Origin of the sequence: Amycolatopsis sp., assembly GCF_025464955.1 — a bacterium.
Taxonomy (GTDB): domain Bacteria; phylum Actinomycetota; class Actinomycetes; order Mycobacteriales; family Pseudonocardiaceae; genus Amycolatopsis.
This window is the reverse complement of the sequence record NZ_JAODNM010000083.1, coordinates 1-47,254: the sequence shown is the minus strand read 5'-3', so window position 1 is coordinate 47,254 and position 47,254 is coordinate 1. Positions and strand designations below refer to the sequence as shown.

The window sequence follows — 47,254 nt, the reverse complement described above, 5'->3', positions numbered from 1 at the left end:
TCGGACACGTCACCGAGCCAGGCACTCCACTCACCACACTGGCCCAGTTCCACGACTACCTGACCGCTTCGGGCATCACACCGGAAGACCCCAACAAACCAACGCTTTAATTATCGGCAAGGCCTTAAGGTGTCGGGTGGTTCGTCGGTTTGAGGTGGTGAGTTCGGCATTACTGGCCTTCACGGCGTCTCTGGCCTGCCGAGAGTGCCTTCGGGAGTCCCAGCAGTCACATCGCGATCACCAGCACCACCTGCACGACGTGACTGGCCTTCAGCTCCGCTACCAGCACCCACTCGCCCCGGTCCTTGCTGCTCTGAACAGAACCGACCACCCGACCCGCTGCGGCGGTCAGGGTTTGGCAGGGACGTCGAAGGGTTGGGTGTCCGGCTGGAAGACCTGGCCGTCGGCTGGGATCGTCAGGTCGGTCAGGTACGCCGTGGTGGCCTTGTCCACCCCCGCGGAGTGGCCGAGGACGCAGTGGCCGAACGCGTCGACCGAGAGCAGGCGGGAGAACCCGAGCTCGGAGGCCATCTGCTGGGCGAAGCTGTACCGCGTGGCCGGGTCGTGGTAGTTGCCGACCACGAGCACCGGGTTGTCGGTCTGCGCCCGCCACGGGCCGGTGTAGGCGTCGGACTTGGCCGGCCACACCGAGCAGCCCGCCGTGTCCGCGAACGCCTGGTACCGGCCGAAGGTCGGCGACTCGGCTTCCCAGGTCGCGGCGGTGGACGCGACGTCGTTGGCGGAAGTGGTGGACTTCTTGTCCGAGCAGTTGACGCCGAGGTACGAGTCGTCCGCGCCGTACGGACTGTCCGGAGCCAGGTCCAGCAAGCCGTTGTGCGTCGGCTTTCCCAGTGTCAGCAGCTTGAAGTCCGCCGCCGACTTCGGTTTCGCCGGGGCGGGATGGGTTATCTCGTAGAGGCCCTGCAGGTCGGTGGCCAGCGCGGGGAAGTCCGGCGTCGAATACAGCGTGCCCGCCACCGCGCTGGTGAACATGTTGAGGTCGAACGCCGACCCGTCCGGCAGTTTGATCGGCTGCTGACGCAGGTACGTCCGGAGCTCGTCGAACTTCTGCCGCGGCTGCTCACCGGCGGCGAACGCGCACTTCGGGCCGACCTGCTGGCATTTCGACAGGAACCCGTTGAGCGAGGCTTCCGTGCCCTTGGCGCGTTCGCGGTCGTACCGCGTGCCGTCCGAGGTCCGCAGGGCGGGGTCGACGTTGCCGTCGAGCACCATCGCCCTGGTTTGCTTGCCGAACATCGCGGCGTAGGTCGCGCCGATCAGGGTCCCGTATGAGAAGCCGACGTAGGTCAGCTTCTCGTCCCCGACAGCGGCGCGGAGCGTGTCGAGGTCGCGGGCGACGTCCTTGGTGGACATGTGGTCGAGCAACGCGCCCGCGTTGGTCCGGCAGAATTGCGCGTAGTCCTGGTAGGCGGCGAGTTCCGTGGAGATCTCGTCGCGCGTCGACGGCTCGGGCATCATGCCGCCGAAAACATCGTCGGAGTCCTCCTTGGTGGTGAAGCACCGCAACGGGTTGCTCGCGCCGACCCCGCGCGGGTCGAAGCCGATCGTGTCGAATCGGTCCAGCACGTCCGGCTGCAGGAACGACTGTGCGGAGATCGGCATCTTCAGACCCGAGCCGCCGGGACCACCGGGGTTGAGGAACAGCGAGCCGATCTTCTTGCCCGGCGTCTTCGCCGCCCGCTTCAGCAGCGCGATGTCGATCGTGCCGAGCGCGGCGTTGCCGTGGTCGATCGGGACGCGGTAGGTCGCGCAGCTGTACGTCTTCTGCTGGTCGGCCGCGACCCCGCTCAGCGTCGCCGACGGGCACGGCTGCCAGTCCACCGGCTCGACCGCAGGCGCCACAGCGGTTCTGGTCGCGGGCGCGTTCGCGGGTGCTGGTCCCTGACCGAGGACGGCCGGGCCGTCGCCGGCACTCACCATGGCCGACGCCATCCCCGGCAGACCCACCAGTGCCGTTCCCGCGATCAGTACGCCGACCAGCATCCCGGCCCGCATCGGCCTCCTCGTCGAACTCGGCAAGACGTCTCCTCCCGTCACCACCGTGCGCTCCGACGCGTCACGGTGAGTTACCTGGGTGAGAGTGGCACAGCCCGGTGAGTCCCGTCACCGGTGCGGAGCAGGCACGAACCTATCGGGTGGTCTTGGCGAGCACGAAGATCGCGAACCGGCGGCCCGCTTCGCGCAGTTCCATCTCGTAACCGGGCCAGAACTCGAGCAGCAGACGCCAGTACTCGTCGTACTCCTCGGCGTCGACCTCTCGCGCCTTGACGGCGATCTCGCGGCCCCGGACGACGATCGTCGCGACGGGATTGGCACGCAGGTTGAACACCCATGCCGGGGCCGCCGGCCTGCCCCAGTTCGAACCCGTCAGTACGTAGTTTCCCTGGTACGGGAAGTACAGCAGGTTCACGGCGCGGGGCAAACCGGACTTGCGACCAGTCGTGGTGACCCGCAACGAGGGCAGCCCGGCCGCGCCGAGCAGCGTGATCCGGCCGTTGAACAGGGCGTGGAGCCTGGTCTCCGTCCAGATGATGGCCGGAGCGAGCTTCAGCATCCAGGTCTGCTGACCGATGACCCTGGCGAGAAGCGAAAGAGGATTACGCACGCGCAGATCGTGCCAGTGTCACCCCGTAGCGCTCCTCGGTGTCCGTCCACCACTGTTCGACGGCGAACCCCGCCGCCGCCAGCTCCGCCGCGATCCCGTCCGGGCGGAACTTCGCCGAGATCTCCGTGCGGACGTATTCGCCCTCGTCGAAGTGCACGTCGAGGTCCGCGCCGGGGATGTGGACCGTGGTCTCGCGGCTCGCTCGCAGCCGCATCTCGATCCACTCCGACTCGGCGTCCCAGTACGACTCGTGGACGAACTCGTCGACCGCGAAATCTGCGCCGAGCCGCTCGTTGATCACGCGCAGCACGTTGCGGTTGAAGTCCGCGGTAACGCCCGCGGCGTCGTCGTACGCCCGCTCGAGCGTCTCCCGGTCCTTGACCAGGTCCGTGCCCAGGAGCAGCCACTCGCCCGGCTCCAGCACATCCCGCACCGAACTGAGGAACTTGGACCGGTCGATCGGCAGGAAGTTGCCGATGGTCCCGCCGAGGAAGGCCACCAGCCTGGGCTGGGCGCCCGGCAGCAGGTCCAGGTGCTGGGTGAAGTCCCCGACGACCCCGCGCACCTCCAGGCCGGGGTAGTCGGCCGCGATCGCCTCGGTGGCCTCGGCCAGCGCCGACGCCGAGACGTCCAGCGGGACGAACGCGGCGAGGGTGCCGTGCGAGGTCAGCGCGTCGAGCAGCAAGCGAGTCTTCTCGCTCGACCCCGATCCCAGCTCGACGAGGGTGCGCGCGTCGGTCACTCGGGCGATCTCGCCGGCCCGGGCCGCCAGGATCTCCCGCTCGGACCTCGTCGGGTAGTACTCGGGCAGAGTGGTGATGTCCTCGAAGAGCTCACTCCCCTTGGCGTCATAGAACCACTTGGGCGGCAACCACTTCTGCGCCGCGGTCAGTCCGTCCCGGACGTCCGCGCGCAGGGCGGCGGTGACGTCTTCGTCACTGTGGTGCACGTCGAGATCGACTTCGGTCATGACGGTCGAACACTCCGATCCTCGGTACTGCCTGTCCCGTGACTGGGACTCGGTTGCCGGTCTTCCCTGACCGGTCTTGCGTGCGGTCTTCACTGCTGGTTCTTCGGTGCCTGTCTTCATTGCCGGTCTTCACTGCCGTCTTCACTGTCTGATCGGGATGAACTCCACGGTGCCCCGAGCGACCCGCACGGCGTGCGCGTCGGGCACCGGCTGCCAGGCGCCGTCGCCGATCGGTTCCGAGGCGACAGTCACCCCGGCGGCATCGCTCAGCACCGACAGGGAGTGCGTCCACGCCGTGGCGACGAGGACCTCCCCGTCGGTCAGGAGCAGGTTGAGCCGAGACCCCGGCGCGGCCCGCTCGACCGCGCGCACCAGGTCGGCGACCGCTTCGAGGGGGTCCTCCCCCGCGTGCAGCCGGTCGCGCAGCAATGCCCACAGCAGCGTCGAATCGGTCGGTGCCTCCAGCGTGAGCAGTTCGGTCACCGGCAGCTTCGCGGCCAACGACGACATCGACTCCGGCCAGCCGCGGACGACGCCGTTGAGGCTGAACAGCCAGCGCCCGTCGGCGAAGGGCGCGGCGGCGGGCTCGGTCACCGGCATCCCCGTGGTGCCGTTGCGGACCGCCGCGACGAACGCGCCGGTCCGGATCGACGACGAGAGCGCGGGCAGCGTCTCGTCCGTCCACAGTGGAGTCGAACGCCGATAACGGAGCGGCTTGGGATCGTCGGTGTACCAGCCGAGCCCGAAGCCGTCCGCGTTGACCGTGCCCCCTCCGCGCATATCGGCAGGGGCGTAGGACTGCGTCAGCAGGGAGTGTTGAGCTCCGAAGAGCAGCTCCCACGGCGCGCGCGGTTCGCCGAGATACCCCAGATGGCGGCACATCGGCTCAGCTCTCCCCGCGCCCGGCGTCCCTGGCACATCTGAACCCTGAGAAGATCTGCCGCCGGATCGGATAGTCCCAGTTACGGAACGTGCTGCGCACAGCGGCGACATCGGTGCCGAAAGAACCGCCGCGCAGCACCTTGTAGTCCGGGCCGAAGAAGACCTCCGAGTACTCCTTGTACGGGAACACGGCGAACCCGGGATACGGACCGAAGTCGCTCGAGGTCCACTCCCAGACGTCACCGATCAGCTGGTGCACCCCCAGCGGCGACGCCCCCTCGGGGTACGCCCCGGCCACGGCGGGACGGAGGTGGCGCTGCCCGAGGTTCGCCTGGTCCGAAGTCGGTTCCCCGTCGCCCCAAGGGAATCGGCGGGACCGGCCGGTGGCCGGGTCGTAGCGGGCGGCCTTCTCCCACTCCGGCTCGGTCGGCAGCCGCTTGCCCGCCCAGGCTGCGTACGCCTCGGCCTCGTGGAACGAAACGTGCACCACCGGCTCCGCCACCGGAACGGGTTCGTGGACGCCGAACCTGGTCCGCCACCAGCCATCGGGCTCACGATGCCAGAACCGCGGCGCGTCGATCCCCGCCTGCTTGATGTGCGCCCACCCCGCGGTACTCCACCAGCGCTCCTCGTCGTAGCCGCCGCCGGTGAGGAACTCGAGGTACTGGCCGTTGGTGACCGGAGTGGTGTCGATGAAGAACGCCGCTACGGACACCTCGTGCGCCGGTCGTTCGTTGTCCAGCGCCCACGGCTCGGCCGAGGTGCCCATCACGAACGGCCCGGCCGGGACGAAGACCTCGGCGGGCAGCCGTCCGGACCGCGCGGGCGGCGGCTCCGGCGCGTGCAGCACCGGCTCGCCGCGGCGGAGCTGGTGGGTGGCCAGCATCGTCTCGTCGTGCTGCTGCTCGTGCTGGGTGATCATGCCGAAGGCGAACGCCGACTCGGTCAGCCTGCTGCCTTCCAGCGGCGCGGTTTCCAGTACCTCCAACGACTTCGCCCGGACCTCGCCGACATACCGGCGGGCTTCGGCCGGGCCGAGCATCGGGAGGCTGGGGCGATCGGCGCGGGCGTGCATGAACGCGTCGTAGATCTCGTCGAGGTCGCCGCGGACGGGCTCGCGGCCGCCGACGTCCCGCACCAGCCACAGTTCTTCCTGGCTGCCGATGTGCGCCAGGTCCCACACCAAGGGGGACATCAGTTTCGAATGCTGCCGCACGAGGTCCGAGTCGTCGACGGCATCGGTGAGCAGGGCACTGCGCGCCCTCGCCCTCGTCATGGCTTCGGCGGCGTGGGCCCGCAGGTCTTGCGGGCTCAGTTCGCGGAGCGGATTGGGGTTCTCACTCAGTTCTTGAGTCATGGCACAAATTCCTTCAGGCCCGCACGCGCGCTTGCGCGGCTTCGATGAGCTGGCTGAGCTGTTCTCTTGGGAGACCGACCGTGCCCAGTTCGGCACAGGCGAGGTCGATCACCTTCCTGGCGGCGGCGGCGATCTCGGGATCGTCGAGCCCGAACTTCGCCGCGCACTCCCACCGGTCCGCCACCGGTTCGCAGACCTCGAGCAGGCTGTCCACAGTGGACGGACGCGCGAGCAGGGCGGTGAGCAGGGCCGTCGGCTCCAGCCACTGCTGTCCCGGCTGGGCGTCCAGGTAGCGCACCTCGAGGTAGCCCTGCGGCCGCACCGGGGTGAACATCGTGGTCAGGTGGTAGGCGAGGTCGTCCTCGGTCGGCGGATCGAGCAACCCGGCCGCACCGCGGCCGGCGATCCAGTCGGCGAAGGACACGCCTTCGGGCGCGTCCCAGGGCTGCGGGCGCTGCCTCGGCAACACCATCAGCGGGGTGTCGAGGATGCGCTCGGCCCAGTCCGCGGCCGGATCGGGCGACGCCGACGCGGCGAACGTCCGCACGTGTTCGGTCCGCATCACCGCGAGCCACCTGGCGGAGGCGTAGCCGGTGTCCCGCCCGGCATGGCGGCGGGAGTTGGCAAAGGCGGCCAGCAGGGGCGGCCCGGCCGCGTGCACCGCGGCCCAGCGGGCGGCGACCTGGTCGGCTTCGCCGGCGTCGAGGCAGATCTGCAGGCCGGCCGTGGCGGCCATCATGGTGATACCCCCATCGCCGATGGGGGCGAATCGGCGTTCCATGGCGGCGTAACGCTCGGTCTGCAGCCGGCGGACCGGCGGACGGAAGGCGTCGATACCGTGCTCGCCCAGGCGCAGGCCATGCCCGGCGAGACGATCGGTGAGATAGGCCAGATCGGCGGAGACCACCTCGACGAGCTCACGCAGTGAAGGCTGCGGGAGGGCCGAGATCTCCACCTGGCAGCCGGGCTCAAGGCTCATCGGCGAGCCGCCCGGCAATGGTTCGGCGGGGCTTTCGGGACGCAGGGTCCGCGGGGTGTGGTCGCCCAGTGCGGCGGCCAGGTCATCGGGATTGAGGGGTCTTCGAGGGTCGTCGGCGTAGTGCACGATGAATTCGAGTTCGACACCGAGCAGCCTCGGCGGCCCATGCTTGAAACACACCGAAGCCACATAGGCCTCACCGGCTGCGCGGTCGGAAAGCACCCGCGCGGTGCGGTTGGAGGCCTTGGCCTGCCGGACCGCACTGCCGGTGTTTTCCGGGAAATCGCGAACCGCGGTCATGTCCGTTCCATGTCTCATCGGCCTTCTTCGATCTAGGAAATCACTCGCTTCGGACGCTACACGCGGGGTACGACAATCGCAGCCGCCGTCGCTCGCCGAGGCCGTCGACAAGCGGACCGTAAGAATTTTCGGCCCTTGGGGACACACCCGGACGGTCTAGTGCTGCTGGGCCGTCCGGGAACCGGGCAACGCGGACTCCGCGCCGAGACCCAACTCCGCGGCGGCCGCGCGCACCGCTTCGATGACCAGGTTCAACGCCGGCCTGCGCGAGGACGTCGTGCGGTAGGCGATGGAGACCGTCCGCATCAGCGGGGTGGTCAGGGTGACGATGTCGATGCCCGGCGGCCTGAGCATCAGGCCGAGGTCGGAGACCAGCGTGATGCCCAGCCCGGCCCCGACCATCGCCATCGCGGTCGCCTGCTCCTCGACCTCGTGGCTGATCTTCGGTTCGAAGCCGTGGCGTTGGCACGCGACCCGCATCGCACGGCCGAAATGGCTTTTCGGGCTGGCCAGTACCCACGGGTGTTCGGCAAGGTCGTACAGCGAGGCCATGCCGCCCGGCACGGTTCCGGCCGGCACGGCGGCGTGCAGCCGCTCGACGGCGATGACGGAGCGCTCCAGGCCGGGGCCCCACACCATCGGAGCGTCGGAGTAGTCGATCACGAACGACAGGTCGAGCGTCCCGTCGCGCACGGCTTCGGCGGTGGCTTCCGGAGCGAGCTCCCTGGTCCTGACCTCGATCCCGGGGTGGTCGGCGGCCAGGGTGACGAGCGCGGCGGGCAGCAGGCCGTAGGCCACCGACGCCCACACTCCCGCGGTGAGCCGCACCGACACGGACTCCTGTGCTTCCTCCAGCGCCAACGTCGCCCGCTCGACCGAACTCAGGATCTCTTCGGCGTGTTCGCTCAGCAGGACGCCGAGTTCGGTCATCTGCACCCGCCTGCCGAGCCGCTCGAACAGCTTCGCGCCGACGTCGCGTTCAAGCTGGGCAAGTTGCTGCGACACCGCCGAAGCGGTGTAGTGCAAGGCCGCCGCCGCGGCGGTCACCGTGCCCCTGCGGTGCAGTTCCCGGAGCATCCGCAGACGGTGCAAGGAAAGCTCCATTTACCAACCCTAAACGCCACCGTGCAGTTTCCTTAACTGGACGCGCGGCGCACCCGGGGCGCACCCTCGGTCGAGGCCGCCGACAGCTGCCCGAATCCCCGAGTTTTCACCCTGGAGGTGCGTAGCGATGACCGCCCAGAACGCCGAACCGCTGATGAGGCTGACGTGGACCGACCCGGTCACCGGCACGCACGGTTACCTGGTGGTGCACACGCTGGTCTCCGGGGTCGCCACCGGCGGCACCCGGATGCGGGCGGGCTGCACCATGGGCGAGGTCGAGGACCTGGCCAGGGGCATGGCGAACAAGACCGCGACGTTCAACCTGCCGGTCGGCGGGGCCAAGGGCGGTATCGACTTCGACCCGAAGGATCCCGGCGCGTTCGGCGTGCTGGAACGGTTCTGCTCGTTCCTGCGGCCGTGGCTGGAGTCGCACTGGGTCACCGCCGAGGACCTCGGCGTGCCCCAGCACCTGATCGACGACGTGTTCGCGAAGCTCGGCCTGCAGCAGTCGTACCACGCCGCCATCGGCCGTTCGGCGGATCCGGAGCGGACGCTGCGGCGGGTCCAGGCCGGACTGAACGCGCCCGTGGCAGGTGGTCTGCTGCTCGGCGACGTCGTCGGCGGATACGGCGTCGCCCAGGCCTGTCAGGGCGTCGCGGCGGCTTGGGGCTGGGACGACGCCGAGACGACGGTCGCCATCCAGGGCATCGGGACGATGGGCGGCGGCGCCGCCTGGTACCTCCACGAGGCCGGCATGCGCGTGGTCGCGGTGGCCGACGCCGCGGGCACGCTGTACCGGCCAGAGGGTCTCGACATCCCGGCGCTGCTCGACCTGCGGGACAACTTCGGCGAGATCGACCGATCCAGGGTCCCCGCGGAGGTCCAGCTACTCCCCCGCGACGCCGTCGTCGGCATCGAAGCCGACATCTTCGTACCCGCCGCGATCTCCTACGCGATCCGCGAGGACAACGTCGACGCCATCGCGGCGAAGGTAGTCATCGAAGCGGCCAACGCGGCCACGACCCCGCAGGCCGAGGCCCTGCTCGTCACGCGCGGCATCCCGGTGATCCCGGACTTCGTCGCCAACGCCGGCGCGGCCGCGTGGGCGTGGTGGCTGCTGCTGGGCGAGGTCGGCGCGGATCCAGCCGACTCGTTCCTGCGGCTGCGCACCGAGATGCAGGCGAAGGTGGCACTGCTGCTGACCGAGTGGAACGTCGACCGCGTGCCCCCGCGCGTCACCGGCTGGCAGCTCGCGGCGAACAACCACGTGGTGCTGACCCAGGCCGCGACCGAGCACGCCGAACGGCCCGCGCTGCTCATCCCGTAGGTCTCACGGCTTGGGGCGGCACGGCAGGGGGCGGGTGCGGCGCGTCCGGTGGTTGGTCGGTTGAGATGGCGGGTTCGGCTCTACTGCAGCAAGGACCGGGGCGAGTACGGCTGATGTGGCAGGTGCGGCCTTGTGACCTGACGTGAAGGCCACCTTCACGGCGTAAGGCGCACTCAACTAGGCCTTCACGACGTCCGAAACCTCACGGGCGACCCCAGCGCGCACGTTCACCCGCCGGCCCCCGGTCCTCGCTGCCGTAGACCAGAGCCGCACGCCGCCCAGCCGAGCCGATGCCCCCATTGGCTCACAGTACGTACGTACGGATTGCTTTACCGGTACGTACGGTGTTAAGAACACAGGATGCCACGGGTCAGCCAGGATCACCTCGACGCACGCCGGCGCCAGATCCTTGACGGCTCGCGTGTCTGTTTCGCCCGCTACGGATACGAGGGTGCCACGGTTCGGCGGCTCGAGGAAGCCACCGGGCTGTCGCGCGGCGCGATCTTTCACCACTTCCGAGACAAGGAGTCGCTGTTCCTCGCCCTGGCCGAGGACGACGCCATCCGGATGGCCGACGTAGTCGCCGAGCAGGGCCTGGTCCAGGTCATGCGCGACCTGCTGTCCGAGGGCAGCGAGCACCCGGCAGACTGGCTGGGTACCCGGCTGGAGGTGTCTCGGCGCCTGCGGACCGACCCGGAGTTCCGCGCCAGGTGGGCCGAGCGGTCCCAGCAGCTCACCACCGCGACCCGCCAGCGGCTCCTGCGCCAGCGTGAAGCCGGAATCCTCCGCGACGACGTCAACGTCGACGTGCTGACTTCGTTCCTCGAACTCGTCCTCGAAGGCCTGGTTTCACACCTCGCGATGGGCCTGCCGGCGGACGACCTGGGCCCGGTGCTCGACCTCGTCGAGGAGAGCGTCCGACGGCACCGCGGACGATAGTCGCCGCCCAATACGGCCGCTTGGCGCGCGCGACGGTACGCACACGTTAAGATTGTGGCTACCGCCGACGGAAGTAATTCGATTTCAAGAGGGAGTGCACCTTTCGTGCGCGACGCGCAATCACCTGGTGACAGTATCGAGCCGGGTGGAAGACCCGGCTTACCCGCGAAACCCGCCCGCCGCAGTCCAGGCGGTGCTCCCCGATGAACATCGTCTTCTCCATCCTCGGTGTGCTGGTCTTCCTGCTGCTGACGGCCGGTACCGGCCTCGCCGTGGCCGCCGAGTTCTCACTGACCGCGCTCGAGCGCAGCACGGTCGACGCGAATGTCCGCCAGGTCGGCGACCGCCGCTCCAAGATCGTGCAGAAGGCCCACCGGACGCTGTCGTTCCAGCTGTCCGGCGCCCAGGTCGCGATCACGCTGACCACGCTGATCACCGGTTATCTCGCTGAGCCGCTCATCGGCAAACTCGTCCGCCCGGTCCTGAGCGGAATCGGCTTCGGTGAAGACGTCGCCGAAGCCGGTTCCATCGCACTGGCCCTGATCATCGCCACGATGCTGTCGATGCTGGTCGGCGAGATGATCCCGAAAAACCTCGCGATCGCCCGGCCGCTGCAGACCGCGCGCGCGGTGACCGGTTACCACTCCCGGTTCTCGGCGCTGTTCCGCTGGCTGATCACGCTGATGAACAACAGCGCCAACTTCCTCGTCCGCAAGTTCGGCGTCGAGCCACAGGAAGAGCTGCGCTCGGCGCGCTCACCCCAGGAACTCGGGTCGATCGTCCGCACGAGCGCGGAAAGCGGCACGCTCGACGAGTCCACCGCGCGGCTGCTCGACCGGTCGCTGAGGTTCGGTGAGCGCACGGCCGACGAGCTGATGACCCCGCGCGTCCAGCTCGAGTCGCTGACCGTCGAAGACTCGATCAACGCGCTCGTCGACATCTCCCGGCGCACCGGGTTCTCGCGGTTCCCCGTCTACACCGAGGACCTCGACGACGTGCAGGGCGCGGTCCACATCAAGCAGGCCTTCACCGTGCCCAGGGACCAGCGGGACACCGTGCGGATCGGCTCGGTCATGCGCCCGGTGCCGACGGTGCCGGAGTCGCTCCCCGGCGACACCCTGCTCACCCGGCTGCGCGATTCGCGGTTCCAGCTGGCGATCGTCGTCGACGAGTACGGCGGCACCGCGGGCCTGGTAACCCTCGAAGACGTCGTCGAGGAGATCATCGGCGATGTCCGCGACGAGCACGACGGGCGCGAAGTCCCCTCGACCGAGCAGCTCGGAGTGGACAGCTGGAAGGTCTCCGGCCAGCTCCGCGCCGACGAGATCACCGACGTGACCGGTTTCCGCATGCCCGAGGGCGACTACGAAACGATCGCCGGGCTGATCCTGGAGAAGCTCGGCAAGATCCCGGTGGTCGGTGACGCGACCGAGGTCGACGGCTGGAAGCTGACCGTGACCGTGATGGATCGCCACCGGATCGCCGAGGTCACCGTGTGCCGCCTCGAAGCGGCCGTCACCTCCGCCGGAGCGACGCTCAAGCAGGTGTCCCGCCGATGAGCGACTGGTTCTACATCTTCCTCGTCGTGGTCCTCTTGCTGACCAACGCGTTCTTCGTCGGCGCGGAGTTCACCCTGATCTCCTCCCGCCGTGACCGCCTGGAAGCGCTCGTCGAACAGGGCAAGGCCCGCGCCCAGATCGTGATCAACGCGAGCAAGAAGGTCTCGCTCATGCTCGCCGGCGCGCAGCTGGGAATCACCATCTGCTCACTGCTGCTCGGGCGCCTCGGCGAGCCGGCCATCGCGCATCGGCTGTCGGGGTTCTTCGACCTCTTCGGGATTCCGCAGGTACTCCTGGATCCGATTTCGTTCGCGCTGGCGCTGGCGTTCATCACCATCCTGCACGTGCTCATCGGCGAGATGGTCCCGAAGAACCTCGCGATCGCCGAGCCGGAACGGCTGGCGCTCTGGCTGGTGCCCGTGCACGTCGGCTGGGTCAAGGTGGTGAACCCGTTCATCTGGCTGCTGAACTTCGTCGCCAACTCGACGCTGCGGCTTTTCCGCGTGGAGACCAAGGACGAGCTGGAGACCGCGTACACCTCCGCCGAGCTCGCCGAGCTGCTCAGCGAGTCGCGGCAGGAGGGCCTACTCGACCAATCGGAGCATCAGCGGCTGAGCCAGACGCTGTCCTCCGTGCAGAAGACGGTCGCCGACGTACTGGTCCCGAACGCCCAGCTGACCACGCTGCCGAGCGCCCCGACCGTGGGCGACGTCGAAAAGGCCGTGTCGTCAACGGGTTTCTCGCGCTTCCCGGTGCGGGCGGACGACGGCAGGCTGGTCGGCTACATCCACGTCAAGGACATTCTCGACCAGGCGAACGACGATCCGTCCAGCACACTGCCGGCGTCGAAGACCCGGAGCCTCACCGAGCTGCGCGCCGATTCCCGGCTCGACGTCGCGCTGTCGGCGATGCGGAAGGAAGGCAGCCACCTCGCCACGGCACTCGACGCCGAGGGCAACCCGGTGGGCGTCGTCGCGCTGGAGGACCTCGTCGAGGAGTACGTGGGGACAGTGCGCGACGGCACTCACGTCGTGGCATGAAATCCGGTGGCATGAAACTCACCGGCATGAACGTACTGGCCGAGGAAGAGTGGCAGGCACGGGAAACCGCCCATCTGACGCGCATGCGGCAGTGGACGGGACCGCACACCGAGCGGCGCGCCCGCGGTGAGAAGCACCCGGTGCTGGACTTCCTGTTCAGCTACTACTCCCACAAGCCGTCCCATCTCGAGCGGTGGCAGCCGGGAGCCGGGGTGGTGCTCGCCGGGACGTCCGCGCGGCGATTCCTCGACCGGCGCGGGTTCGGCGAGGTCACCGGCGGCGTCGCGCTCGTGGACGTCGAACTGACCGCCGCCCGCGCCAAAAGCGCCGGTTTCCTGGTCAAGTTGCTGCGCGCGACGGCGTCACGTCCACCCAGGCTGAGCTGTTTCGGGCTGCACGAGTGGGCGATGGTGTACCGAGAGTCCGCGGAGCAGGTTCGGCACGCCCAGGTGCCGTTGCGGCTCGGCTCGGCGGGCACGGACGAGGTCGTGGAGTCGATGGGCGTGCGGTGCGGGCATTTCGACGCGTTCCGGTTCTTCACCGAACCCGCCCGCCCCCGTAACGAGTTGCAGCCCACCCGCGTCACCCAGATCGACTTCGAACAGCCGGGCTGCCTGCACGCGAACATGGACCTGTTCAAGTGGGCCTACAAGCTCGACCCGTTCGTCCCGGCGGAGCTGATCGGCGACTGCTTCGCGCTCGCCGCGGAGATCCGTGCGTTCGACATGCGGGCGAGCCCCTACGACCTCGCCGACTACGGCTATCCGGCGGTGCGCATCGAGACTCCGGCTGGACGCGCCGACTACGCCCGCGCGCAGGCGGAGTTCGCTCAGCGGGCTGCGCCGCTACGTGAGCGGCTAATCGCGATCTGCGAACAACTGAGCACACCAGCCGTGCCTTAAAACGTTCAAAATGTCGATCTTCGACATCGTTTTGTCATGGCGGCATGACGTTGAGTGAGAACTGTGAGTCACCACTTCTCGCGCGATTAATCGCCTGTTAGGGTGATAACGCTTTGGTCTCGTGACAGAGCGAAAGCACACGCAGAGCAGGTGACCAGGACGTGAAAGGACGACGATGGGGCGACACACCCTTCAAGAAGACCCCGTGCCGCACCAGCCGGAACCACGTGAAGACGTCGAGAGCACCTACACGACCGGCACCCATCGAGCGATCGGAAAGGCCGCGCCGAGGCGCGGGGTCGCCAAGTGGCCCATCGCGTGCCTGGTCCTCGTCGGCCTCATCGTGGTCGGCGTCTTCGGCTGGAACTGGGCGTCCGGTGAGTTGAACAACCGCGCCGAGGCCGCAGCGGCGTCCTGCACCGCGGGGTCCGCCTCGATCACGGTCGTCGTCGCCCCGGCGGTCCTGAAGCCGATCCAAGAGGCAGCGGACAGCTGGGACCAGTCGAACACCGTGGTCGACGACCACTGCGTGCACGCCGACATCTTGGCGAAGACGTCCCAGCAGATGCTCGACGCGCTGTCCGGGCAGACCTCCGTCGACTCGGTCGGCGGCCTCCCCGATGCCTGGATCCCGGAGTCGACGTACTGGGGCAGCCAGCTGCAGGCTCGCAACCCGGCGCTGATCGGCTCGCTCCCGCAGTCGCTGACCTCGACGATCTCGGCCGACTACCCGTTCCTCGGGTTGTCCGGGACGTCCATCAGCGAGACGCAGATGCGGGCCGCGCAGAGCTTCCGCGCGTTCCTCCAGCAGCCCGCGCAGAAGGCCACCTTCGCCAAGGACGGCATCACCGGGACGTGAGCGGCTCCCGCAGGTAGGCAGCGGTCGCCTCGTCAGCCGGATAGAATGATTCGATCATCAGCTCGGCGACAGTGATGTCGAGCGGTGTGCCGAAGGTCGCGACCGTGCTGAAGAACGCCAGCTCGCTGTCCCCGTCGCGAAGGCGCAGCGGGATGACGATGTCGCCAGGGCCGGGAACTTCGACCTCCGGCACCGGCTGGTCGCACGGATAGCCGCGCAGCTCGTCGAGCAGCTCGGTCAGCACGGGGTCCGCGGTCTGGAGCACTTGGCGGCGCAGTCGGCCGAGCAGATGCGACCGCCACTCTCCCAGGTTGACGATGTGCGGCGCCATCCCGTCGGGGTGCAGCGTCGCCCGCAGCACGTTCGACGGCGACGCGAGCAGCTCGGGCGCGACGTTCTTGGTGAGCAGCGCGAGCCCGGCGTTCGCCTCCACCAGGTTCCAGCCGCGGTCGACCACAGCCGCCGGATACGGCTCGTGCCCGGTGAGCAGCTGACGCACCGCACGGCGCACCACCGCCATTTCCGGATCCGCCAGGCCGCTCTCGGCGTACACGGGCGCGTAACCGGCGGCCAGCAGCAGGTGGTTGCGGTCGCGCAAGGGGACGTCGAGGTGCTCGCCGAGGCGCAGCACCATTTCCCGGCTCGGCCGTGAACGTCCGGTCTCGACGAAACTGAGGTGCCGCGTCGAGATTTCGGCCGAGATCGACAGGTCGAGCTGGCTGATCCGGCGGCGGTCCCGCCACTCGCGGAGCAGCTCGCCGACCGGACGCTGGGGCTGGCGCGTGGCCATCGCGGTTGTCACCATCGCGACGCTACGCACCTGGGCGTACCCGCCGCCATTACCTCCCGCGTAATCGACGGGCGGCCATCCCCCGGGGCACAGTTCCTGGCATCGGCAACCACACGGAAGTGGTTGCCCCCCAAGAGAAGAACGAGGTATCCCGATGTCCGACTTCCAGCACACCGCCGAGGCCTACATCGCCGTCTGGAACGAGACCGACGCCGCCGCACGACGTGCGCTGATCGCCGGACTGTTCACCGAGCAGGTCCGCTACACCGACCCGCTGGGCGACGTGACAGGACACGATGGCGTCGACACGTTCATCGCCGGAGCGCAGACGCAGTTCGCAGGCCTCGTGTTCAGCCTGGACGGCGACGCCGACGGCCACCACGACACCGCCCGCTTCACCTGGCACCTGAGCGCCCCCGGCGCCGACGAGCCGCTGGTCGTCGGCTTCGACGTCATCACGCTGACCGACGGCCGGATCGCCCAGGTCCACGGCTTCCTGGACAAAGTCCCGTCCTGACCAACGCTCCCTCGGGGCCACCCCTGTGGCGTTGAACGCCAACGCCTGGAACCCGACACGACTGTCCCGTCCTGACCAACTCACGTCCATAGCCGACAATCTCGTGTCGACAGACGGCAAACTCGTGAGTTTGCCGTCTGTCGACACGAGTTAGGCGAAGGCGGTGACGGGCGGGCAGGAGCAGACGAGGTTGCGGTCCCCGGCGGCGCCGTCGATACGGCGGACCGGGGGCCAGATCTTCGTCGCGGTGACGCCTGCCGGGAAAACGGCGACTTCGCGGCTGTACGGACGATCCCAGTCACCGGCGATGCAGCGGGCGGTGTGCGGGGAGTTCCGGAGTGGACTGTCCGAAAGGGACCACTCGCCCGCGGTGATCCGGTCGATCTCGCCGCGGATGGCGATCATGGCGTCGCAGAACCGGTCGAGTTCAGCGAGGTCCTCGCTCTCGGTCGGCTCGACCATCAGCGTGCCCGCCACCGGGAACGACATCGTGGGCGCGTGCAGGCCGTAGTCCGCCAGCCGCTTCGCGACGTCGTCGACGGTGACACCGCTCTGTTTGGTGATCGCCCGCAGGTCGAGGATGCACTCGTGCGCCACGAGCCCGCCGTGGCCCGAATAAAGCACCGGGTAGTGGTCGTTCAGCCGCTTCGCGACGTAGTTCGCGGTGGCGACCGCCGTGAGCGTGGCTCGGCGAAGGCCGTCGGCGCCCATCATCCGCACGTACGCCCACGAGATCGGCAGGATCGACGCGCTGCCCCACGGCGCCGCGCTGATCGGGCCGACACCGGTCGCGGGGCCGGCCAGCGGCTGCAGCGGGTGGTTCGGCAGGAACGGCGCGAGGTGGGCGCGAACGCCGATCGGGCCCACCCCCGGGCCACCGCCGCCGTGCGGGATGCAGAACGTCTTGTGCAGGTTGAGATGCGACACGTCCGCGCCGAACTCGCCGTACCGTGCGAGGCCGATCAGCGCGTTCAAGTTCGCGCCGTCGACGTACACCTGCCCGCCCGCCGCGTGCACCAGCGCGCACACCTCGACCACGGCGTCCTCGTAGACGCCGTGAGTCGACGGGTAGGTCATCATGATCGCGGCGAGGTCGGCGCGGTGCTCGTCCACAGTGGACCGCAGATGCCCGAGATCGATGTTGCCTTCCTCGTCGCAGCGTACGACGACCACGCGCATCCCGGCCATCACCGCGCTGGCCGCGTTCGTGCCGTGGGCGCTGGCAGGGATCAGGCAGACGTCCCGAGCCGCCTCGCCCCGGCCACGGTGGTAGGCGCGGATCGCCAGCAGACCGGCGAACTCACCTTGGCTTCCCGCGTTCGGCTGCAGGGAAACCGCGTCGTAGCCGGTGATCGCGGCCAGCCAGCGCTCGAGATCGGCAACGATCTCCAGCAGTCCCGCCGCGTCCTCGGCCGGCGCGAACGGGTGCAGACCCGCGAACTCCGGCCAGGTGATCGGTTCCATCTCCGCGGCCGCGTTGAGTTTCATCGTGCACGACCCGAGCGGGATCATGCTGCGGTCCAACGCGACATCCTTGTCCGCCAACGACCGCAGGTACCGCAGCAACGCCGTTTCCGAACGGTGCGCGTGGAAGACCGGGTGCGTGAGGAACTCCGACGTCCGCGCCAGATCCGGCGGAACGGCGTCGGCGGTGTCGACGTCGAGCAGGTCCACATCGGACACTGTGACGCCAAACGCCTTCCACACCAGCGAAAGATGCTCCCGCGTCGTCGTTTCGTCGCAGGTGACGCCGACGTGGTCCGCGTCCGTGAGGCGCAGGTTGACGCCGACATCGCGCGCGGCCGAGACAACGGACGCCGCCACGCCCGGGACGACGGCCGTCACGGTGTCGAAGAACTCGCCGTGCAGGACCTCGATCCCGCCTTCGGCCAGTCCCGCCGCGAGCACGGTCGCCATGCGGTGCGCACGGGCGGCGATCGCGCGCAACCCCTCCGGCCCGTGGTACACCGCGTACATCGACGCGATCACCGCGAGGAGCACCTGGGCGGTGCAGATGTTGCTCGTCGCCTTCTCACGCCGGATGTGCTGCTCGCGGGTCTGCAGCGCGAGCCGGTACGCGGGCGCGCCGTCGGCGTCGACCGAGACCCCGACCAGCCTGCCGGGCAGCTGACGCTCCAAACCTTTACGTACCGCCAAATACGCCGCGTGCGGGCCGCCGAACCCCATCGGCACACCGAATCGCTGCGTCGACCCGACAACGACGTCCGCGCCGATCTCGCCTGGCGGCCGCAGGAGGACGAGTGCGAGCGGGTCGGCGGCGACCACGACCGACGCGCCCAGGTCATGGGCTTCGGCGATGGTGCGGGCGTCGTCGCGCACCACCCCCGACGCACCGGGATACGAGAGCAGCACGCCGAAGAAGTCCCCGCCGAGGCCGAGCCCCTGGATGCCCTGGGACAGGTCGGCGAGAACGATGTCGATGCCCAGCGGCTCGGCCCGGGTGCGGACGACCTCGATCGTCTGCGGGAGGGTGTCCTCGTCGACGACGAACTTGGCCGACTTCGACTTGCGGGCACGCCTGACGAGCGTCATCGCTTCGGCGGCGGCCGTGGCCTCGTCGAGCATCGACGCGTTCGCGATCGGCAGGCCGGTGAGATCCTCGATCATGGTCTGGAAGTTGAGCAGCGCTTCGAGCCTGCCCTGGGAGATCTCCGGCTGGTAGGGCGTGTACGCGGTGTACCAGGCCGGGTTCTCGAGCACGTTCCGGCGGATCACCGACGGGGTCACCGTGTCGTGGTAACCCAGGCCGATCATCTGCACCATCGGCCGGTTCGACGCGGCCAGCGCGCGCAGCTCGGCCAGCGCCTGCGCTTCGGACGCGGGTTCGGGCAGGTCGATCACGGGACGCGGTTCACGGATGGACGCGGGAACCGCTCGCTCGGCCAGTTCGTCGAGGGAACCGACGCCGATGACGTCGAGAATGCGGGCGAGCTCGGCCGGACCTGGCCCGATATGGCGATCGGCGAACGCGGCACCCTGTTCGAGGGAGGCGAGGGAAAGACGATCGAGCGCCATGACGGCCTCCGACGGGTGGGGGACGGGCTCGGACGGTTGTCCTGAGCCCTCCCCACTCTGTCCGTGCCCGGTGAGGGGCGCCTGAGAGTTTCACCCGTGTGTTGAGCCGGGCTTGCACCTTCGGCGGGGTCTGCAGATGGTGACCTGCGGACCCACTTTCCAGAGGCGTCTCGCCCACGCGGTCCCTTGTGCCTGAGAGGTTCCGGGGAGGACTTGCTCCTTCGGCGCCGAGCTCATTGTTGCTGGCTCGGACTCTCCCGCGCGGGTTTGGCGACTACGGTGTCAGCTTACCTTGGCCGACGAGAAGCTGATCATTCAGCCGGTGCGACGCGCGTTACGGCGCTGCGTGAGCTCGTCGGGTTCGATCAGCTCGATCTCGCCGCCGTCGGCCCGCTCGGCCGGGAACTCGTGGATCGTGCCGCTGATCTCGCGCATCGCGCCCTTGACCGCGATTCCGAAGACGCCCTGCCCACCCTGGAGAAGGTCGACGATCTCCTCCGGCGAAGTGCACTCGTAGACCGTGGTGCCGTCGGAGACGAGGGTGACCTTGGCGAGGTCCCCCACCCCGCGCAACCGCAGATAGTCGATGGCGACCCGGATGTTCTGCAGCGAAACGCCGGCGTCGAGCAACTGCTTGACGACCTTCAGCGACAGGATGTCCTTGAAGGAGTACAGCCGCTGCGAACCGGATCCGTGTGCCGTCCTGATGCTCGGCGCCACCAGCTTCGTCCGCGCCCAGTAGTCGAGCTGACGGTAGGTGATGCCCGCGATCTGGCAGGCGGCCGGACCCCGGTAACCGACCAGTTCGTCCGGCAGCGAGGCATCGGGGAACAGTTCACCCTGCTCACCACCGGCGTGCTGGATCGGCTCCCGTTCGGAGTGAGTCCCAGCCTCGACCACGCGTGCCTCCCCTCGCCCGACCTGGCGGCCGGCGAAAAAGCCCGTCCGATCCCATCAGGGGGATCCACGGTTAGTCAATCGCGAAGGGCAAGCCCCAGCCGGCGCGAATCACACCGAAGCGATTTAACGCCTTTGACGGTAAGCGCGGGCGGCGAGCCGGTCAACGCGACGCGCGGCAAACCTCAAGGTCATATTGAGGCTTTATCGACCGACTTGTCACTTTTACTCAGTCATGTTATTTTTTACTCATGCACGTAAACGACTTCCACCAGCCGGAACTCGGCCTGAGTGTCACCGAAGCGGCCCGCCGGGCGCAGATCATCGGGGCGACCATCGCCACCATCGGTGAGCACGGATATGCCAAGACCTCGTTCGCTCGGATCAAGGAACGCGCGAGCCTGAGCAGCACGCGGATCATCTCCTACCACTTCACCAACAAGGCGGGCCTGATGCAGCAGGTCCTGAGCGCGGTCACGGACCTCAAAAGCAGCTTCCTTACCGAACGTACCGAGGGCGTCGTTGACCCCGCCGACCGGCGCGGCATGCTGCGCGCCTACATCGAGTCGGAAGTGGCGTTCCTCGGCGCGTACCCGGAGTGCGTCCGGGTGATGCTCGAGATGGCGGCTCACGCCGACGACACGGAAGGCTGGTCGATGGCCGGCATCGTCGTCCAGCAGGTTCGCGTGGGTCAGTTGGCCCGGCAGCTGACCCAGGGACAGCGCGAAGGCGTATTCGGCGAGTTCGCCCCCGACGTCATGGCCATGTCGGTCAGCCAGGCCGTCGACGGCGTCGCCGCGCAGCTGGCCGCCGACCCGAAGCTGGACCTCGAGACGTACGGACGTCAGCTCGCGGATATCTTCGAACGTGCGGCCGCGGCCTAGCTTGGGTGAAGACAGTGGCCGCCGGGTACGACTCAGGGGACCTTTCGTACGGAGCTCGTGTACGAAAGGTCCCCTGAGTCGGTTTGGCCGGTTTAGGTGTCGGCCCCGCGGAAGTCTTCCGGGGACACGGAGTCGAGGAACTCGCGGAACTTCTCGACCTCGTCCTCCTGCTCGTCCGGGATGATCAGCCCGGCCTCTTCGAGCACGGAGTCCTCGGCGTGGATCGGCACACCGATCCGCAACGCGAGGGCGACCGAATCGCTGGGACGTGCCGAAACCCGCACGTCGCCGTCGAACACCAGCTCCGCGAAGAACGTGCCTTCGCGGAGGTCGGTGATCACGACCTGCTCGAGCTCTCGCCCGAGCGCACCGATGACCTCTTTCAGCAAGTCATGCGTCAACGGTCGAGCGGGGCGGACGCCCTGCTGCTCCAAGGCGATCGCGGTGGCCTCCACTGACCCGATCCAGATCGGGAGGTACCGCTCGCCTTCCGTTTCCCGCAGCAACAAGATCGGCTGATTCGCGGGCAATTCGACCCGCACACCGACGACGCGCATCTCGCTCATCGGGCTTCGCCTCCCTCTCCTGCACACGGGCCGCAGCGCTTGCACGGGTTTCCCGCGTCGTCTGTCCCTGACGCTACCCGTGTTGTGGGCGCTGTGCTCGCTCTCCGGACTGTGTCGAACTTCTTCTCACGGTACGGCATTGCGTGCGCAGAGTTGAACAATTGACAGTTGCAAGATGTGTCGTGACCGTGCCGCGCGCACAGGGGTTAACCGCCTGTTACGCCTCGGATACCGGCCTTGACTAGCAGCGTGTGCAGCGCTACGGACAGCGCCGCCAACTCCTTGACTACTTCGTCCGCGCGTGCTTTCGCGTCGGCGTCGCGATGGCGGTAGATCGGCGCGACGATCTGTTCGAGCAGGCCGACCTCACGATCGGCCGAGGCGCGGAATGCCCGCAGGTGGCGTGGTTCGATGCCGAACTCGGTCATCGCCTTCACCGTCTGCGCGACCAGCACCGCGTCAGCGTCGTAGAAACCGGCGGCACCGGGCCGGACCAGGCCGTATTGCTGGAGCTCGGCGAGGGTGGCGGCGTCGATACCCGCCTGTGCGAGGAACTCCTCCATGGTCAGCCGGATCTCGCGCTCGGTCGCGAAGTCCTCCGGCGACGGCATGCTGGACCGCTCGCCGTCGCCCCGGCCGGAGTCGAACGAACCGAGCGAGACCAGTTTGCGCGGCAGCCGCTGGGCGGACGCCGACGGCACCGGCTCGGTGCCCTGATCGGCCGCGTCCAACTGCTCCTTGATGACCTTCAACGGGAGGTAGTGATCCCGCTGGGCGGACAGCACAAAGCGAAGTCGCTCCACGTCCGCCACGGCGAACTGCCGGTACCCCGACGGAGTACGGCCTGGTTGTACCAGGCCCTCCGACTCGAGGAACCGGATCTTGGAGATGGTGACATCGGGGAAGTCGCCGCGCAGCTGCGCCAGCACGGCCCCGATGCTCAACCCATCGCGCTGTGGCCGCCCGGCCGCCGTCACTGCGCCCCCTGACCCCCGGAACCGGGGCCGGTCAGGAAGACCAGGCGGAACTTGCCGATCTGGACCTCGTCGCCGCCGGCCAGCACGGCCTGGTCGACCGGCTCGCGGTTGACGTAGGTGCCGTTGAGGCTGCCGACGTCGATCACCACGAACTCGCCGCCTTCACGCCGGAACTCGGCGTGACGCCGGGAAACGGTGACGTCGTCGAGGAAGATGTCGCTGTCCGGGTGCCGTCCCGCACTGGTGGTGTCGCGGTCGAGCAGGAAGCGTGAACCCGCGTTCGGACCCCGCTTGACCACCAGCAAGGCCTCACCGGAGCGAAGCGCGTCGACACCGGCGGCCGGAGCCTCGGGGGCCGGCGGGGCATGCTGCGCCTCGACGTCGGCAAGGAAGTCGGCCCTGAAGACGGAGGTCCGCTCCGGAGCCCCCTCCGGCGGAACGCCGGGCCCGTCGTTCGTGCTCACGTGAGCTCCTAACGCACTGATGTTGCGACTACCCAAGAACTTCTGGATGCCAACGTACCGTGCCGGAGGTGTCCCGGCCCCCGGGGCTCCCCCAACCGGTGGCCGGGAGCTCCGTCCAGCGGAAACGCTGGCTCAGCCCTTGATCAACGCCTGGTAGGCCTCGGCCTCCAGCAGGCTGTCGACACTCGTGGGGTCGTCGAGTTTGATCTCGACGAGCCAGCCCTCGCCGTACGGGTCGCTGTTGATGAGCTCGGGCGAGTCCGCGACCGCATGGTTGACCGCGACGACCTCACCGGCGAGCGGCGCGAAGAGCTCGGAAACGCTCTTGGTGGACTCGACCTCACCGAACACGTCACCGGTGCTGAGCTGCTTCTCCTCCTCCGGCAGGTCAACGAACACGACGTCGCCCAACTGGTCCTGGGCGTACTCGGTGATCCCGACCCGGACGACACCGCCGTCCTTGACCGCGATCCACTCGTGCTCTTCGGTGTAACGCAGTTCTTCTGGAGTGGACAACGCCGCTCCCCTTCCGTGCTGTCCAACAGGGTGCGCGCAGTCTTCCACCTAGGCGGGCGCGACCGCATCCCGGTCGGCCTGCCCGCCGCGGATCGCCCTCGTGCTCTGCAGGATGTACAGGGCGCCGGACCAGACGTAGAGCACCCCGCCCCAGGTCGTGAACGCGTACGCGATCGGGCGGATGAAGTCGGCGAACTCGGAGTGACCGGTCGTGACCAGCAGGAACGGGAACGCGTACATCAGGACGAAGGTGGCGCCCTTGCCGATGTAGGTGACCTCGGGCGGGGCGAACCCGTTGCGCCGCAGGACCAGGATGGCAACCCCGACGACGGCTTCGCGCAGTACGAGCGGCGCCACGACCCACCACGGGATGATGTCGCGGAGCAGGAACGCGACGAGCGTGGCGAGGATGTAGAGCCGGTCGGCGGCCGGGTCGAGGAGCCTGCCGAGCTCGCTCATCTGGTTCAGCCAGCGAGCCAGCTTGCCGTCGAGCCAGTCGGTGAACGCGCTGAAGATCAGCAGGGCGAGCGCCCAGCCGTCCTCCTTCGGGCCGAGCAGCAGCCAGAGGAAGACCGGGACGCCCGCCAGCCGCAGCAACGAGATCAGGTTCGGCACGTTCAACGCCTGGCGCAGCAGCGTCTGTTCGACCGGTTGCTTGTCCTGCTCGGTACTCGACTCGGGGAGCTCACTCACCCGCTCAGCCTAACCGGGTCAGCCTAACCGGCCCGCCGGTAGCTCCACCCTCTGCGCTGCAGGTCGGCGCGGGTCAGGGTCTGCGGGCGGCCGCGGGGGTCGGTGCCCACCCAGCGCGGGCGGGCGGCCGGGCCTTCGAGGACATAGGGCCTGCCGTCGCACCAGACGACGGTGCAGGGGGCTGTCGGAGGGGTCGGGCTTTCGGCGGACTGGGGTTCGCTCTGGGCTGAGGTGTTCATCGCTCTCACGGGTCGGGGCCGATGGCTTCACCCTGTTCGTCGGACACAAACGCCTCGGCGTTAACGGTTTCCGTGGAAGTTTCGGATGTAATTAACGCAGCGAAGGAACCGGTAACGTAGTCTTAACGTCCACAAAGGACAGATGAGCCCGATGGCGGGACGTCCGTGGGCGCGGTAACGTGCCGCAACCTTGCCACGGAAGGGACGACGGTGTCCGACACCAGCAGCACTGGCCGGTGGGCCGCCCTCGCCGGTCTGTCGATCTCCTCGTTGTCGTTGGTGACAGCGTGCTCGGGCACGCCTTCACCTGCGACGACGTCGACGGCTCCCCCACCTGCAGCGTCGACAGCGTCTACTACCGCAACCTCTCCAGCGAGCGTTCCGCCGATCCCGCAGACGGCCACCGCGCCGCCGAAACCGTCGTCACGGCCGACCCCGGCACCCGCTTCCGCCAAGGGTTCCTGCGGCACGGTGACCGCGGCCGGCGGGATGACCCTGCAGGTCCTCCAAAGCCAGTCGGGCGGTGTCGCCTGCCCCGAGGCCGAGCACGTGGTCACGCTGTTCCACCGGAAGATCGCCGGGCGTCAGCCGGGCGACTCCCAGGAGCCGGTCAGCGACACCGTCGAGGGCTGGGCCTGCGTGTCCGGCCCGCCTGCCGCGCAGGGCGGCACCACCTGCAGCAAGGGCGACCAGTACATTCTCGCCGCGGTCGTCCCGAGCGAGTGACGGCTCGGTGGCGTTTGCGTTTGCAATCTGACTGGAGGGACGTTTCGTACAATAGATGTGTACGAAACGTCCCCCGAGTCACTGGTTTGTGACGAGCGGGGCACGTGTGACGGGTGTGACTGGTGGGGTTAGCCCTTGAGCTGGGGGAAGTCTTCCTCGCGGAACTCCCCGGCCGGGCGTCCGCCGTCGGCGTCGGCGTCGCGTTCCCGGACGCGTAGCTCGACGCGCCGGATCTTGCCGGAGATCGTCTTCGGCAGCTCCGCGAATTCCAGACGCCGGATTCGCTTGTACGGCGCCAGGTTTTCGCGGCAGAACGCGAGGATCGCGACAGCGGTGTCCGCGTCCGGCTCGTGGCCGGCGGCGAGGACGACGTACGCCTTGGGTACCGCCAGCCGAATGGGATCCGGCGCCGGGACGACCGCGGCTTCGGCGACGGCGTCGTGCTCCAGCAGGACGCTCTCCAGCTCGAACGGCGAGATCCGGTAGTCCGACGCCTTGAACACGTCGTCGGTGCGCCCGACATAGGTGATGTAGCCGTCTTCGTCGATCGAGCCGACGTCACCCGTGTGGTAGTAGCCGTCCCGGAACGCCTCCGCCGTGCGCTCCTCGTCGTCGGTGTACCCGACCATCAGCCCGACCGGGCGGTGGGCCAGGTCGAGGCAGATCTCGCCCTCCTGGGCGACCGCCCCGCTCACCGGGTCGACGAGCGCCACGACGAACCCCGGCAGCGGACGCCCCATCGACCCGGCCTTGACCGGCTGACCCGGGGTGTTGGCGATCTGGACGCTGCTCTCGGTCTGCCCGAAGCCGTCCCGGATGGTCACGCCCCAGTACTTGCGCACCTGGTCGATCACCTCGGGGTTCAGCGGCTCGCCGGCGCCGACCACCTTGGCGGGCGGGGTCTTCAGCGCGCTCAGGTCGGCCTGGATGAGCATCCGCCACACCGTCGGCGGAGCGCAGAAGCTGGTGATCCCGCAGCGGTCCATCTGGCCCATCAGGGCGACGGCGTCGAACCGCGTGTAGTTGTACAGGAACACCGTGGCCTCGGCGTTCCACGGCGCGAACACGTTGCTCCATGCGTGCTTCGCCCACCCTGGCGAGGAGATGTTGAGGTGCACGTCGCCGGGTTGGAGGCCGATCCAGTACATCGTCGACAGGTGGCCCACCGGGTAGGACACCTGGGTGTGCTGCACGAGCTTCGGCTTCGCCGTCGTCCCGGAGGTGAAGTACAGCAGCAGCGGGTCTTCGGCGGCTGTCGGACCATCGGGGGCGAACGTGTCGTCCGCGGTGGCCGTGTCGGCGTAGGACAGCCAGCCTTCGACGGGCTCGCCGACCACGATCCGCGTGTAGTCACCGTCGACGTCGGCGAACTTCACGGCGTCGGCCGAACGGATGACGACGTGCTTGGCTGCCCCGCGATCGACGCGGTCACGCAGGTCCGCGGGCCCGAGCAGCGTCGACGCCGGGATGATGACCGCGCCGAGCTTGATCGAGGCGAGGATCGTCTCCCACAGTTCGCCCTGGTTGCCGAGCATGAGGATGAGCCTGTCCCCCCGCCGGACCCCCTGTGCCCGCAGCCAATTGGCCACCTGGGACGAGCGGCGTGCCATCTCGGGATAGGTCCAGCGCGTCTCGCTGCCGTCCTCCTCGACGATCCACAGCGCGTACCGCTGCGCGTTCGCCGGATCCCGCGCGATCTCGTCGAACCAGTCGAGCGCCCAGTTGAACTCGGCGAACCGCGGCCAGGAAAACTCGCGGTACGTCGTCGCGTAGTCCTCCCGGCCGGCCAACAGGTTGTCCCGCGCCGCGCGGAACGCGTGATGGACTTCCGAAGCGCCTTTGCTCACGTTGGTCTCCTCAGTGGTTCTGCGGTTCTGCGCGTTTTTCCCCTGCCGCGGAAACTACTCGCCCTTGAACTCCGGAGCACGGCGCTCCATGAAAGCGCCGACCGCTTCGGCGAGGTCCTTGCTCGGCAGGAACGCGGCGTTCCACGCCGCGACGTAACGCAGGCCGTCGGCGACCTCGCGCTCGGTCCGGGCGTTCAGCACGTTCTTGACGCCCTGCACGACCAGCGGCGGGTTGGTGGCGAGTTCCCCGGCCAGGGTGCGGGCGGCGTCGAGGACAGCGTCCTGGTCGGCGTAGACGTCGTTGACCAGGCCGATCTTCTCCGCGCGGGCGGCGTCGATGTCCTTGCCGGTCAGCGCCAGCTCGCGGAGATGGCCTTCGCCGATGATCGGGGCGAGCCGCTGCAGGCTGCCGATGTCGGCGACGATGGCGACCTTGACCTCGCGCACGCTGAATTTCGCGTCCGCGCTGGCCAGTCGGATGTCCGCGGCGCTGATGATGTCGACGCCGCCGCCGATGCACCAGCCGGAGATGGCCGCGACAACCGGCTTCCGGGTTTCGGCGATCGAGCTCACAGCCGCCTGGAGACGGCGGACCTCGGCGAGGAACTCGGTGCGAGGTCCGGCCAGCGCGTCGCCGGCAAGCATCCCGGCCCAGCCGCCCATCATCGCGGGCAGGTCGAGACCGTACGAGAAGTGCTTCCCGCTCCCGGTCAGGACGATGGCCCTGACCTGCGGGTCCTGATCGAGCGCGCCGAACACCAGCGGCAGTTCGCGCCAGAAGTCCGGGCCCATGGCGTTGCCCTTGGCCGGCCCGAGCAGGGTCACCTCGGCAACATGGCCGGTCAGGGAGACTTTGAGCGAGACCAGGTCGGGCAGGCTGTCAGCGGTAACGGTCATGCCTGCCATCTTGACCCATCCGGTTGGCACTGTGCCAACGCGGTCGGGAGATGCTTTCCTGGAACTAGCTACTGCGCAGGACGAGCAGAGGGAGGGTGGGGACATGAGCCCGGCAAGCACCGCAGCCGCCTTGGAGGACCTTCAGCCCGGCGAACCCCGGCGAAAGGCCGCGAAACCGTCACGCCCGATCGAACTGTCCGGGTCCTTCGACCATGAGGGCCATCGCCTGGCCTACACCGAGTTCGGCAGCGGTTCGCGGGTCGTCGTGCTGACCCACGGCATCATGTTCACCCGCCGCATGCACGCGCCGCTGGCGCGGAAGCTGGCCGCCGCGGGCTACCGGGTCGTCACCCTCGACCTGCTCGGACACGGCGAATCGGACCGGCCCACCGAGTCCTGGCTCTACTCGATGCCGGCGTTCGCCCACCAGACCGTCGCGCTGCTCGACCACCTGGGCGTCGAATCGGCCGTCATCGGCGGGACGTCGCTCGGCGCGAACGTCTCGCTGGAGGTTTCGGTGTTCGCGCCGGAACGTATGCGCGGGATGATCGTCGAGATGCCGGTGCTCGACAACGCGATCGTCGCCGGGCTGCTCACCTTCGCGCCGCTGCTGTTCGCCGCGCGGTTCGTCCCGATCAGCGTGCAGGCGGTGTCGCTGGTGGCGAAGCTCGTCCCCCACGGCAACCAGTGGGTCGACGTCGTCACCGACACCCTCGAACAGCGGCCCGCGCCGATGGCCGCGCTGCTGCACGGGGTCCTGTTCGGCCGGATCGCGCCGCCGAAGTCGGTCCGCAAGCAGATCAGCGTGCCGACGCTGGTGATCGGTCACCAGGGTGACCCGATCCACCCCTTCGGCGACGCCGACACCCTGGCCGTCGACGTCCCCGGAGCCGAGTTCATCCAGGCCCGCAGCCCGGTCGAACTCCGGGCCGACCCCGGCCGGCTGACCGAGGCCATCACCGACTTCGTCGCGCGCTGCTTCGTCGACTAGCCAGGGACGTGGACTAGCCAGTCCGCGCGACCTCAAGCACGCGCCGCCTCGCGCAGCCGGGCATTTCGCTCCTCGATGTCCTCTGCCGTAACGGGAAAGAGAATGTCCGCGCCACCGTTCGCCATCTCGTGGGCCTCGTCCACGACCGGGCGCATGGCCCGGTCGTAGCCCGGGAGAGCGACCGAGAGATCGTCGCCCGCCGCGGCCAGCTCCCGGGCCAAGCTCGCCGCACCGATCATGGCGAGGCTCGTCCCCATTCCGGAGAAGAAAGAAGCGCAGTAGCCCGCGTCTCCGACAAGTACCGTGCGCCCCTCGCTCCAGCCGTCCATCCGGACCTGGCCCACGGAATCGAAGTAGAAGTGGGCGTCACGGCCGATCTCGTCGACGACCTCGGGCACCCGCCAGCCCGGCTCCGCGCGGAAGGCGTCGGTCACGATCTCTTGCTGCGCCGCAACATCACGGAAGTCGTAGTCGAGCCACGCCGACCGGAAACCGAGGACGGCGGAGCAGTCCACCCCGTCGCCGCGGAGCATCACCATGCGTCCCGGGATGTTGTAGACGTGCGAGCCCGCGAGACCTGCTCCCGCGGCGGAGCGCTTGACGATCCCGACGTACAGCCCCAGGTGGCGGACGAACCGCTGCTCCGGCCCGAAGACCAGGCGCCGCACGTTGGAGTGCATCCCGTCGGCACCGACGAGGAGGTCGACCCGCTGGGTCGTTCCGTCGGTCAGGCGGACTTCGACCCCGTCGGCGAGCTCACGCACCGCCGCGACCGACTCGCCGTACCGGAAACGTGCCCCTGGGGGCACTGCGGCCCGCAGGATGTCGCTGAGGCTGTCCCGGGAGATCTCGATGTCGCCCGGACTGTCGTAGAACTGCGTCGAGGGCGTGAACTGCGCTTCGACCCGGCCCGCGGCGTCGAGGAAGTAATAGATGTCCTCGGTGGGAACGCGGTTTCGCGTGACCTCGTCGAGCACTCCCATCTCCCGCGCCACCTCGAGCGCCTCCCCACGGACGTCCACGGCGACGCCGCCCCGCCGGGGATCGGCAGAGTTCTCGACGACCGTCACGTCATGACCGGACCGCACCAGCCAGTAGGCGGTCGAAAGCCCGGCGATGCTCGCGCCGGAGACCAGGATCTTCATGGCGTCTCCACCTTCTCGGTTGTTTCGCGGTCAGTGGATGACCGGCCCCACGACTGCCACAGGAAGTCCTCGACCCGGGCGACGACCGGCTCGGACGTGAAGTGCGGGGAGCCGTGATCGCCGCCGGGTACGACGACCAGCTCGCTGGACGCCCCGGCGGCGGTCAGCGCGTCGTGCAGGCGGCGGCTCTGGCCGAGACCGACGCGGCGGTCGGCGTCGCCGTGCATGAGGAGAAACGAGGGCATCGCACTCGCCTCGCCAAGATGGTCGGCAACCGCCGTGAGCAGCTTGGCCGAGTCGTCGAAGAACCCGCCCATGATCGCCTCGAGCCCGCGGATCTCCGCTTCGCTGTTCTGGTAGGCGTCTTCGCGCAGTAACTCCGGAGCGGTCACCGCGTAGTGCGTGACGACGGCGGCCGGCCGCGATTCCGTTTCGGACGGCGACACACCGAGCAGGCGCGGTGGGGTGCTCAGGTTCGTGGCTCCGGTCACCGCGGCCATCGCGGCCAGGTAGCCCCCGGCGGAGCTTCCCCAGACGGCGACACGTTCGCCGTCGAGGCCGTACCGCTCCCCCTGCGCACCGACCCAGGCGAGGGCCGCGCGGACGTCCTCCACGGGCGCCGGGAAGCACGCCTCGCCGGACAACCGGTAGGCGACCGAGGCCACGGCGATACCGTGGCCGGGAAGCCCGGCCCACGGCCCCATACCCGGCATACCGGTGAGAAAGGAGCCGCCGTGGACGTAGACCACCACCGGATGGCGACGCGCGCTTGCCGCCGCGGGGAGGTGCAGGTCGAGTCTCAGCGGTCGCCAGCCCAGAGCCTCCGCATACGGAATCTGGAGATGGCTCACCGCCCCCGGCAGCACTGAGACGGCCGGCGGCTCGAGCATCGCGAGCGGAACCAGCCGGCGGTAGTCGAGCGGTGCCATCACCGCGCCGGGTCCGGGTCTGGTCATCGGCACCCCCGAGGTCAGATTGGATGCTAAATTAGCTTATTGAATCCAGCATGCGCCATGTCGCACCCCAAGACAAGGCCAACCGGGCACCTAGGATCGGACCCATGAGCGAGAACGAGACGCCACCGGCCGCCACCTCCCTGAGCGATCGGCTGGTCGACGAGTTGCAGCGCCGGATCTTCAGCGGCGAGATCCCGGTCGGCAGCTGGCTGCGTCACGAGACCCTCGCGCAGGAGTTCGGTGTCAGCCGGACACCGGTCCGCGAGGCGCTGCGGGTACTGGGCGCGCAGGACGTCGTGACGATCGTCCAGAACCGCGGCGCCCGCGTGAACGGCCACTCCGGCCGCGACATCCGGGAGCTGGGCGCGGTCAGGGCGGAGCTGGAGGGGCTGGCCGCCGAGCTGGCCGCCGGTCACATCGACGACCGGCAGCTGGAGCGGCTGAAGTCGGCGTGGCAGCACTACGAAGATCACTTCCTTCCCGCCGACGACCAGGCCGCGCCGGCACTGCCGGAGGACGCGGGACGGCAGTGGGCCGAGGCCAACGACGCGTTCCACTCCGTGATCCTGGAGGCCTCCGGCAACCGCCAGTTGGCCATCAGCATCGCCGACGTCGGCCGTCGCCTGCCCCGGAATTCCGCCTACGCCGCATACGCCGGGAACTCCCGGCTGCTCCGCAAGAACCACCTGGAGCACAAGGCCATCGCCGACGCGGTCACGCAGGGGGACGTCCGACGCGCCCGGACGGCCATGAGGCAGCACATCCGGTCTTCCGCCGAGGCGATGGCGCGCTGGATCGAGGACCAGCAAGGCGCCTAGGAGTCCGCTGCGCCGTCGACGCTGAAGTCCCCGCGTCCGTTGTGCTGCCATGGCTGTTCGGTGCTGCTCGGCGACGCCTCGAGCAGCTCGATGATGAAGTGCTCGACGGTTTCGTCGCGCAGGTTGCGCACGCGGTGCGGGGTCAGCGGCCGGTCCGTCCCGACCGTCTTCGCCATGACGAACCCCGGTTCGGCGTGCTGGGCCATGCCCCACTTACCCTCGCCGTACTCCTGCGGCAGGTACTGCTGGCCCTGGACGCTGCCGGACCACGGCCAGATGATGACGTGGTCGTGGTGGTGCTCGTGGAAGGCGAACTCCTCGTGGGGACCCAGGGTCATGGACCACACACGGACGCGGTCGTTCTCGAAGAGCAGTGTGTCGCCGGGGTTGGGGCTGAAGTCGCGCTTGGCCATTTCCATTGTTCGTCTTCCCTCCTCAGGGGGCGCGCACATCTTGAAGCATGGCCTTAGTATGCAAAACCACGATATTGGATGCAATAGCTGGCAAGATAGCCTTCGATCCTCGACGAGGCCGGCGGAAGTCCGACTAGCCCGCGAGCCCCGCGACCGGGCCGATGACGATGACGGCCGGCGGGCGGACGGCAGCGGCTTTCGCTTCGGCCGCGACGGAGTCCAATGTGGACCGCAGGACGCGCTCGGTGCGCATGGTCCCGTCCTCGATGATCGCCACCGGGGTGTCGCCGGGGCGGCCGCCGTCGAGCAGCGCGGCGGCGAACTCCTCGAGCCGTTCGACGCCCATCATCAGCACGATCGTGCCGCGCAGACGACCCAGCGCCGGCCAGTCCACGAGCGACTTCTCGTGCCCGGGCGCCACATGCCCCGACACGACGACGACCTCGTGCGCGACGCCGCGGTGCGTCACCGGCACGTCGGCCACCGCGGGAACGGCGAAGGCGCTGGTGATTCCGGGGACCATGGTCACCGGGACGCCGGCCTCGACACAGGCGAGGAACTCCTCGAAACCGCGCCCGAACAGGTACGGGTCACCGCCCTTGAGCCGGACGACGAACTTCCCGGCCTTGGCGTGTTCGATGATCGTGGCGTTGATCACTTCCTGGCTCGCGGCACGCCCGTAGGGGATCTTCGCGGCGTCGACGATCTCGACCTCGGGCGCCAGCTCGTCCAGCAGCTCACGGGGGGCCAAGCGGTCGACCACGACGACGTCCGCGCGCGCCAGCAGCCGGCGGCCGCGGACGGTGATCAGTTCGGGGTCACCCGGTCCCCCGCCGACCAGCGCGACTCCGGGCAGCTCGTCGACCTTCGGCACCCGCCCGTCCTCGACGACTCCGGCGCGCAGGCCGTCGAGGATGCTGTCGCGGACCGCGGCCGAGCGCAGCGGCTCTCCGCCCGAGAGGACACCGACGAGCAGCCCGCCGTGACGTCCGGAAGCCGGTGTCACCGCGCTGCCGTCGGTGCCGGAGTCCGCGCGAACGCAGAACACCCTGGCCCGCTCGCCCTCGGCACACACGGCGGCGTTGACCTCGGCGTCATCGGTGCAGGCCAGCGCGTACCAGGCACCTTCGAGATCGCCATCGGCGTACTCGCGCCGGTGCCACACGATCTCGCCGGAGTCGACCATCCCGCTGACCGAAGGCGTGGTCTCCGGTGAGATCACCTCGACCAGCGCACCGGCCCCGACCAGGCGGGGAAGCCTGCGCTGGGCGACCGTGCCGCCGCCGACCATGACGACGCGCCGGCCGGAGAGATCGAGGCCGGAGAGGTAGTGGGGGTCATCAGGCATGCCGACAAGCATGCCTAACGGGCGTGCTCAGCGCTCGAGCAGGGCCAGCAGCTCGGTGTTGCCGAACATGGCAGCGGTCTCGATCGCGGACGGGCTCCCGACTGACGGGTCGGCGCCGGCGTCGAGCAATGCCTTGACGACGTCGGGTTCGCTCTTGAACACCGCGCCGGCCAGCGGGCTCTGGCCGCGGTCGTTGAGCCGGTCCGGCTCCGCACCACGCTTGAGCAGCGCGGCGACGGTTTCGGGGTGCCCGTGGTAAGCCGCGAGCATCAGGAGCGTGTCGCCCCGGTCGTTGGTGAGGTTGGCCGGGATACCGGCGTCGACGTAAGCGGCGAGGCTCTCGGTCTCACCCGTGCGGGCGAACCCGAACACCTTGGCCCACAGCTCGATCAGTTCCGGGTCGTTCTCGGGTGCGGCCTCCGCGCTTTCGCTCATACGCCCAGTTTGCCACTCGTGAGCGTTGCGGCCGGTTAGTACCGGGTTAGTACCGGCCGCAACGCTCACGAGTCCTCGTCAGCGCCCGGTGCTCGAGTAAGGCAGCAAGGCCATCTCGCGGGCGTTCTTGATCGCCGTGGCGACCTGCTTCTGTTGTTGCGGGGTGAGCCCGGTGACGCGGCGGGCGCGGATCTTGCCGCGGTCGGAGATGAACTTGCGCAGCAGGTTCACGTCCTTCCAGTCCACTTCGGACACCCCCTCGGCGGCGAGCAGGTTGCGCTTCTTCTTGCCAGGGCGGTCCCGGATCGGCTTGGCCATGCGCGTCACCAGCTCGACTTCGACACGCCGGGCAGTTCGCCATTGTGCGCCATCTGACGCATGCGGACCCGCGACAGGCCGAACTTGCGCAGGTAGCCGCGAGGACGTCCGTCGGCGACGTCGCGGTTGCGCACGCGTGTCGGGCTGGCGTCCCGGGGCAGGGACTGCAGGGCGGACACCGCGGCGGCCTTCTGCTCGGGCGACGACTTCGGCGAGACCACGGCGGCCTTCAGTTCCGCGCGTCGAGCGGCGTGGCGGGCGACGACGGCCTTGCGCTGCTCGTTCTTCGCGATCTTCGACTGCTTGGCCATCAGCGGTCCTCCTTGAACTCGACGTGCTTGCGCGCGACCGGGTCGTACTTGCGCAGGACCATCCGGTCCGGGTCGTTGCGGCGGTTCTTCTTCGTCACGTAGGTGTAGCCGGTCCCCGCGGTGGACCGCAGTTTGATGATCGGCCGGACGTCGTTGCTCTTGGCCACTACAGCTTCACTCCCCTGGCGCGCAGTTCGGCGGCGACCGCCTCGATCCCGCGCTTGTCGATCGTCTTCATGCCCTTGACCGAGACCCGCAGCCGGATCCAGCGCCCTTCACTGGGCAGCCAGTACCGGTGGATCTGCAGGTTCGGCTCCCAGCGCCGCGAAGTGCGCCGGTGCGAGTGCGAGACCTGTTTGCCATAGCCCGGTTTGCGGCCGGTGACCTGACACACGGCGGACACGCGCCCTCCCAAGTTGGTATTGGTTTTCGTTTTCATTTACTCTACACAGATGACCCAACAACGTCCGCGCGTGCCCTTATTCCTCATCACCGGCCTCGGACCGGGACCCAACAGCGCACTCGCGGAGAAGTTCCGGACGGGTGCGCCAGGTACCGCGGTGGTCCACCACGACCTGCGCGAGATCACCTCCGGCATCGTCCGGCGCCGGATCCAGCTCGGCCCGCGCGACCAGCTGACCGTGCTGGAACTCGCCCACGGCTGCGTGTCCTGCACCCTGCGCGAGGACCTCCTGCCGCTGCTGCGCAAGCTCGCCCGGATGCCGCAGGTGGAGCGCATCGTCCTGCGGCTCGACGAGGCGATGGAACCCGAGCCGGTCAGCTGGGCGATCCGGAACGTCCTCGTCGGCGACCACCCCGTGTGCCAGGACGTCGACCTGCGCGCGGTGTTCACGGTCGTCGACTGCGAAAGCTGGCTCGCCGACACCACAGGCGACGAGACGCTCGCCGAACGCGGCATGCGCGCGAGCCCCGAGGACGACCGCACGATCGCCCAGGTCGCGCTGGCTCAGGTCGAGTTCGCCGACGTGCTCGTCCTCGCCGGTTCGGCGACGGACGCTTGGAGCGCCGCGAAGGCGTCAGCGATCCTCGACCGGGTCGCCCCCTCGATCCCCCGCGTCGAACTCTCCGCCGTCGACGCCTGTGCGCTGGTGGCCACCGTGCCCACCGACGCGCGCCGGGGCGAGGTCACCGACATGCACGGCCCACTGCTGCGCGGCCAACCGCCGCTGCACGCCGACTGCGGCATCGCGCTGCTCACCTTCACCGCCCAGCGGCCGTTCCACCCCGAACGGCTGCACGACGCGATCGACGTGCTGCTCGACGGCGTCGTCCGGACTCGCGGGCGCGCCTGGGTCGCCAGCCAGTCGGACATGGCGCTGTGGATCGAGTCAGCCGGCGGCGGCTTGGGTATCGGGCACGCCGGGCCGTGGCTCGACGCGCCGGGCGGCCCGGACTGGGCCGCCGTCTCGGCCGAGCGCCGCACGCTGGCCTCCCTGCGCTGGGATCCCGTTTTCGGCGACCGCGCGCAGGAAATCGTCGTCGTCACCGACCAGGCGTCGCCCGAAGAAGTCGACGCTGCCTTGCGCGGCGCGCTGCTGACCGACGCTGAACTCGCCGCAGGCCCGAAAGCCTGGCTCGCCTACCCGGACCCGTTCGGCGAATGGCACGAAGAACCGTGCGAAGACACCGAAGTGACGCCGGAAGGCGTGTACTTCGCCAACCGAAAGGACGAAACCCCGTGAAATCCGGTATCCACCCCGACTACCACCCTGTGGTGTTCAAGGACTCTTCGACCGGAGACGCGTTCCTCACCCGCTCCACCGCGACGTCCGACCGGACCATCGAGTGGACCGACGGGCACACCTACCCGCTCGTGCAGGTCGACATCAGTTCGTGGTCGCACCCGTTCTGGACGGGCAACCAGCGCGTGCTCGACACCGCCGGTCAGGTCGAGAAGTTCCACCGCCGCTACGGAAAGCGAGGCTCGAAGTAATGGCCGTCCCCAAGCGGAAGACGTCGCGCAGCAACACCCGGTCGCGCCGGTCGCAGTGGAAGGCCGCGGTGCCCGACCTGGTCCCGATCAAGGTCGACGGCAAGGAGCTGCTGGTCCCGCGCAGACTGGTCAACCACTTCCAGCGGCTGGCCCGATGACGCTGGGAGTCACCGTGCTGTCGGGGTTCCTCGGCGCGGGCAAGACGACGCTGCTCAACCACATCCTCGCCAACCGCGAACGTCTGCGGGTGGCGGTGATCGTCAACGACATGAGCGAGGTCAACATCGACGCCGCGCTCGTGGCGGGCGGGTCCAGCCTGTCCCGTACCGAGGAGCGGCTCGTCGAGATGACCAACGGCTGCATCTGCTGCACGCTCCGGGACGACCTGCTGCAAGAGGTCGACAGGCTGTGCCGCGACGGGCGGTTCGACTACCTGCTCATCGAATCGAGCGGGATTTCGGAACCGATGCCGGTCGCCGCGACGTTCTCGTTCGCCCGCGACGACGGCGCCGCCCTGCTCGGATCCGCCCGGCTGGACACCATGGTGACCGTCGTCGACGCGGTGAACTTCGGGCGGGAGCTCGCGGTCGGCGACTCGCTGTCGGAGCGGTCGCTCGACCAGTACGAGGGTGACGAACGGACCATCAGCGACCTGCTGATCGACCAGGTCGAGTTCGCGGATGTGCTGGTGCTCAACAAGTCCGACCTCGTCTCCGCGTTCGAGCTCGACCGGCAGACCGCCGTGCTCCGCCGGCTCAACCCGAGCGCGGAAGTGGTGCCGTCCACCTTCGGCCGCGTGCCGCTGCGCAAGCTGCTCGACACGGGCCGATACGACGTCGACCGTGCCCAGGAGGCACCGGGTTGGGTCGCCGAGCTCAACGGCGACCACGTGCCCGAGACCGAGGAGTACGGCATCTCCAGTGTCGTCTTCCGGGCGGAAACGGCGTTCCACCCGGAGCGGCTGTGGGCGTTCGTGAGTTCCCGTTTGGACACTGGGGAGTTCGGGAACGTCTTGCGGTCGAAGGGTTTCTTCTCCCTGGCGTCACGGCCTGGGGTGACCGGCCTGTGGTCGCAAGCGGGTTCGGTGGCGCGGTTCGAGCCCCAAGGCGTCGGCGAGGTCGCGCGGCAGGAGCTGGTCTTCATCGGCATCGGCCTGGACAAAGCCGCGCTGTCGCAAGCCCTCACCGACTGCCTCACCACCCCCGGCGAACCCCTCGGCGCGGACCCTTTCCCCACCTGGGACGACGTCCACGTGCACGCGTAGGGTCGAAAGACCCTCAAGGCCACCTTGGGTGCGTCCAACGCACCCAAGGCGAACACTCTTCTGTTGACCTACGGTGCTCGGTATGGGTGATGCAGACCAGGGTAGTGCTGGCGAGGGCCTACGGCGGCGGCCGTTGGTGCTGGATTCCTACGGTCGTCTGTCCAAGGTGCCCGAGACTGGCGAGTTGGAGAAGATCGAGGTTCAGCACGCCGACAACCGCAAGGTAATCGAGCGGGCAGGCGGCGTGCTGGGCCTCGAACTTGAGGACGGCCTCTCGGCGTGGAAGCGCACCGTGCGGCGGCCGGGCTGGGCGCGGCTGCTGGAGCGGGTGGCCTCGGGTGAGTCTGATGGGTGCGTGGTGTGGCACACCGACCGTCTCTTCCGCCAACCGCGCGACCTGGAGACGTTGATCGAGCTGGCGGAAAGGGGCTACAAAGTGTACTCCGCGCACGGTTCGCGGGACCTCGCCGACCCCGACGACCGGTTCATCCTGCGGATCGAGGTTGCCCACGCCGCGAGGTCGTCCGATGACACGTCGCGGCGGCTGAAGAAGCGGTTCACCACGTTCCGCGAGCAGGGCCGCACCACCGGTGGGCCGCGCCGGTTCGGGTTCGCGGGCAAGGACCAGACCTGGAAGCCCAGTAAGGGCCAGACCAATGCCGACCGGCCCGAGGTGTCGGCGGAACTGGTGGAAGCCGAACGTGAAGGCATCAGGGACGCGGCGGCCGGGCTGGTATCTGGCGCGCTGTCGGGCGGGGAGGCAGTGGAGATGTGGAACGCCGAGAACCTGCGGACAGCGACCGGGCTGGAGTGGGTCCACGCGTCGATGTCGGCGACGATGAAACGCGTGTCGCTGGGTGGGTATGTCGTGCACGATGGGGAGATCGTGGGTCGGCTGGAAGGTGAGCCAATCTTGGACCAGCGAACCTACGATCGGTTGCAGGCGTTGTTCGCCGGGCGCGCTCGGGGCCGGATCGCTGGTGAGGGGCATGTGAGGACGGGGATTCTGCGGTGCGGGGTGTGTACGCGCAAGTTGACTGCCCGCAAGCAGAAGGACCGTCTCTACAAGGACGGTACGCCAAGGTCAACGTATTTCTGTGCCAAGCAGCGTCGGGGTGCGGTCGGGTATTCATCGACCGCCGGGAGACCGATGAGGAGTTGCTCGCGTTCACCGTGTCGCGGTTGTCCGACGAGCGGCACGCGTCGGAGGTGGCGGCGGTGCGGTCGCAGGTCGCCGAGCGGCTGGAGTCGGTCACCGACGAGATCAACGCGGTGAAGGCATTGCGCGGGAATCTGCTAGCGCGGGTCGGGAAACGCAAGATGACCATGGATGAGTTCGATGTGGCCAACGAGCCGCTGGTCCTCGACCTCGCGTCGCTGGAGGCGCAGGAGAAGGCGCTGGCCGAGCAGATACCGGCCGAGCCTGTGGCGGCGGAGTCGGAGGAGTCGCTGATCGCAGAATGGAACGACGGGGACGTCTCGGCGCGGCGGGGGATGCTGCTCAAGACTCTGGGCCGCAACAAGATGGTGGTGTTCCCCACGGTCCATACCGGCAAGCGGGTGTTCGACAACACGCGGGTGAAGAAGGTGACGCCGAAGGAGTTCGCGGCACTGGCAGAGGCGCACGCCAGCACGGCGGGGTGAGTGGTCCGTTCGGGAAGCCTCCGGGTGCGCAACAGAGGTGCCAAGAAGTTGGTCATCTTCCGGGATGTGCACTCCCGCTTGTTAACCCCGACAATATTTCCGCCTGAGCGAAACCCGGACGAGCGAGAAACCAGTTCAGCGATAGCGGCACCAACGACTACGGTGTAACCCAGCAACAGGCAGAAGCAACGAGCCAAGGACGAGATCACGATGGGTGACCTGAACTTCAGCCAGGGCCATACGCTCCAGATCAGCGTGGGGCCAGGCGCGGCCACCGTGAACCTGACACCCGGCACCGGGGTACACCGATTGGCCGTCACGGTGACCGTGGCCTCAGTCGGGCTGGAGGAAGGGCTGCCGATCCAACTGAGCGGCGACCTGCACATTGAGCTGAACAACGCGAACCGCTGGCTCGGACCACTGCATATCAAGCATGTGACGACTCGCGGATACACGTGCACCGAACAACTGACGTGCAGCCTGAGCGACAGTCAGCTTCGAGCGCTTGAAGCGCTACGGGACGGGAAGGATCTTCCACTGCGTCTACACCTGGACGCGGTGCTCCTCTACCCCGTAGACGGCCTGTATCCAGTCGCGCAAGCGCAAGAGGTGGCCTTGGTGCGGGCCGAGGTGTGGGCACGGCAACTTGCGAGTGTGGGCACGGCGGTCGTGATGGAAGTTCTAGTACCGCTACCGCTCGACGGCAGCGAACTGCGCCGGGCGGTCGGCCGTATCCGCGAAGCCAAGGGACACATCACGGATGGCAAATATGAGGAAGCGGTCATCAAAGGTCGGGCCGCACTCGACTACGTGCGCGAGGTAGTTCCAGCTGATCCGTCGGCACAGAAGACTGTTGCGAAAGTGCGGACACAAGCGCAACGCTGGCGTGTCCTGATCGATGACTTGTACAGCCTGGCGAGCGGTGCCAATCACGACGACGCAGTGACAGAAGACTTCACGTGGAGCCGAGACGATGCCGTCATGATCGTAAGCACGGTGGCCGGACTGTTGGGTCGATTGCCGCGATAATCAGCTACTACTGAGGTCGTGCGTCACGAAGCGCCTTGGCTTCTTCCTGAATCTGATACATGACACTAATCGTCGCGTTTGCCTTCTGCGCCAACCCTAGCGCTTTGTGAGTTTGCCGTTGATCGCGCTTGCTTTCGGCGAGTCCAGTGAAGGCAGTCGCAAGAATATCGATCTGCCGTACAGCCTGCCGTGTCAGTGGCGACCTGCGCCCGGACACGACTATGTCATCAAGGCGCGAGCGCGCAATCTCTAAGAATTCAATAGCCCGATCGATATTTTCCGTATTCTGTGGCTCACTACCAGCGAATCTCATGCAGGCGAAATACAACATTGTGAGCGGAAATGTCACATAGGTTGCCTCATCTTGCTCAGTCCACGATGCGCCGCTCTCAATGAGCCACTTCGCTGTAGTGAAGCCAAGCATGGTGAGTCCGTGAGGAGTCTCGTCAGACTCTAGTGCTGCAAACTCGGCATGCGTAAAGGTCACCGAATGAAGTTCAGAGATATCTAGCGTGACCTCGGTTGCTTCTGGCACGGCACCAAATGCCGCTGGCACCAGGCTTAGGATACCCGCGTCTCGGCGACTGCTATTGTCCTGAAATCGATCAGCGGCAATGGTGATTTGATTGCCTTCACGAGAAACCGCGACGCCATTTAGCCCCGTCATGCCCCCGAGAAGGGCTAGCGTACGAGTTATCTGCAATGCAGTTGGGCGCATCGATACTACGGCGGCACCCACACGCTGATCGCCATGAGCCCAAATCCACGGCAAAATCGTCAACTGGAGCGCAAGAAGGATCTCCTGGAGCGCAACCATCTCTTCGGAGAACTCTGCGTCCGATAGCGCAGTCGTCGTACGGGAAACTTCTCGACTGTCGCGAATCACTCGTTTAGTTGCGATGATTCCACTATCAGTTACTACGATGTCGGCATGTGCGCTAGCGTTGCGATACAGCATGTCAACCGCGCCACTAAGGGGGGCACCCATCTGCTCCAGTTCATTGACGACCTCACCCGCCTTGATTCCGTCGATGACCTCTCGTTCATACGTGCCGTAATCACCACTTCGGCCAGCGCGCGCGGCCACGAGAAGTATTCCACCGAGCTCACGAAGTGCTCCCTCGACAAGCTGCCGATAAATTTCTGCCAGCGAGTTCATTATATGGAAACGGGGAAGACCATACCGCCACTCACGACCGAGCCGTTCAGTCTCGGCGGTAATTCGTTCGACGCCATCCTGAACGCGAGACACCAAAAGTGTAGGGTCTACAAGCCAGGCTGTGGAAGCATCGGCCACGTCGAGGACTGATCGCAGTTTCTTCGCTCGATCAACAAGGATGCCATAATCCACTACTCGGGCACCGGAAGCCAACAAGGGTAGTAGTAGTACGGCATACTGGTCAGGGAGCGTGGCCATGCCGGGGACGTCGACAAAAGCACCACGAACTATCCCGGCGCCATTTGCAATCGACGTGCTCTGCTCTCCAACACTCGCCCATGCAAGCGCCGCCACATCAAGAGAACCATCGGCCTGAAACGGGCCATCGCTGGGCGAGTGCAGGATCAGGTCAATAAGCGCAGCAATCCGCTCAGCGTGTCGCGCCCCAGTGGCAAACGAACGATTCCCATCATCCCGAAGTCGCGATGCCGTGTCAGTATCGGCAGCAACGATCGTCATGGCAATGAAGACCTGGCCACATACTTGCTGTGCGACGGCGCGTGTCAACTCACGATGCACGGCTCGCCATTCTAGAGGCGGCATCGTTTCACGAAGCTCGGTCACAAAGTTGATAGCAGCATCAAGGGTTCCAACAAGTTCGTTGAACGCCGCAATGCAGCCCTTCTCTTCAGGGTCCCACGTACCGGTTTGCATGAGCCGAGCCACAGTTTCATGGCGAGCGCCCAGAGTGTTGAACGCAGGCTGCAGCACGTTGACGAGGTGATCGTCATCTGAGCAAGGCGCGCCGCGGGTGGCGAAAATAAACGGGCCGTCGGTCACGGAATGCATTCGCTCTTCGAGTCGTTTGAGTCTGCCCTTGAAGGATTCCCGACGGCGCCGCACGACATTTCTCACTTCTGCGACTAGGCCTGAGGGTAGCGGACTACTACATGCTGCACATTGTCCAGATAACAAGGGAGTCTGAGTTTCGCCGCATACCGAACAGCTAACTACGAGCGTCAAAGTAACTTTATAAGTTCCAAGTTCCGTCATAAGTTCTTTTCCTGATTCTGCTCTCCCTGCGGACTTCTGAAGGTAGCACTCTTACAGCCCTCAGCCCATCGATTGCAGAGAGAAGCCTCGGCGCTCGCAAGCGCCGAGGCTTCTCTCTGTCCCTACTGCTCGTTGCGTTTTCGGGCGGCGCGGCGTGCGTCGGCCCGTCGCAGGATCGCCCCGACGTCGGCGATCTCCTCCGGCGTGAGCGGGTCCATTGCCGCACAGATCGGTTCCCAATAGGCCCACGACTCCGGTTTGATTCCCTTTGGGCACGGACGCGTCGGTACCGCCGCAGCGTGGGCCGGACCAGGCCCGGCGTCCTTGTCGTGAGTGTGGCGGTGGTCGGCATGAGATTCATGTGTGCCTGCCCTGTCCTGCTGGTGTGAGCTGGTCTCGGCGTCGGTCGCAATGATGCGGGAGGTGTGGTCAGCCGTCACCGATTACCACTTCGCTCCCGGTGTCGTCTCGACCAACGTCGGAGGACACGCGTTCGATGGCAGCCCGGATATCCGCCGTGAGGTAGCCGCGCACCCGGGTTGTTCGCCCGTCCCCGTCTGGGACTCGGTCCCGAGTTGATCGGCAACCGAGGTCGCCCATCTGCCTGCCGAACGACGTCGCTTCAACGCCCAGTTCCTCGACGAGTTCGCTACTCGGCACGAAGTCACGCACATTCTCGTCGAGTTCGTGGCCGAGATAGGCCACCGCCGATGCCAGCGGCTCCGGCAACCGCACCTCCGGCAGTACTGCTGGTGGCGGTTTGCTCGCGCTGCGTCTCGCTCCGACCGCTTTCGCTACCGCCGCGTGGTCGAGCACCGGTATCGTGTCCTGACCGGCGGCGTGCCCAGTTAACGTGTTCGCCGCTTCCCGTAGCGCCCGGCCCTGCTGGCAGATCGTCTGCCAATCCTCGTTCGGCATGTAGTACGTCCGGACCGTCATCGCCAGCACATCGGCCCCGGCTTGAGTGTCGCCGTCCGGGCGGAGCACGCCGACTCCCTTGTGCGACGCGAGCAGGCGGCTGGAGTCGAACCCACGCGTGTTCATTTGCTCGCCCAGCACGATGTTGCTGTCTCGCCAATCCATTACCCGGAGGGCGAATCGCGACCCCAGCACCGCACGGAGTCCGGACGGGATCGTCTTGGAATCCGGCCGCTGCGTGGCGAGCACGAGTACGATGCCAACTGCTGGTCCCTTCTTCGCCAACCATGTCAGCAACTCGCCGATGTAATCGCCAGCGGTGAGCTTCTTACCTTGCACCGCAAAAGGAGTTCGGTCCTCCAACGGCACCTGAACCTCGTCGATGAAGATCGCGGTGATCGGTATGTTCAACGCCCGATCCCGCGACATATCCGGGGTTATCGTCGACTCCGGGCATGTCAGATCGTCCAGATCCCGCATACGCCGGTACCGGCCTTGAACCTCGCCGACCAGCTCAACGAGCCAGTCAATGAGCGCAAAGACGTGTTCGGTCTCGTCACCGGACATGAGCCGGTGCGCGACCAGCCCGGCAGCGTCCCAATCCTTACCTGCCTTGAAATCCGCCACATAGAGCCGCACCCACGCGTCCAGGATCAGCCCGGCGGCCGCAAGCCGGGCCGCGAATGTCTTACCCTGCCTCGGGATGGCACCCACGAGCAACGACGTCCATACCAGCGGGAGATCAATCCGCCGGCCCCGTGCATCCCTTCCGAACGGGATCGGCTGCCACGCATCCCACCGCGACACCCCGAGCAGCGGTGTTCGGAGCGGCGGTGAGGCATAGGGGTCCTCGTCGGCGACCCACATGGACACTCGCCCAGCGTGCCCGCCGTTGCCCCGCACCCGCTCCACGATGAGCTGGACCTCGTCGACGGCGAGAGCAGACGCCAGCGCGTCGCGGTTCTTCACCACGTCGGCTGCCTTGCGGGTAGCGGGCAGGTCGACGACGATCGCCCACCCCTCGCCCATCCGGTGGGCGCGTTCGACCAGCCTCAGAGACTCGTCTTTCCCGATCAGTTTCGCGTCCCGGAAAGCGTCGACGAGGACTTGCGGGTCCATCGTCCACGTCAGCGAGCGCGGACCGGCGAGCGCGGGTTTGCGCCCGGGGCTGCCGTCCTTGCGTCGCCCGAGGATCGCCAGCGCCACGGACACCACCCCTCCAGATATCCAGAGCGGACGGTCACCCCAGACCAGGTCAGCGACCGCGATCGCCATGGCCAGCGCCACCGTGACGGCTCCGGTGACCTTCCACCGGAACAACGTCAGCGCGCGGATCTCGGTGAACTTGTCGGCGAGCTTCTCGGACTCCTCTGCCGCTTGCCTGTAGTCGCCGACCTTGACCCACGTCCGCCAGCACCGAGCACCCGCGACGAGCCCGCGCATGACCGCGCCGAAGTAGCGCCAAGGCGACTTGAGCACGGCCACGGCGGCGTCCTTCCCTGCCTGGCGTGTCAGGGCCTTGCTCTTGAGCGTGGCCGGGACGCGCGGTGAACGCTGCCACCAGTTCATGAACCGCCGTCGCCGTGAGCGAGGACGAGGCTGGGGCAACGTGTCGTCGACCAACTCCCCGTCGAGCACGGGCGAGGCCTTCTCCAACTCCTGCGAACCGGTTGTCGTGTGGCTCTCGTTTCCGTTCATGAGCGGCTCTCCCGTCCGGGAGCGTCGATGTCCACCTCAGCGGCGAGCGTCGCGGCCAATCGAGGTGAGAGCCAGCGCGAACAGCCGGTGACCTGACGAACCCATGCTGGAGTGATCACCACGTCCGGGGTCCACGCGCGACGAGCCTCGGCGAGGTACTCCCCGAACGACGTCCGCCGCGAACGAGACGAGCTGGTCTCGTGAACGGCGGTGTTCACCGTGAACGGCTCGGCGTCGCCGATCGCACCCGCTGGTTCGGTGAACGCGGCGGTCACCGCGTCGGTGAGCTTGTCGCGCAGATCGGTGACCGCCTCGCCGCGGCGAACACGATCAACGGCGGCACCGAGTGCAGCACCACCCCGGCCAGCGTGCCGGCCGAATACGACGACCAGGTGTTCATGACGTACGTCGCGGCCAGAGCAAGCCACTTCGCCGTGCGCACCCAAGAGCCGGTGCGGACCTGGTAGCGAGCGGTGACCTGTTCGGCCCGCAGGATCGCTAGGAGCACTAGCGACACCGTCGGATCGAGTAACCACGCGGAAAACCACGGCAGTGACCACCCCGCTGATCCTGCTGCGGCGAACCACTGGACGTTGGCCATGGTGAACGCCAACCCCAGCGAGATCCCCGCCCAGCAGAGCCGGTCGACCTGGACGCGGACGCGCTCCACTCGCAGGGCGACTACGTCGGGATGGGTCTGGTAGCGGCGGACTTCGGCCGCCTCGGCGGCATCCTGGGCAAGCCGCTGCCCCTTCGTGAGCGGCAGGTGTCGGGCATCCTGCGGACTTGCGCCGTGGTGATCGGCTATCTGTCCGTTCATCGTCGACCACCTCCCCGGCGGGGCGTGGTGGTGTCCATCGAGGTGACCGTCAACGCCTTGGTGAGGACGTGCGCGGCGATCAGGTCCGGGGCGGTGAGGACCACCAGGAGCAACGTCGTGTTGCCCGGGTGGGTGATCACCAGCCACTGAACCCCGACCAGGGCGGCCCCGGCGAGCAGGACCCGCCCGGCGAGCGAGACGACCCGGGCACCGGCCCGCGCCGCGTCGGCCGCTTTGCGAGCCCGACCGGTACCGACCCGCCACACCGCGATGAGAGCAAGCAGCACACCGACCCCGGCGAGGATCTGCACTGCGGTGAGGTTGACTGTCATCGCCGATCACCTCGCTTGAGGGGGTTCCGGCGAGCCATCCACACGGGGTGGATCTGACGCCGGTCGGTGTCGGGGCGTGCGCCCCACACCCCGACCGTGTCCGCGCCAGCCATGCGTAAGTCCAGCTCAAGACACTCATTGATGACCGGGCACCCCGCACACATCCCGGCCGCAAGTTCGCGGTCAGCGGTGTCCAAGCCGGACAGCTCCGGTATCTCGGATCGGTCGAATGCCCAGAAACACAGACCATCCCGGGTGACGACCTCGGCCAGCACGTGGTCAGGGACGGTCGCCAGGTGGTCAAGGTTGGAAACAATATCTTCGTAGTTCACTGGGCACCTCCGCTGGTGCGGGGAGTGCCGTCGGTGGTGTCCAGGAGTCGCTGAAGTGTGGCGGCGGGCACCACGAGGCGGGACCGGCGACGGATGACCGGCAGCACGCCGGTCCTGATCGCACGGTGGATCTGCGAGCGGGTGACGCCCAGAATCCAGGCCGCATCGGTCAGCGAGTAGTACGCCGGGTGATCGTTGGAAGAGATTTGCGTCTTCATGATTTGAGACCCTTTGTTTGAGGAAAGCTGATTTCAGCTAATTATTTGAGCTGATTTAGTCGCATTAAGGCATAGGGATACTCCGAATGCGCGACGCGGTGGCGATAGGCGCCCCGCGGAATCGGTAGAGCGCTAATGTCGGCGCTGAGGCGGACCACGGAGGAATGGGTGTCGGAAGACTGGGCGGCGGTCGCGAAGGCCATCA

Annotated in this window: 51 protein-coding genes, 1 pseudogene and 1 riboswitch; of the genes and pseudogenes, 18 read left to right on the top strand and 34 right to left on the bottom strand. The window is 67.7% G+C overall.

The window, feature by feature from the left end; genetic code table 11:
• Positions 1-348: 348 nt before the first annotated feature.
• From JWQ81_RS18870 to JWQ81_RS18840, 7 genes are all read right to left on the bottom strand, one after another.
• Positions 349-2,016, bottom strand: a complete 1,668-nt coding sequence (locus tag JWQ81_RS18870; protein WP_297543283.1) for an alpha/beta hydrolase — start codon at positions 2,014-2,016, stop codon at positions 349-351.
• A gap of 133 nt (positions 2,017-2,149) precedes the next feature.
• On the bottom strand, positions 2,150-2,626 hold the full coding sequence (locus tag JWQ81_RS18865; RefSeq protein ID WP_297543280.1) for a nitroreductase family deazaflavin-dependent oxidoreductase: 477 nt from the start codon (positions 2,624-2,626) through the stop codon (positions 2,150-2,152).
• Positions 2,619-3,596 carry an L-histidine N(alpha)-methyltransferase gene (gene egtD / locus JWQ81_RS18860; RefSeq protein WP_297543278.1) on the bottom strand — a complete coding sequence of 326 codons (978 nt, stop codon included), beginning with the start codon at positions 3,594-3,596 and terminating at the stop codon, positions 2,619-2,621. Before egtD ends, JWQ81_RS18865 begins: the two co-directional genes overlap by 8 nt.
• Before the next feature lie 141 nt (positions 3,597-3,737).
• Complete coding sequence (egtC, locus tag JWQ81_RS18855) at positions 3,738-4,478, bottom strand: ergothioneine biosynthesis protein EgtC (RefSeq protein WP_297543276.1); 741 nt, start codon at positions 4,476-4,478, stop codon at positions 3,738-3,740.
• Between the two features lie 4 nt (positions 4,479-4,482).
• On the bottom strand, positions 4,483-5,835 hold the full coding sequence (gene egtB / locus JWQ81_RS18850) for an ergothioneine biosynthesis protein EgtB (RefSeq protein WP_297543274.1): 1,353 nt from the start codon (positions 5,833-5,835) through the stop codon (positions 4,483-4,485).
• A 13-nt stretch (positions 5,836-5,848) separates the two neighbouring features.
• Positions 5,849-7,114, bottom strand: a complete 1,266-nt coding sequence (locus tag JWQ81_RS18845; protein ID WP_297543272.1) for a glutamate-cysteine ligase family protein — start codon at positions 7,112-7,114, stop codon at positions 5,849-5,851.
• Between the two features lie 156 nt (positions 7,115-7,270).
• The gene (locus tag JWQ81_RS18840) at positions 7,271-8,218 is read right to left on the bottom strand and encodes a LysR family transcriptional regulator (protein WP_297543270.1); all 948 of its coding nucleotides are present in this window, start codon (positions 8,216-8,218) and stop codon (positions 7,271-7,273) included.
• Positions 8,219-8,345: 127 nt separating this feature from the next.
• Between JWQ81_RS18840 and JWQ81_RS18835 the strand changes: the two genes are divergently transcribed.
• The 6 genes from JWQ81_RS18835 (at position 8,346) to JWQ81_RS18810 (ending at position 14,844) form a co-directional block, all read left to right on the top strand.
• Positions 8,346-9,545 carry a Glu/Leu/Phe/Val dehydrogenase dimerization domain-containing protein gene (locus JWQ81_RS18835; RefSeq protein ID WP_297543268.1) on the top strand — a complete coding sequence of 400 codons (1,200 nt, stop codon included), beginning with the start codon at positions 8,346-8,348 and terminating at the stop codon, positions 9,543-9,545.
• Positions 9,546-9,905: 360 nt separating this feature from the next.
• Positions 9,906-10,484, top strand: a complete 579-nt coding sequence (locus JWQ81_RS18830) for a TetR/AcrR family transcriptional regulator (RefSeq protein ID WP_297543267.1) — start codon at positions 9,906-9,908, stop codon at positions 10,482-10,484.
• 203 nt (positions 10,485-10,687) lie between these two features.
• A complete protein-coding gene (locus JWQ81_RS18825; protein ID WP_297543265.1) occupies positions 10,688-12,043 on the top strand; it encodes a hemolysin family protein in 1,356 nt (451 codons plus the stop codon).
• Positions 12,040-13,083, top strand: a complete 1,044-nt coding sequence (locus tag JWQ81_RS18820) for a hemolysin family protein (RefSeq protein ID WP_297543263.1) — start codon at positions 12,040-12,042, stop codon at positions 13,081-13,083. Before JWQ81_RS18825 ends, JWQ81_RS18820 begins: the two co-directional genes overlap by 4 nt.
• Entirely contained in the window at positions 13,080-13,985 is a 906-nt protein-coding gene (locus JWQ81_RS18815; RefSeq protein WP_297543260.1) for a 3-methyladenine DNA glycosylase, read from the top strand. Before JWQ81_RS18820 ends, JWQ81_RS18815 begins: the two co-directional genes overlap by 4 nt.
• A gap of 205 nt (positions 13,986-14,190) precedes the next feature.
• Positions 14,191-14,844, top strand: coding sequence for a hypothetical protein (locus tag JWQ81_RS18810; protein WP_297543258.1), 654 nt, complete (start codon positions 14,191-14,193; stop codon positions 14,842-14,844).
• Here JWQ81_RS18810 and JWQ81_RS18805 read toward each other — a convergent pair.
• On the bottom strand, positions 14,831-15,634 hold the full coding sequence (locus tag JWQ81_RS18805) for a helix-turn-helix transcriptional regulator (RefSeq protein ID WP_297543256.1): 804 nt from the start codon (positions 15,632-15,634) through the stop codon (positions 14,831-14,833). The two genes, JWQ81_RS18810 and JWQ81_RS18805, sit on opposite strands and share 14 nt — an antisense overlap.
• 154 nt (positions 15,635-15,788) lie before the next feature.
• On the opposite strand from JWQ81_RS18805, the gene JWQ81_RS18800 reads away from it, so the two are divergent.
• Positions 15,789-16,151, top strand: a complete 363-nt coding sequence (locus tag JWQ81_RS18800) for a nuclear transport factor 2 family protein (protein ID WP_297543254.1) — start codon at positions 15,789-15,791, stop codon at positions 16,149-16,151.
• 150 nt (positions 16,152-16,301) lie between these two features.
• Here the strand turns inward: JWQ81_RS18800 and gcvP are convergent, their stop codons facing one another.
• Both gcvP and JWQ81_RS18790 read right to left on the bottom strand, forming a co-directional pair.
• Entirely contained in the window at positions 16,302-19,187 is a 2,886-nt protein-coding gene (gcvP, locus tag JWQ81_RS18795; protein ID WP_297543252.1) for an aminomethyl-transferring glycine dehydrogenase, read from the bottom strand.
• A gap of 169 nt (positions 19,188-19,356) precedes the next feature.
• A riboswitch (glycine riboswitch) is annotated at positions 19,357-19,457 on the bottom strand.
• Between the two features lie 45 nt (positions 19,458-19,502).
• Positions 19,503-20,087: a MerR family transcriptional regulator gene (locus JWQ81_RS18790; RefSeq protein WP_297543250.1), complete on the bottom strand. Its 585-nt coding sequence runs from the start codon at positions 20,085-20,087 to the stop codon at positions 19,503-19,505.
• Between the two features lie 248 nt (positions 20,088-20,335).
• Between JWQ81_RS18790 and JWQ81_RS18785 the strand changes: the two genes are divergently transcribed.
• Positions 20,336-20,968 (top strand): TetR family transcriptional regulator, encoded by a 633-nt coding sequence (locus JWQ81_RS18785; RefSeq protein WP_297543248.1) that lies wholly within the window; start codon positions 20,336-20,338, stop codon positions 20,966-20,968.
• A gap of 92 nt (positions 20,969-21,060) precedes the next feature.
• Here the strand turns inward: JWQ81_RS18785 and JWQ81_RS18780 are convergent, their stop codons facing one another.
• The 7 genes from JWQ81_RS18780 to JWQ81_RS18750 all read right to left on the bottom strand — a co-directional run bounded on the left by JWQ81_RS18780 (position 21,061) and on the right by JWQ81_RS18750 (position 24,893).
• Positions 21,061-21,534, bottom strand: coding sequence for a bifunctional nuclease family protein (locus tag JWQ81_RS18780; RefSeq protein WP_297543246.1), 474 nt, complete (start codon positions 21,532-21,534; stop codon positions 21,061-21,063).
• A 206-nt stretch (positions 21,535-21,740) separates the two neighbouring features.
• Positions 21,741-22,511: a MerR family transcriptional regulator gene (locus JWQ81_RS18775; protein ID WP_297543244.1), complete on the bottom strand. Its 771-nt coding sequence runs from the start codon at positions 22,509-22,511 to the stop codon at positions 21,741-21,743.
• Positions 22,508-22,975, bottom strand: a complete 468-nt coding sequence (garA, locus tag JWQ81_RS18770) for a glycogen accumulation regulator GarA (protein WP_297543242.1) — start codon at positions 22,973-22,975, stop codon at positions 22,508-22,510. Before garA ends, JWQ81_RS18775 begins: the two co-directional genes overlap by 4 nt.
• A gap of 132 nt (positions 22,976-23,107) precedes the next feature.
• A complete protein-coding gene (gene gcvH / locus JWQ81_RS18765) occupies positions 23,108-23,491 on the bottom strand; it encodes a glycine cleavage system protein GcvH (RefSeq protein ID WP_297543240.1) in 384 nt (127 codons plus the stop codon).
• A 48-nt stretch (positions 23,492-23,539) separates the two neighbouring features.
• Positions 23,540-24,184 carry a CDP-alcohol phosphatidyltransferase family protein gene (locus JWQ81_RS18760; protein WP_366942312.1) on the bottom strand — a complete coding sequence of 215 codons (645 nt, stop codon included), beginning with the start codon at positions 24,182-24,184 and terminating at the stop codon, positions 23,540-23,542.
• A 23-nt stretch (positions 24,185-24,207) separates the two neighbouring features.
• On the bottom strand, positions 24,208-24,423 hold the full coding sequence (locus tag JWQ81_RS18755; RefSeq protein WP_297543238.1) for a hypothetical protein: 216 nt from the start codon (positions 24,421-24,423) through the stop codon (positions 24,208-24,210).
• A 122-nt stretch (positions 24,424-24,545) separates the two neighbouring features.
• A complete protein-coding gene (locus JWQ81_RS18750; RefSeq protein WP_297543236.1) occupies positions 24,546-24,893 on the bottom strand; it encodes a hypothetical protein in 348 nt (115 codons plus the stop codon).
• A 1-nt stretch (position 24,894) separates the two neighbouring features.
• Here JWQ81_RS18750 and JWQ81_RS18745 point away from each other — a divergent pair, with 1 nt between their 5' ends.
• A complete protein-coding gene (locus JWQ81_RS18745) occupies positions 24,895-25,149 on the top strand; it encodes a hypothetical protein (RefSeq protein ID WP_297543234.1) in 255 nt (84 codons plus the stop codon).
• Positions 25,150-25,277: 128 nt separating this feature from the next.
• Here JWQ81_RS18745 and JWQ81_RS18740 read toward each other — a convergent pair whose 3' ends face one another.
• Complete coding sequence (locus JWQ81_RS18740; protein ID WP_297543232.1) at positions 25,278-26,996, bottom strand: AMP-binding protein; 1,719 nt, start codon at positions 26,994-26,996, stop codon at positions 25,278-25,280.
• Between the two features lie 54 nt (positions 26,997-27,050).
• Positions 27,051-27,893, bottom strand: coding sequence for a crotonase/enoyl-CoA hydratase family protein (locus JWQ81_RS18735; protein WP_297543230.1), 843 nt, complete (start codon positions 27,891-27,893; stop codon positions 27,051-27,053).
• A 103-nt stretch (positions 27,894-27,996) separates the two neighbouring features.
• On the opposite strand from JWQ81_RS18735, the gene JWQ81_RS18730 reads away from it, so the two are divergent.
• Positions 27,997-28,884, top strand: coding sequence for an alpha/beta hydrolase (locus tag JWQ81_RS18730; protein ID WP_297543228.1), 888 nt, complete (start codon positions 27,997-27,999; stop codon positions 28,882-28,884).
• Between the two features lie 32 nt (positions 28,885-28,916).
• Here JWQ81_RS18730 and JWQ81_RS18725 read toward each other — a convergent pair whose 3' ends face one another.
• Complete coding sequence (locus JWQ81_RS18725) at positions 28,917-30,029, bottom strand: FAD-dependent monooxygenase (RefSeq protein ID WP_297543226.1); 1,113 nt, start codon at positions 30,027-30,029, stop codon at positions 28,917-28,919.
• Positions 30,026-30,985 carry an alpha/beta hydrolase gene (locus tag JWQ81_RS18720; protein WP_297543224.1) on the bottom strand — a complete coding sequence of 320 codons (960 nt, stop codon included), beginning with the start codon at positions 30,983-30,985 and terminating at the stop codon, positions 30,026-30,028. The genes JWQ81_RS18725 and JWQ81_RS18720 overlap by 4 nt, the downstream gene beginning before the upstream one ends.
• A gap of 104 nt (positions 30,986-31,089) precedes the next feature.
• On the opposite strand from JWQ81_RS18720, the gene JWQ81_RS18715 reads away from it, so the two are divergent.
• Positions 31,090-31,803, top strand: a complete 714-nt coding sequence (locus JWQ81_RS18715) for a GntR family transcriptional regulator (RefSeq protein ID WP_297543222.1) — start codon at positions 31,090-31,092, stop codon at positions 31,801-31,803.
• On the opposite strand, the gene JWQ81_RS18710 is transcribed toward JWQ81_RS18715, so the two are convergent.
• The 7 genes from JWQ81_RS18710 to rpmB all read right to left on the bottom strand — a co-directional run bounded on the left by JWQ81_RS18710 (position 31,800) and on the right by rpmB (position 35,031).
• Positions 31,800-32,222: a hypothetical protein gene (locus JWQ81_RS18710; RefSeq protein ID WP_297543221.1), complete on the bottom strand. Its 423-nt coding sequence runs from the start codon at positions 32,220-32,222 to the stop codon at positions 31,800-31,802. The two genes, JWQ81_RS18715 and JWQ81_RS18710, sit on opposite strands and share 4 nt — an antisense overlap.
• Positions 32,223-32,349: 127 nt before the next feature.
• Positions 32,350-33,564 (bottom strand): uroporphyrinogen-III C-methyltransferase, encoded by a 1,215-nt coding sequence (gene cobA / locus JWQ81_RS18705; RefSeq protein WP_297543219.1) that lies wholly within the window; start codon positions 33,562-33,564, stop codon positions 32,350-32,352.
• A gap of 27 nt (positions 33,565-33,591) precedes the next feature.
• Positions 33,592-33,999, bottom strand: a complete 408-nt coding sequence (locus tag JWQ81_RS18700) for an ankyrin repeat domain-containing protein (protein WP_297543217.1) — start codon at positions 33,997-33,999, stop codon at positions 33,592-33,594.
• A 78-nt stretch (positions 34,000-34,077) separates the two neighbouring features.
• The gene (gene rpsR / locus JWQ81_RS18695) at positions 34,078-34,326 is read right to left on the bottom strand and encodes a 30S ribosomal protein S18 (RefSeq protein ID WP_297543215.1); all 249 of its coding nucleotides are present in this window, start codon (positions 34,324-34,326) and stop codon (positions 34,078-34,080) included.
• Positions 34,323-34,628: a 30S ribosomal protein S14 gene (gene rpsN / locus JWQ81_RS18690; RefSeq protein ID WP_297543213.1), complete on the bottom strand. Its 306-nt coding sequence runs from the start codon at positions 34,626-34,628 to the stop codon at positions 34,323-34,325. The genes rpsR and rpsN overlap by 4 nt, the downstream gene beginning before the upstream one ends.
• On the bottom strand, positions 34,628-34,795 hold the full coding sequence (gene rpmG / locus JWQ81_RS18685) for a 50S ribosomal protein L33 (protein WP_297543210.1): 168 nt from the start codon (positions 34,793-34,795) through the stop codon (positions 34,628-34,630). Before rpmG ends, rpsN begins: the two co-directional genes overlap by 1 nt.
• Positions 34,795-35,031 (bottom strand): 50S ribosomal protein L28, encoded by a 237-nt coding sequence (gene rpmB, locus JWQ81_RS18680; RefSeq protein WP_297543208.1) that lies wholly within the window; start codon positions 35,029-35,031, stop codon positions 34,795-34,797. The genes rpmG and rpmB overlap by 1 nt, the downstream gene beginning before the upstream one ends.
• A 49-nt stretch (positions 35,032-35,080) precedes the next feature.
• Here rpmB and JWQ81_RS18675 point away from each other — a divergent pair, with 49 nt between their 5' ends.
• The 7 genes from JWQ81_RS18675 (at position 35,081) to JWQ81_RS18645 (ending at position 40,519) form a co-directional block, all read left to right on the top strand.
• A complete protein-coding gene (locus tag JWQ81_RS18675; protein WP_297543206.1) occupies positions 35,081-36,331 on the top strand; it encodes a GTP-binding protein in 1,251 nt (416 codons plus the stop codon).
• Positions 36,328-36,582, top strand: coding sequence for a type B 50S ribosomal protein L31 (locus tag JWQ81_RS18670; RefSeq protein WP_297543204.1), 255 nt, complete (start codon positions 36,328-36,330; stop codon positions 36,580-36,582). Before JWQ81_RS18675 ends, JWQ81_RS18670 begins: the two co-directional genes overlap by 4 nt.
• Positions 36,582-36,740, top strand: coding sequence for a 50S ribosomal protein L32 (gene rpmF / locus JWQ81_RS18665; protein WP_297543202.1), 159 nt, complete (start codon positions 36,582-36,584; stop codon positions 36,738-36,740). Before JWQ81_RS18670 ends, rpmF begins: the two co-directional genes overlap by 1 nt.
• Positions 36,737-37,846, top strand: a complete 1,110-nt coding sequence (locus JWQ81_RS18660; RefSeq protein WP_297543200.1) for a GTP-binding protein — start codon at positions 36,737-36,739, stop codon at positions 37,844-37,846. The genes rpmF and JWQ81_RS18660 overlap by 4 nt, the downstream gene beginning before the upstream one ends.
• Before the next feature lie 82 nt (positions 37,847-37,928).
• The gene (locus JWQ81_RS18655) at positions 37,929-39,122 is read left to right on the top strand and encodes a recombinase family protein (protein WP_297543198.1); all 1,194 of its coding nucleotides are present in this window, start codon (positions 37,929-37,931) and stop codon (positions 39,120-39,122) included.
• Positions 39,065-39,490 carry a hypothetical protein gene (locus JWQ81_RS18650; RefSeq protein WP_297543196.1) on the top strand — a complete coding sequence of 142 codons (426 nt, stop codon included), beginning with the start codon at positions 39,065-39,067 and terminating at the stop codon, positions 39,488-39,490. Before JWQ81_RS18655 ends, JWQ81_RS18650 begins: the two co-directional genes overlap by 58 nt.
• Before the next feature lie 210 nt (positions 39,491-39,700).
• Complete coding sequence (locus tag JWQ81_RS18645; RefSeq protein ID WP_297543194.1) at positions 39,701-40,519, top strand: hypothetical protein; 819 nt, start codon at positions 39,701-39,703, stop codon at positions 40,517-40,519.
• A 7-nt stretch (positions 40,520-40,526) separates the two neighbouring features.
• Here the strand turns inward: JWQ81_RS18645 and JWQ81_RS18640 are convergent, their stop codons facing one another.
• The 6 genes and pseudogenes from JWQ81_RS18640 to JWQ81_RS18615 all read right to left on the bottom strand — a co-directional run bounded on the left by JWQ81_RS18640 (position 40,527) and on the right by JWQ81_RS18615 (position 47,049).
• Complete coding sequence (locus tag JWQ81_RS18640; RefSeq protein ID WP_297543193.1) at positions 40,527-42,518, bottom strand: hypothetical protein; 1,992 nt, start codon at positions 42,516-42,518, stop codon at positions 40,527-40,529.
• A gap of 642 nt (positions 42,519-43,160) precedes the next feature.
• Positions 43,161-45,347 (bottom strand): cell division protein FtsK, encoded by a 2,187-nt coding sequence (locus JWQ81_RS18635; protein WP_297543191.1) that lies wholly within the window; start codon positions 45,345-45,347, stop codon positions 43,161-43,163.
• Positions 45,344-46,167: pseudogene (locus tag JWQ81_RS18630) on the bottom strand (hypothetical protein). The gene JWQ81_RS18635 and the pseudogene JWQ81_RS18630 overlap by 4 nt, the downstream one beginning before the upstream one ends.
• On the bottom strand, positions 46,164-46,499 hold the full coding sequence (locus JWQ81_RS18625) for a hypothetical protein (protein ID WP_297543189.1): 336 nt from the start codon (positions 46,497-46,499) through the stop codon (positions 46,164-46,166). Before JWQ81_RS18625 ends, JWQ81_RS18630 begins: the two are co-directional and overlap by 4 nt.
• Complete coding sequence (locus JWQ81_RS18620) at positions 46,496-46,774, bottom strand: WhiB family transcriptional regulator (RefSeq protein ID WP_366942313.1); 279 nt, start codon at positions 46,772-46,774, stop codon at positions 46,496-46,498. The genes JWQ81_RS18625 and JWQ81_RS18620 overlap by 4 nt, the downstream gene beginning before the upstream one ends.
• A gap of 53 nt (positions 46,775-46,827) precedes the next feature.
• Positions 46,828-47,049: a helix-turn-helix domain-containing protein gene (locus JWQ81_RS18615; RefSeq protein ID WP_297543185.1), complete on the bottom strand. Its 222-nt coding sequence runs from the start codon at positions 47,047-47,049 to the stop codon at positions 46,828-46,830.
• Positions 47,050-47,254 lie beyond the last annotated feature (205 nt).

Excerpts from the sequence above, each read along its gene's own strand:
- JWQ81_RS18870 (WP_297543283.1), bottom strand. The coding sequence starts at position 2,016 with ATGCGGGCCGGGATGCTGGTCGGCGTACTGATCGCGGGAACGGCACTG.
- egtD (WP_297543278.1), bottom strand. The coding sequence starts at position 3,596 with ATGACCGAAGTCGATCTCGACGTGCACCACAGTGACGAAGACGTCACC.
- egtC (WP_297543276.1), bottom strand. The coding sequence starts at position 4,478 with ATGTGCCGCCATCTGGGGTATCTCGGCGAACCGCGCGCGCCGTGGGAG.
- egtB (WP_297543274.1), bottom strand. The coding sequence starts at position 5,835 with ATGACTCAAGAACTGAGTGAGAACCCCAATCCGCTCCGCGAACTGAGC.
- JWQ81_RS18845 (WP_297543272.1), bottom strand. The coding sequence starts at position 7,114 with ATGACCGCGGTTCGCGATTTCCCGGAAAACACCGGCAGTGCGGTCCGG.
- JWQ81_RS18840 (WP_297543270.1), bottom strand. The coding sequence starts at position 8,218 with ATGGAGCTTTCCTTGCACCGTCTGCGGATGCTCCGGGAACTGCACCGC.
- JWQ81_RS18835 (WP_297543268.1), top strand. The coding sequence starts at position 8,346 with ATGACCGCCCAGAACGCCGAACCGCTGATGAGGCTGACGTGGACCGAC.
- JWQ81_RS18830 (WP_297543267.1), top strand. The coding sequence starts at position 9,906 with ATGCCACGGGTCAGCCAGGATCACCTCGACGCACGCCGGCGCCAGATC.
- JWQ81_RS18825 (WP_297543265.1), top strand. The coding sequence starts at position 10,688 with ATGAACATCGTCTTCTCCATCCTCGGTGTGCTGGTCTTCCTGCTGCTG.
- JWQ81_RS18820 (WP_297543263.1), top strand. The coding sequence starts at position 12,040 with ATGAGCGACTGGTTCTACATCTTCCTCGTCGTGGTCCTCTTGCTGACC.
- JWQ81_RS18815 (WP_297543260.1), top strand. The coding sequence starts at position 13,080 with ATGAAATCCGGTGGCATGAAACTCACCGGCATGAACGTACTGGCCGAG.
- JWQ81_RS18805 (WP_297543256.1), bottom strand. The coding sequence starts at position 15,634 with ATGGCCACGCGCCAGCCCCAGCGTCCGGTCGGCGAGCTGCTCCGCGAG.
- JWQ81_RS18800 (WP_297543254.1), top strand. The coding sequence starts at position 15,789 with ATGTCCGACTTCCAGCACACCGCCGAGGCCTACATCGCCGTCTGGAAC.
- gcvP (WP_297543252.1), bottom strand. The coding sequence starts at position 19,187 with ATGGCGCTCGATCGTCTTTCCCTCGCCTCCCTCGAACAGGGTGCCGCG.
- JWQ81_RS18785 (WP_297543248.1), top strand. The coding sequence starts at position 20,336 with ATGCACGTAAACGACTTCCACCAGCCGGAACTCGGCCTGAGTGTCACC.
- JWQ81_RS18780 (WP_297543246.1), bottom strand. The coding sequence starts at position 21,534 with ATGAGCGAGATGCGCGTCGTCGGTGTGCGGGTCGAATTGCCCGCGAAT.
- JWQ81_RS18755 (WP_297543238.1), bottom strand. The coding sequence starts at position 24,423 with ATGAACACCTCAGCCCAGAGCGAACCCCAGTCCGCCGAAAGCCCGACC.
- JWQ81_RS18735 (WP_297543230.1), bottom strand. The coding sequence starts at position 27,893 with ATGACCGTTACCGCTGACAGCCTGCCCGACCTGGTCTCGCTCAAAGTC.
- JWQ81_RS18730 (WP_297543228.1), top strand. The coding sequence starts at position 27,997 with ATGAGCCCGGCAAGCACCGCAGCCGCCTTGGAGGACCTTCAGCCCGGC.
- JWQ81_RS18725 (WP_297543226.1), bottom strand. The coding sequence starts at position 30,029 with ATGAAGATCCTGGTCTCCGGCGCGAGCATCGCCGGGCTTTCGACCGCC.
- JWQ81_RS18720 (WP_297543224.1), bottom strand. The coding sequence starts at position 30,985 with ATGACCAGACCCGGACCCGGCGCGGTGATGGCACCGCTCGACTACCGC.
- JWQ81_RS18715 (WP_297543222.1), top strand. The coding sequence starts at position 31,090 with ATGAGCGAGAACGAGACGCCACCGGCCGCCACCTCCCTGAGCGATCGG.
- JWQ81_RS18710 (WP_297543221.1), bottom strand. The coding sequence starts at position 32,222 with ATGGAAATGGCCAAGCGCGACTTCAGCCCCAACCCCGGCGACACACTG.
- cobA (WP_297543219.1), bottom strand. The coding sequence starts at position 33,564 with ATGCCTGATGACCCCCACTACCTCTCCGGCCTCGATCTCTCCGGCCGG.
- JWQ81_RS18700 (WP_297543217.1), bottom strand. The coding sequence starts at position 33,999 with ATGAGCGAAAGCGCGGAGGCCGCACCCGAGAACGACCCGGAACTGATC.
- rpsN (WP_297543213.1), bottom strand. The coding sequence starts at position 34,628 with ATGGCCAAGCAGTCGAAGATCGCGAAGAACGAGCAGCGCAAGGCCGTC.
- JWQ81_RS18675 (WP_297543206.1), top strand. The coding sequence starts at position 35,081 with ATGACCCAACAACGTCCGCGCGTGCCCTTATTCCTCATCACCGGCCTC.
- rpmF (WP_297543202.1), top strand. The coding sequence starts at position 36,582 with ATGGCCGTCCCCAAGCGGAAGACGTCGCGCAGCAACACCCGGTCGCGC.
- JWQ81_RS18660 (WP_297543200.1), top strand. The coding sequence starts at position 36,737 with ATGACGCTGGGAGTCACCGTGCTGTCGGGGTTCCTCGGCGCGGGCAAG.
- JWQ81_RS18655 (WP_297543198.1), top strand. The coding sequence starts at position 37,929 with ATGGGTGATGCAGACCAGGGTAGTGCTGGCGAGGGCCTACGGCGGCGG.
- JWQ81_RS18645 (WP_297543194.1), top strand. The coding sequence starts at position 39,701 with ATGGGTGACCTGAACTTCAGCCAGGGCCATACGCTCCAGATCAGCGTG.
- JWQ81_RS18635 (WP_297543191.1), bottom strand. The coding sequence starts at position 45,347 with ATGAACGGAAACGAGAGCCACACGACAACCGGTTCGCAGGAGTTGGAG.
- JWQ81_RS18625 (WP_297543189.1), bottom strand. The coding sequence starts at position 46,499 with ATGACAGTCAACCTCACCGCAGTGCAGATCCTCGCCGGGGTCGGTGTG.
- JWQ81_RS18615 (WP_297543185.1), bottom strand. The coding sequence starts at position 47,049 with ATGAAGACGCAAATCTCTTCCAACGATCACCCGGCGTACTACTCGCTG.